Origin of the sequence: Undibacterium sp. RuRC25W (genome assembly GCF_049339825.1) — a bacterium.
GTDB lineage: Bacteria > Pseudomonadota > Gammaproteobacteria > Burkholderiales > Burkholderiaceae_D > Undibacterium.
Genome location: NZ_JBMPPD010000035.1, coordinates 1 through 51,348, shown reverse-complemented (window position 1 = coordinate 51,348; position 51,348 = coordinate 1). Strand labels below are relative to the sequence as shown.

Annotated in this window: 43 protein-coding genes, 1 tRNA gene and 2 pseudogenes; 37 read left to right on the top strand and 9 right to left on the bottom strand. The window is 48.3% G+C overall.

Translation table 11 applies throughout. The annotated features are described in order from the left end of the window. From tuf to ACO0KV_RS15085, 17 genes and pseudogenes are all read left to right on the top strand, one after another. A pseudogene (tuf, locus tag ACO0KV_RS15165) lies at positions 1-173 on the top strand (elongation factor Tu); the annotation flags it as partial. A 69-nt stretch (positions 174-242) separates the two neighbouring features. Then, a tRNA-Trp gene (locus tag ACO0KV_RS15160) sits at positions 243-318 on the top strand. Between the two features lie 36 nt (positions 319-354). Further along, complete coding sequence (gene secE, locus ACO0KV_RS15155; RefSeq protein ID WP_423043503.1) at positions 355-738, top strand: preprotein translocase subunit SecE; 384 nt, start codon at positions 355-357, stop codon at positions 736-738. Continuing rightward, on the top strand, positions 738-1,331 hold the full coding sequence (nusG, locus tag ACO0KV_RS15150; protein WP_423043501.1) for a transcription termination/antitermination protein NusG: 594 nt from the start codon (positions 738-740) through the stop codon (positions 1,329-1,331). Before secE ends, nusG begins: the two co-directional genes overlap by 1 nt. Before the next feature lie 152 nt (positions 1,332-1,483). Further along, positions 1,484-1,915, top strand: coding sequence for a 50S ribosomal protein L11 (gene rplK, locus ACO0KV_RS15145; RefSeq protein ID WP_186913846.1), 432 nt, complete (start codon positions 1,484-1,486; stop codon positions 1,913-1,915). Continuing rightward, on the top strand, positions 1,915-2,607 hold the full coding sequence (gene rplA, locus ACO0KV_RS15140; RefSeq protein WP_186913847.1) for a 50S ribosomal protein L1: 693 nt from the start codon (positions 1,915-1,917) through the stop codon (positions 2,605-2,607). The genes rplK and rplA overlap by 1 nt, the downstream gene beginning before the upstream one ends. A 287-nt stretch (positions 2,608-2,894) precedes the next feature. After that, on the top strand, positions 2,895-3,431 hold the full coding sequence (gene rplJ, locus ACO0KV_RS15135) for a 50S ribosomal protein L10 (protein ID WP_423043499.1): 537 nt from the start codon (positions 2,895-2,897) through the stop codon (positions 3,429-3,431). Between the two features lie 51 nt (positions 3,432-3,482). Then, positions 3,483-3,854, top strand: coding sequence for a 50S ribosomal protein L7/L12 (rplL, locus tag ACO0KV_RS15130; RefSeq protein ID WP_423043498.1), 372 nt, complete (start codon positions 3,483-3,485; stop codon positions 3,852-3,854). 214 nt (positions 3,855-4,068) lie between these two features. Continuing rightward, positions 4,069-8,175: a DNA-directed RNA polymerase subunit beta gene (gene rpoB, locus ACO0KV_RS15125; protein WP_423043496.1), complete on the top strand. Its 4,107-nt coding sequence runs from the start codon at positions 4,069-4,071 to the stop codon at positions 8,173-8,175. Positions 8,176-8,446: 271 nt separating this feature from the next. Further along, positions 8,447-12,676 carry a DNA-directed RNA polymerase subunit beta' gene (rpoC, locus tag ACO0KV_RS15120; RefSeq protein ID WP_423043494.1) on the top strand — a complete coding sequence of 1,410 codons (4,230 nt, stop codon included), beginning with the start codon at positions 8,447-8,449 and terminating at the stop codon, positions 12,674-12,676. Between the two features lie 340 nt (positions 12,677-13,016). Next, the gene (locus tag ACO0KV_RS15115; protein ID WP_423043492.1) at positions 13,017-13,856 is read left to right on the top strand and encodes a biotin--[acetyl-CoA-carboxylase] ligase; all 840 of its coding nucleotides are present in this window, start codon (positions 13,017-13,019) and stop codon (positions 13,854-13,856) included. Positions 13,857-13,875: 19 nt separating this feature from the next. Then, on the top strand, positions 13,876-14,646 hold the full coding sequence (locus tag ACO0KV_RS15110) for a type III pantothenate kinase (RefSeq protein WP_423043490.1): 771 nt from the start codon (positions 13,876-13,878) through the stop codon (positions 14,644-14,646). Between the two features lie 18 nt (positions 14,647-14,664). After that, positions 14,665-15,348, top strand: coding sequence for an SPOR domain-containing protein (locus ACO0KV_RS15105; RefSeq protein WP_423043489.1), 684 nt, complete (start codon positions 14,665-14,667; stop codon positions 15,346-15,348). 48 nt (positions 15,349-15,396) lie between these two features. Next, the gene (locus ACO0KV_RS15100; protein WP_423043487.1) at positions 15,397-16,041 is read left to right on the top strand and encodes an alanyl-tRNA editing protein; all 645 of its coding nucleotides are present in this window, start codon (positions 15,397-15,399) and stop codon (positions 16,039-16,041) included. Positions 16,042-16,157: 116 nt separating this feature from the next. After that, positions 16,158-16,922, top strand: a complete 765-nt coding sequence (locus tag ACO0KV_RS15095) for an IclR family transcriptional regulator (protein WP_423043485.1) — start codon at positions 16,158-16,160, stop codon at positions 16,920-16,922. 53 nt (positions 16,923-16,975) lie between these two features. Next, complete coding sequence (gene hutG, locus ACO0KV_RS15090) at positions 16,976-17,791, top strand: N-formylglutamate deformylase (RefSeq protein WP_423043483.1); 816 nt, start codon at positions 16,976-16,978, stop codon at positions 17,789-17,791. Beyond that, on the top strand, positions 17,788-19,155 hold the full coding sequence (locus ACO0KV_RS15085) for a formimidoylglutamate deiminase (RefSeq protein WP_423043481.1): 1,368 nt from the start codon (positions 17,788-17,790) through the stop codon (positions 19,153-19,155). Before hutG ends, ACO0KV_RS15085 begins: the two co-directional genes overlap by 4 nt. Before the next feature lie 104 nt (positions 19,156-19,259). Here ACO0KV_RS15085 and ACO0KV_RS15080 read toward each other — a convergent pair whose 3' ends face one another. After that, on the bottom strand, positions 19,260-20,315 hold the full coding sequence (locus tag ACO0KV_RS15080; protein WP_423043479.1) for a 3-deoxy-7-phosphoheptulonate synthase: 1,056 nt from the start codon (positions 20,313-20,315) through the stop codon (positions 19,260-19,262). 378 nt (positions 20,316-20,693) lie between these two features. Between ACO0KV_RS15080 and ACO0KV_RS15075 the strand changes: the two genes are divergently transcribed. From ACO0KV_RS15075 to ACO0KV_RS15065, 3 genes are all read left to right on the top strand, one after another. Further along, on the top strand, positions 20,694-21,446 hold the full coding sequence (locus ACO0KV_RS15075; RefSeq protein ID WP_423043477.1) for a phytanoyl-CoA dioxygenase family protein: 753 nt from the start codon (positions 20,694-20,696) through the stop codon (positions 21,444-21,446). A gap of 115 nt (positions 21,447-21,561) precedes the next feature. Further along, complete coding sequence (gene sodC / locus ACO0KV_RS15070; protein WP_423043475.1) at positions 21,562-22,080, top strand: superoxide dismutase [Cu-Zn] SodC; 519 nt, start codon at positions 21,562-21,564, stop codon at positions 22,078-22,080. Between the two features lie 336 nt (positions 22,081-22,416). Continuing rightward, the gene (locus tag ACO0KV_RS15065; RefSeq protein WP_423043473.1) at positions 22,417-23,268 is read left to right on the top strand and encodes a substrate-binding periplasmic protein; all 852 of its coding nucleotides are present in this window, start codon (positions 22,417-22,419) and stop codon (positions 23,266-23,268) included. Between the two features lie 83 nt (positions 23,269-23,351). Here ACO0KV_RS15065 and lysA read toward each other — a convergent pair whose 3' ends face one another. Beyond that, positions 23,352-24,599 (bottom strand): diaminopimelate decarboxylase, encoded by a 1,248-nt coding sequence (gene lysA / locus ACO0KV_RS15060; RefSeq protein ID WP_423043471.1) that lies wholly within the window; start codon positions 24,597-24,599, stop codon positions 23,352-23,354. Positions 24,600-24,732: 133 nt separating this feature from the next. Here lysA and ACO0KV_RS15055 point away from each other — a divergent pair, with 133 nt between their 5' ends. Together ACO0KV_RS15055 and ACO0KV_RS15050 are read left to right on the top strand one after the other, a co-directional pair. After that, a complete protein-coding gene (locus ACO0KV_RS15055; RefSeq protein ID WP_423043469.1) occupies positions 24,733-25,179 on the top strand; it encodes an Lrp/AsnC family transcriptional regulator in 447 nt (148 codons plus the stop codon). Between the two features lie 107 nt (positions 25,180-25,286). Continuing rightward, positions 25,287-25,808, top strand: a complete 522-nt coding sequence (locus ACO0KV_RS15050; RefSeq protein ID WP_423043467.1) for a TlpA disulfide reductase family protein — start codon at positions 25,287-25,289, stop codon at positions 25,806-25,808. 120 nt (positions 25,809-25,928) lie between these two features. Here ACO0KV_RS15050 and ACO0KV_RS15045 read toward each other — a convergent pair whose 3' ends face one another. The 3 genes from ACO0KV_RS15045 to ACO0KV_RS15035 all read right to left on the bottom strand — a co-directional run bounded on the left by ACO0KV_RS15045 (position 25,929) and on the right by ACO0KV_RS15035 (position 30,192). Beyond that, entirely contained in the window at positions 25,929-27,053 is a 1,125-nt protein-coding gene (locus ACO0KV_RS15045; protein WP_423043465.1) for a beta-ketoacyl-ACP synthase III, read from the bottom strand. A 365-nt stretch (positions 27,054-27,418) separates the two neighbouring features. Continuing rightward, positions 27,419-28,054: a YitT family protein gene (locus tag ACO0KV_RS15040; RefSeq protein WP_423043463.1), complete on the bottom strand. Its 636-nt coding sequence runs from the start codon at positions 28,052-28,054 to the stop codon at positions 27,419-27,421. 128 nt (positions 28,055-28,182) lie between these two features. Beyond that, positions 28,183-30,192, bottom strand: coding sequence for a site-specific recombinase (locus tag ACO0KV_RS15035; RefSeq protein ID WP_423043461.1), 2,010 nt, complete (start codon positions 30,190-30,192; stop codon positions 28,183-28,185). Between the two features lie 380 nt (positions 30,193-30,572). Between ACO0KV_RS15035 and ACO0KV_RS15030 the strand changes: the two genes are divergently transcribed. Together ACO0KV_RS15030 and ACO0KV_RS15025 are read left to right on the top strand one after the other, a co-directional pair. Beyond that, the gene (locus ACO0KV_RS15030) at positions 30,573-31,871 is read left to right on the top strand and encodes a hemolysin family protein (protein ID WP_423043459.1); all 1,299 of its coding nucleotides are present in this window, start codon (positions 30,573-30,575) and stop codon (positions 31,869-31,871) included. A gap of 147 nt (positions 31,872-32,018) precedes the next feature. Beyond that, complete coding sequence (locus ACO0KV_RS15025; protein WP_423043456.1) at positions 32,019-35,669, top strand: sensor domain-containing phosphodiesterase; 3,651 nt, start codon at positions 32,019-32,021, stop codon at positions 35,667-35,669. Positions 35,670-35,718: 49 nt separating this feature from the next. Here ACO0KV_RS15025 and ACO0KV_RS15020 read toward each other — a convergent pair whose 3' ends face one another. Beyond that, entirely contained in the window at positions 35,719-36,591 is an 873-nt protein-coding gene (locus tag ACO0KV_RS15020) for an MBL fold metallo-hydrolase (protein ID WP_423043454.1), read from the bottom strand. A gap of 228 nt (positions 36,592-36,819) precedes the next feature. On the opposite strand from ACO0KV_RS15020, the gene ACO0KV_RS15015 reads away from it, so the two are divergent. Beyond that, positions 36,820-37,629: a sulfite exporter TauE/SafE family protein gene (locus tag ACO0KV_RS15015; protein WP_423043452.1), complete on the top strand. Its 810-nt coding sequence runs from the start codon at positions 36,820-36,822 to the stop codon at positions 37,627-37,629. A gap of 14 nt (positions 37,630-37,643) precedes the next feature. Here the strand turns inward: ACO0KV_RS15015 and ACO0KV_RS15010 are convergent, their stop codons facing one another. Further along, positions 37,644-38,303: a GntR family transcriptional regulator gene (locus tag ACO0KV_RS15010; protein WP_423043451.1), complete on the bottom strand. Its 660-nt coding sequence runs from the start codon at positions 38,301-38,303 to the stop codon at positions 37,644-37,646. 385 nt (positions 38,304-38,688) lie between these two features. On the opposite strand from ACO0KV_RS15010, the gene dctP reads away from it, so the two are divergent. The 10 genes and pseudogenes from dctP to ACO0KV_RS14960 all read left to right on the top strand — a co-directional run bounded on the left by dctP (position 38,689) and on the right by ACO0KV_RS14960 (position 47,907). After that, positions 38,689-39,654, top strand: coding sequence for a TRAP transporter substrate-binding protein DctP (gene dctP / locus ACO0KV_RS15005; protein WP_423043507.1), 966 nt, complete (start codon positions 38,689-38,691; stop codon positions 39,652-39,654). After that, the gene (locus tag ACO0KV_RS15000) at positions 39,651-40,223 is read left to right on the top strand and encodes a TRAP transporter small permease (RefSeq protein WP_423043449.1); all 573 of its coding nucleotides are present in this window, start codon (positions 39,651-39,653) and stop codon (positions 40,221-40,223) included. Before dctP ends, ACO0KV_RS15000 begins: the two co-directional genes overlap by 4 nt. Then, entirely contained in the window at positions 40,220-41,569 is a 1,350-nt protein-coding gene (locus tag ACO0KV_RS14995; RefSeq protein ID WP_423043447.1) for a TRAP transporter large permease, read from the top strand. Before ACO0KV_RS15000 ends, ACO0KV_RS14995 begins: the two co-directional genes overlap by 4 nt. Further along, the gene (gene mdcA, locus ACO0KV_RS14990; protein ID WP_423043445.1) at positions 41,569-43,233 is read left to right on the top strand and encodes a malonate decarboxylase subunit alpha; all 1,665 of its coding nucleotides are present in this window, start codon (positions 41,569-41,571) and stop codon (positions 43,231-43,233) included. The genes ACO0KV_RS14995 and mdcA overlap by 1 nt, the downstream gene beginning before the upstream one ends. Positions 43,234-43,241: 8 nt before the next feature. After that, the gene (gene mdcC / locus ACO0KV_RS14985) at positions 43,242-43,556 is read left to right on the top strand and encodes a malonate decarboxylase acyl carrier protein (RefSeq protein WP_423043443.1); all 315 of its coding nucleotides are present in this window, start codon (positions 43,242-43,244) and stop codon (positions 43,554-43,556) included. After that, positions 43,553-44,428, top strand: a pseudogene (locus ACO0KV_RS14980) (biotin-independent malonate decarboxylase subunit beta); the annotation flags it as partial. The gene mdcC and the pseudogene ACO0KV_RS14980, both read left to right, overlap by 4 nt. A 51-nt stretch (positions 44,429-44,479) precedes the next feature. Next, positions 44,480-45,229: a biotin-independent malonate decarboxylase subunit gamma gene (gene mdcE, locus ACO0KV_RS14975; protein WP_423043505.1), complete on the top strand. Its 750-nt coding sequence runs from the start codon at positions 44,480-44,482 to the stop codon at positions 45,227-45,229. Positions 45,230-45,253: 24 nt separating this feature from the next. Next, on the top strand, positions 45,254-45,979 hold the full coding sequence (gene mdcG, locus ACO0KV_RS14970) for a malonate decarboxylase holo-[acyl-carrier-protein] synthase (RefSeq protein ID WP_423043441.1): 726 nt from the start codon (positions 45,254-45,256) through the stop codon (positions 45,977-45,979). A gap of 4 nt (positions 45,980-45,983) precedes the next feature. Then, positions 45,984-46,949 carry a triphosphoribosyl-dephospho-CoA synthase MdcB gene (gene mdcB / locus ACO0KV_RS14965; RefSeq protein ID WP_423043439.1) on the top strand — a complete coding sequence of 322 codons (966 nt, stop codon included), beginning with the start codon at positions 45,984-45,986 and terminating at the stop codon, positions 46,947-46,949. After that, a complete protein-coding gene (locus tag ACO0KV_RS14960; protein ID WP_423043437.1) occupies positions 46,942-47,907 on the top strand; it encodes an ACP S-malonyltransferase in 966 nt (321 codons plus the stop codon). Before mdcB ends, ACO0KV_RS14960 begins: the two co-directional genes overlap by 8 nt. Before the next feature lie 58 nt (positions 47,908-47,965). Here ACO0KV_RS14960 and infA read toward each other — a convergent pair whose 3' ends face one another. Beyond that, a complete protein-coding gene (gene infA, locus ACO0KV_RS14955) occupies positions 47,966-48,229 on the bottom strand; it encodes a translation initiation factor IF-1 (RefSeq protein ID WP_423043435.1) in 264 nt (87 codons plus the stop codon). Positions 48,230-48,956: 727 nt separating this feature from the next. Here infA and ACO0KV_RS14950 point away from each other — a divergent pair. After that, positions 48,957-49,880 carry a creatininase family protein gene (locus tag ACO0KV_RS14950; protein WP_423043433.1) on the top strand — a complete coding sequence of 308 codons (924 nt, stop codon included), beginning with the start codon at positions 48,957-48,959 and terminating at the stop codon, positions 49,878-49,880. 32 nt (positions 49,881-49,912) lie between these two features. Beyond that, complete coding sequence (locus tag ACO0KV_RS14945; protein ID WP_423043431.1) at positions 49,913-51,169, top strand: hypothetical protein; 1,257 nt, start codon at positions 49,913-49,915, stop codon at positions 51,167-51,169. 89 nt (positions 51,170-51,258) lie between these two features. On the opposite strand, the gene ACO0KV_RS14940 is transcribed toward ACO0KV_RS14945, so the two are convergent. Beyond that, positions 51,259-51,348 (bottom strand): IS3 family transposase (locus tag ACO0KV_RS14940; protein WP_423042293.1); only part of this gene is annotated, 90 nt, incomplete at its 5' end.

Here is a 51,348-nt window from a genome sequence, read left to right as displayed (position 1 = left end):
TCACTGGTTCGATCGAGTTGCCAAAAGACAAAGAAATGGTCATGCCAGGCGATAACGTATCTATCACAGTAAAACTGATCAACCCGATCGCGATGGAAGAAGGCTTGCGCTTCGCTATCCGTGAAGGAGGTCGTACTGTTGGTGCGGGCGTTGTTGCTAAGATCATCGAGTAATAAATTTAGTTGTAAAACAACATAGCGACTTGCCAAGGTCGCTATGTTGATCAAGTGGTAACAAGCAGTAGGGGTGTAGCTCAATTGGCAGAGCGTCGGTCTCCAAAACCGAAGGTTGTAGGTTCGATTCCTACCGCCCCTGCCACCATCAAGGCCGTAGGGCACCGAAAGTAAATTAAGTATGTCTAATCATTCCGTACAAACTGTAAGTACTTCCAATGACAAGTTCAAAGTCATCTTGGCAGTTGCTGCGCTGGTTTCTGGAATTGCTGCTTTTTATATTCTTGCCGGTCAGTCTACCTGGGTTCGGGTTGCTGCACTAGTTGTAGGTTTGGCTGTTGCTGTTGCATTGGTTGCTGTTTCCGAAATGGGCAGAAATTTTGTTGAGTTTGCAAAAGAAGCTGTTCGCGAAACTAAAAAAGTTGTTTGGCCTACACGCAAAGAAGCCGGTCAGATCACAGCAGTGGTATTTGGCTTTGTGTTGATTATGGCGATTTTTCTCTGGGGAACTGATAAGTTTCTCGAGTTCTTGTTGTATGACGTAATCCTCGGATGGAAAAAATAATGAGCGATAACATTCAGGAAAACGAACAAGGTACAGCACCAGAGGTGTCTGTACCTAAAAGTGCTAAAAAATGGTATGCAGTACATGCATACTCAGGCATGGAGAAAAGTGTTCATCGTGCTTTGGTAGAGCGTATTGAGCGCGCAGAGATGCAAGATCTGTTTGGTCGTATTTTGGTGCCAACAGAAGAAGTTATTGAGGTTCGTAACGGCCGTAAAGCAGTTACTGAGCGTCGCTTGTTCCCAAGCTATGTTTTCGTTGAAATGGAAATGACTGACGATACATGGCACTTGGTAAAAAACACAAGCAAGGTAACAGGTTTTATCGGTGGTAAGTCAAATAAACCTTCGCCGATTCCTCAGCATGAAGTAGATAAAATTTTGCAGCAGATGCAAGATGGTGTTGAGAAACCAAGACCAAAAGTATTGTACGAAGTTGGTGAAATTGTCCGTATTAAAGAAGGTCCATTCACAGATTTCAATGGCAACGTTGAAGAAGTGAATTACGAGAAATCTAAAGTACGTGTGACGGTAACGATCTTTGGTCGTGCAACACCAGTTGAGTTGGAATTTGCTCAGGTTGAAAAAGTCTGAGTCTCATTCAAAGAAATATCGTTGTACAGAATATCGTTGGTTAGTACGCTAAAAAGTAATTTTTTAAAACTAATCAGTAAGCAGGCAGAGGAGCCCGTCAGTATCGCGAGATGTTGTTGGGCGCTACTACTCAATTAATGAAGGAGCCTAACATGGCAAAGAAAATTATTGGTTTTATCAAGCTGCAAGTGCCAGCTGGTAAAGCAAATCCATCCCCACCAATCGGCCCAGCGTTGGGTCAACGTGGTTTGAATATCATGGAATTCTGCAAAGCATTTAATGCACAGACCCAAGGTATGGAACCAGGTATGCCGATTCCTGTTGTGATCACTGCATTTGCTGACAAGTCTTTCACTTTCGTGATGAAGACGCCTCCAGCAACTTACATGATTAAAAAAGCAGCTGGCATCACTAAAGGTTCTGCTAAGCCACATACTGACAAAGTTGGTAAGATCACTCGTGCGCAGGCTGAAGAAATCGCGACAGTAAAACGCGCTGATTTGACAGCAGCTGATATGGACGCAGCAGTGCGTACAATCGCTGGTTCCGCTCGCTCTATGGGCATCACGGTGGAGGGTCTGTAATGGCTAAGTTATCTAAAAAAGCAAAGTTGCTCGCAACTAAAGTTGATCGTCTGAAAGTGTACCCATTTGATAACGCTATTGCGTTGATCAAAGAATGCGCTACAGCAAAATTCAACGAATCTATCGACGTTTCCGTACAATTAGGTGTTGATCCTAAGAAATCGGATCAAGTTGTTCGTGGCGCGGTAGTATTGCCAGCTGGTACAGGTAAAACTGTACGCGTAGCGGTATTCGCACAAGGCGCAAAAGCTGAAGAAGCTAAAGCAGCTGGTGCAGATATCGTTGGTATGGAAGATTTGGCTGAACGCATCAAAGGTGGCGATATGCCATTCGACGTTGTGATCGCTTCTCCAGACACTATGCGTATCGTTGGTACATTGGGTCAAGTGTTGGGTCCACGTGGTCTGATGCCTAACCCGAAAGTTGGTACAGTAACTCCAGACGTTGCAACAGCAGTTAAAAATGCTAAAGCAGGTCAAGTTCAATATCGTACAGACAAAGCAGGTATTATTCACACAACAATCGGCCGTAAGTCGTTTGCTGATGGTGATTTGAAATCTAACTTGGTTGCTCTGATCGAAGCATTGAACAAAGCTAAGCCAGCTTCCAGTAAAGGTGTGTATCTGCGTAAAGTCTCTATCTCATCTACGATGGGTGCAGGCGTACGTGTTGATCACGCAAATCTGGGTTAAGTAAAAAATTAAGTCCCTGTGCTGAAAAGCACAGGGCGCATCTTTGGGCTGGATGTTTTGAAATGAACATCCAGAGTGTCAAAGACCGTGGGGCTTAAATCAAGGTTTAAGTTAAACATCTGAAGAGTAATCGACAGAGCCCAACGCAGATGGTGTACCCGAATAAGTTTTGTAGTGAATACTGGTTCGCCAGTGAAACTCCTAACTTCGGACGCCGTGTTCGAAACGATATGAGGGAAGTGCATCATTCCGATGTACCGACTGAGTATCATTAATGGAGGTTGACCGTGAGTCTCAATCTGAATGACAAAAAAGCCGTCGTCGCTGAAGTCTCTGCAAAAGTTGCAACTGCTCAGACTATCGTCGTGGCTGAATATCGTGGCATCCAGGTCGGTCATTTGACGCAATTACGTGCTTCTGCACGTGCTCAAGGCGTTTACATGCGCGTGTTGAAAAACACACTTGCACGTCGCGCTGTTGAGGGAACTGTATTTGCAAGTCTCGCTTCTGAAATGACCGGCCCGTTGATCTATGCGATCTCGGAAGATGCTGTTGCTGCTGCTAAAGTTATTCAAGACTTTGCAAAAAGCAATGACAAACTGGTTGTTAAAGCGGGTAACTATGCAGGCAAATCGCTGGATAAAGCTGGCGTTGTCGCATTGGCAAGCATTCCTGCTCGTGAAGTACTGTTGGCACAAGTGTTGGGTATGATGCAGGCTCCTGTATCTGCATTCGCACGTGCTCTGGCAGCACTTTCCGCAAAGAAAGAATCCGATTCTCCAGCAGCACCAGTAGCTGAAGCTACTGAAGCCGCCGCAGAATAAGAGCTTTCTGTCAAATACCGAATCAATGTAATTAATAAATTGGAGTTTCAAATGGCAATTAGCAAAGACGATATCCTGGAAGCCGTAGGCGCGATGTCCGTAATGGACCTGAACGACCTGGTTAAAGCTTTCGAAGAAAAATTTGGTGTTTCCGCTGCTGCAATGTCTGCAGGTCCTGCAGCTGGTGCAGCTGCTGCCGCAGTTGAAGAACAAACTGAATTCAATGTAATTCTGGCTGAAGTTGGCGCGAACAAAGTTGGCGTAATTAAAGCAGTTCGTGAATTGACTGGTTTGGGCTTGAAAGAAGCTAAAGACGTAGTTGATGGCGCACCAAAAACAGTTAAAGAAGCAGTTTCTAAAGCTGATGCTGAAGCAGCTAAAAAGAAATTGGAAGAAGCTGGCGCGAAAGCAGAAATCAAGTAATGCTGTACATGGCAAATCTTCGGATTTGCCAGAGTCAAAGTCAGGAATCTTCTCGAAAGAGAAGATTCCTCTTTGGCTTCTTTGTCATTCAGGGTTGTTTTGCTGTTTATTAAGACCGAGGGCTGAGACTTGAGGTTTTTTGTCGCAGGGTTGATTTAATTTTGTGACAGGAATCCTGAATTCTCCATCCTTCCTTGTCACTCACGGAGTGTCCATGCACTACTCATTTACTGAGAAGAAGCGTATTCGTAAATCTTTTGCGAAGCGCGCCAACGTCCACAACGTTCCGTTCTTGCTGGCGACTCAAATCGAGTCGTATCAAAGCTTTTTGCAAGAAGACAGAACACCGGTAAATCGGAAAAATGAGGGCCTGCAGTCTGCCTTCACTTCGATTTTCCCTATCGTTTCACACAATGGATTCGCTCGTCTCGAATTCTTATCTTACGTTTTAGGCGATCCGGCATTTGACGTCAAGGAATGTCAACTGCGTGGTCTGACCTATGCGTCACCATTGCGTGCGAAAGTACGCCTGGTGATTCTGGATAAAGAATCCCCGACCAAGCCTGTCGTTAAAGAAATGAAAGAACAAGAAGTCTACATGGGCGAATTGCCTTTGATGACAACGACTGGTTCTTTTGTTATTAACGGTACAGAGCGTGTCATCGTTTCCCAGTTACACCGTTCTCCGGGTGTGTTCTTTGAACACGACCGCGGTAAAACGCATTCTTCCGGTAAGTTGCTGTTCTCAGCACGTATCATCCCTTACCGTGGTTCATGGCTGGATTTTGAATTCGATCCGAAAGATATCTTATTCTTCCGTATTGACCGTCGTCGTAAGATGCCTGTCACGATCTTGTTGCGTGCTATCGGCATGAGCAATGAGCAGATCCTGGCTAACTTCTTTGTCTTTGATAATTTCACACTGCACAACGATGGCGCAGAAATGGAATTCGTGGCCGAGCGTCTGCGTGGCGAAGTTGCACGTTTTGACATTGCAGACAAGTCAGGCAAACTGATCGTTGCCAAAGACAAGCGTATCAACGCTAAGCACGTACGTGAAATCGAAGCTGGCGGTATCAAGCACATCTCCGTACCTGAAGACTATTTGTTAGGTCGTGTTCTGGCGAAGAATATCATCGACAACGACACTGGTGAAGTGATCGCTAACGCCAATGACGAATTGACAGAAGAATTGCTGGCTCGTCTGCGCGAAGCGCGTGTAACTGATATACAGACGCTGTATACAAACGATCTGGATCAGGGTGCTTACATTTCCCAAACGCTGCGTACAGATGATACAGCAGATCAGATGGCTGCACGCGTAGCGATCTACCGTATGATGCGTCCTGGCGAACCGCCAACAGAAGATTCCGTTGAAGCATTGTTCAATGGCTTGTTCTATAGCGAAGAGCGTTACGACTTGTCCGCAGTGGGCCGTATGAAATTCAACCGCCGTATTGGCCGTGATGAGTTGACTGGCGCGATGACATTGTCGAACGAAGACGTGTTAGCTGTGATCAAGATCTTGGTTGAGTTGCGCAATGGTCGCGGCGAAGTCGATGATATCGATCACTTAGGTAACCGTCGTGTTCGTTGCGTTGGTGAATTGGCTGAGAATCAGTTCCGCGCTGGTCTGGTACGTGTAGAACGTGCTGTGAAAGAGCGTCTGGGTCAGGCTGAAGCCGATAACCTCATGCCGCACGATCTGATCAATTCCAAACCAATTTCTGCTGCAATTCGTGAGTTCTTCGGTTCTTCACAATTGTCTCAGTTTATGGATCAGACAAACCCATTGTCCGAGATCACGCATAAGCGTCGTATCTCCGCACTGGGACCTGGTGGTTTGACACGTGAACGCGCTGGCTTTGAAGTCCGTGACGTTCATCCAACTCACTACGGTCGTGTTTGCCCGATTGAAACTCCAGAGGGACCAAACATTGGTTTGATCAACTCGCTGGCGTTGTACGCTCGTTTGAACGAATACGGTTTCCTGGAAACACCATACCGCAAAGTTGTCGACAGCAAGATCACTAACCAGATCGATTACCTGTCTGCAATCGAAGAAGGTCGTTATATCATCGCTCAGGCGAATGCGACCATCGACGGTACTGGCACATTAACGGATGAACTGGTTTCGTCTCGTCAAGCTGGTGAAACAATTCTGGTATCTCCAGAACGCGTACAGTACATGGACGTGGCGACTGGTCAGGTGGTTTCTGTTGCGGCATCGTTGATTCCGTTCCTGGAACACGATGATGCGAACCGTGCGTTGATGGGTGCCAACATGCAACGTCAAGCAGTTCCTTGCTTGCGTCCAGAAAAAGCATTCGTCGGTACTGGTATCGAACGTACTGTCGCAGTTGACTCCGGTACAACAGTACAGGCATTGCGCGGCGGTAAAGTTGATTACATCGATGCGGGTCGTATCGTTATTCGTGTGAACGACGCTGAAGCGCAAGCTGGCGAAGTCGGTGTAGATATCTACAACCTGATCAAGTACACACGTTCCAACCAAAATACCAACATCAATCAACGTCCTATCGTTAAAGTCGGTGACGTGGTTGCTAAAGGCGACGTATTGGCTGACGGCGCGTCAACCGATATGGGTGAATTGGCTCTGGGCCAAAACATGCTGGTCGCGTTTATGCCATGGAACGGTTATAACTTCGAAGATTCGATCCTGATCTCTGAAAAAGTTGTTGCTGATGACCGCTACACATCGATTCATATCGAAGAGTTGTCTGTTGTCGCTCGTGATACGAAGTTGGGCGCGGAAGAAATCACACGTGATATCTCCAACCTGGCTGAAAACCAATTAGCACGTCTGGATGAATCCGGTATCGTCTACATCGGTGCTGAAGTGACTGCTGGCGATACACTGGTTGGTAAAGTAACACCAAAAGGTGAAACTCAGCTGACGCCAGAAGAAAAACTGTTGCGCGCTATTTTCGGTGAAAAAGCGTCTGACGTTAAAGATACCTCTCTGCGCGTGCCGTCCGGCATGGTTGGTACTGTTATCGACGTTCAGGTGTTCACACGCGAAGGTATCCAACGCGACAAACGTGCACAACAGATTATCGATGATGAGTTGAAGCGTTATCGCCTTGATCTGAACGATCAGTTGCGTATTGTTGAAGGCGATGCGTTTGAGCGTCTGGAGCGTATGTTAGATAGCAAGATCGCTGATGGCGGTCCAGCTAAACTGGCAAAAGGCAGCAAGATCACTAAAGAGTATCTGGCGAGCATCGACAAATACCACTGGTTCGATATTCGTCTGGCATCAGACGAAGCAGCGAACGCATTGGTTGCGATGAAAGATTCTATCGCTGAGAAACGTCATCAGTTCGATCTGGCTTTCGAAGAAAAACGTACCAAGCTGACACAAGGCGATGAGTTGCCACCAGGCGTACAAAAAATGGTCAAGGTTTACCTGGCTGTTAAACGTCGCTTGCAACCAGGTGACAAAATGGCGGGTCGTCACGGTAATAAGGGTGTGGTTTCTCGCATCGTTCCTATCGAAGACATGCCATACATGGCCGACGGTACTCCAGCAGACATCGTGTTGAACCCATTGGGTGTTCCATCGCGGATGAACGTTGGTCAGGTTCTGGAAGTCCATCTGGGCTGGGCAGCAAAAGGTCTGGGCTTGCGTATCGGCGAAATGCTGAAAGCAAAAGCAAAAGTTGAAGAATTGCGTGAATTCCTGAAGAAGATTTATAACGAATCTGGCAAAACGGAAGATATCGACGGCTTTACTGATGCTGAGATCCTGGAATTGACGAATAACCTGAAAAATGGTGTTCCATTTGCAACTCCGGTGTTTGACGGCGCGCACGAAAGTGAAATCCGTCGTATGCTGGATCTGGCTTTCCCTGACCATATCGCGCAACAACTCGGTATGACACCATCGAAAAACCAGGTAACGCTGTACGATGGTCGTACTGGTGAAGCGTTTGAGCGTAAAGTAACCCTCGGTTACATGCATGTTCTCAAGCTGCATCATCTGGTTGATGATAAAATGCATGCCCGCTCAACTGGTCCTTATTCTTTGGTTACTCAACAACCATTGGGCGGTAAGGCACAGTTCGGTGGTCAGCGTTTCGGTGAGATGGAAGTTTGGGCGTTGGAAGCATATGGCGCGTCTTACGTCTTGCAAGAGATGTTGACAGTCAAGTCCGATGACGTAAATGGACGTACCAAAGTCTACGAAAACCTCGTTAAAGGTGATCACGTGATCGATGCTGGCATGCCAGAATCGTTCAACGTGTTGGTCAAAGAGATTCGTTCTTTGGGTATCGACATCGACCTCGAACGCAATTAATAAAAAACCCTGCTGCACGTTGTACAGCGATGCAGCGGGTTTTAAGTAGTAGATAGTATTTAGTAGTAAAACCATCGCCCGAATTCGCTTCGGGCGTTGGTCATTCAGCTAGCCAGCAGTTTGGAAGCGGATTTTCGTTCCCGGTATGAGCGGAACCAGCGTCGAAAGACCCGGCTCTCCCGTTTATGCGAACAGGGTAAGGCGAAAGACCTTCTGTTGCAGCACCATTCAGCCACCAAGCGTTTTCAAGCGCTTAACTGGAGTGATATACATGAAAGCCCTGCTCGATCTTTTCAAGCAAGTCCAACCAAACGAACAATTCGACGCGATCAAAATTGGTCTGGCGTCACCGGATAAAATCCGTTCCTGGTCCTACGGCGAAGTTAAAAAGCCGGAAACCATCAACTACCGTACGTTCAAACCAGAACGTGATGGTCTGTTTTGCGCCAAAATTTTTGGCCCAATCAAAGATTACGAATGCTTGTGCGGTAAATACAAGCGTCTGAAACACCGTGGTGTGATTTGCGAAAAGTGCGGCGTTGAAGTGACATTGGCAAAAGTGCGTCGTGAACGCATGGGCCACATTGAATTGGCGTCCCCAACTGCACACATCTGGTTCCTGAAATCCTTACCATCCCGCTTGGGTATGGTACTCGACATGACATTGCGCGATATCGAACGCGTTCTGTACTTTGAAGCCTATGTTGTGACCGATCCAGGCATGACTCCGCTGAAAAAATGCCAGATCATGTCTGAAGATGACTACGCTGCTAAATACGAAGAGCACGGCGATGAATTCACTGCGTTTATGGGTGCAGAAGGTATCCGTGAATTATTGCGTTCTATCGACATCGATCGCGATGCAGAGATTCTGCGTACAGAACTCAAAGAATCCAAATCTGAAGCCAAGATCAAGAAATACGCCAAGCGCTTAAAAGTGCTGGAAGCGTTCCAACGTTCTGGTATTAAGCCAGACTGGATGATCATGGAAGTGTTGCCAGTGTTGCCGCCAGAATTGCGTCCATTGGTACCGCTGGATGGTGGCCGTTTTGCTACTTCCGATCTGAATGATTTGTATCGTCGCGTGATCAACCGTAACAACCGTCTGAAGCGCCTGATGGAATTGCGCGCACCAGAAATTATCACACGCAACGAAAAGCGTATGTTGCAAGAAGCAGTTGACTCCTTGCTCGATAACGGTCGTCGCGGCAAAGCCATGACTGGCGCGAACAAGCGTCCATTGAAATCTCTGGCTGAGATGATTAAAGGTAAAGGCGGTCGTTTCCGTCAGAACTTGCTGGGTAAGCGTGTTGATTACTCCGGTCGTTCCGTTATTGTGGTTGGTCCACAGCTGAAATTGCATCAATGCGGTCTGCCAAAATTGATGGCATTAGAACTGTTCAAACCATTTATTTTCAATAAATTGGAATTGATGGGTCTGGCAACAACGATCAAAGCAGCGAAAAAACTGGTTGAAATCCAAGAACCTGTTGTTTGGGATATTCTGGAAGAAGTCATTCGCGAACATCCAATCATGTTGAACCGTGCACCTACATTGCACCGTTTGGGTATTCAAGCATTTGAGCCAGTATTGATTGAAGGTAAAGCGATCCAGTTGCACCCACTCGTTTGCGCGGCGTTCAATGCCGACTTCGACGGTGATCAGATGGCGGTTCACGTTCCATTGTCTATCGAAGCACAGATGGAAGCACGCACATTGATGCTGGCATCCAACAATATTCTGTTCCCATCCAACGGCGAACCGTCTATCGTGCCTTCTCAAGATATCGTTTTGGGTCTGTATCACGGTTCTCGCGAAGCCATCAATGGCAAGGGCGAGGGCATGATGTTCCCAGACGTATCTGAAGCGCTGCGTGCCTGGGACAACAAAGAAGTTGAACTGGCAACACGTGTGACAGTACGTATCACTGAATATCCAAAAGATCCGGTCACTGGTGAGTTCGTTAAAACGATCAAACGTTACGAAACCACAGTTGGTCGCGCGATCTTGTCAGAAATTCTGCCAAAAGGCTTGCCATTCACCGTACTGAACCGTGCGTTGAAGAAAAAAGAAATTTCTAAACTGATCGATACATCGTTCCGTAAGTGCGGTCTGCGCGCAACGGTCGTGTTTGCTGATCAATTGATGCAAATGGGTTTCCGCCTCGCGACGCGCGCTGGTATCTCCATCTGTATCGATGACATGTTAGTACCACCACAAAAAGTCACTCTGTTGGCAACAGCAGAACACGAAGTGAAACAGATCGAACAGCAATACGCTTCCGGTCTGGTGACTGCGGGTGAACGTTACAATAAAGTGGTCGATATCTGGGGCAAAACAGGTGATGAAGTCGGTAAGGCCATGATGGAACAGCTGAAAGTAGAAGCTGTAACACGTCGTGACGGTACTGTCGGCACACAAGAATCCTTCAACGCGATTTACATGATGGCTGACTCCGGTGCGCGTGGTTCTGCAGCACAGATTCGTCAGTTGGCAGGTATGCGTGGTCTGATGGCGAAACCAGACGGTTCGATTATCGAAACACCAATTACAGCGAACTTCCGCGAAGGTCTGAACGTTCTGCAGTACTTTATTTCCACCCACGGTGCGCGTAAAGGTCTGGCAGATACGGCGTTGAAAACAGCAAACTCGGGTTACTTGACACGTCGTTTGGTTGACGTTACACAAGATCTGGTTGTCGTTGAAGATGATTGCGGTACATCCAACGGTTCTTCCATGAAAGCGATCGTTGAGGGCGGTGAAGTTAACGTCCCTCTGCGTGAATTGATCCTGGGTCGCGTTGCTGCAAACGACATCGTTAATCCAGAAACACAAGAAACATTGTACGAAGCTGGTACTTTGCTCGATGAAACGTCCGTTGAAGAAATCGAACGTCTGGGTATCGACGAAGTGAAAGTCCGTACACCACTGACATGTGACACACGTTACGGTCTGTGCGCCATGTGCTACGGTCGTGATCTGGGTCGCGGTTCGATGGTCAATGCTGGTGAAGCAGTCGGTGTTATCGCTGCGCAGTCCATCGGTGAGCCAGGTACACAGTTGACAATGCGTACGTTCCACATCGGTGGTGCGGCGTCTCGTGCAGCGGTTGCTTCTTCTGTTGAAGCAAAATCCAACGGTACGATCCGTTTCACAGCAACGATGCGTTATGTGACGAACGGTAAAGGCGATCAGATCGTGATTTCCCGTTCCGGCGAAGTCTTGATCACTGACGACCACGGCCGTGAGCGTGAACGTCATAAAGTACCTTACGGTGCAACACTGATCGTTAAAGATGGCATGGTGATCAAAGCTGGTACCGCATTGGCAACATGGGATCCACTGACACGTCCGATCATTACCGAATACACAGGTACTGTGAAATTCGAGAACGTCGAAGAAGGCGTGACTGTTGCGAAACAGGTTGATGAAGTCACTGGCTTGTCCACATTGGTAGCGATCGATGCGAAACGTCGTGGTAGCGCAGCAGGTAAAACACTGCGTCCACAGGTTAAGCTGTTGAACGAACAAGGTGAAGAAGTCAAGATTTCTGGTACCGAACACGCAGTAACGATCGGCTTCCAAGTGGGCGCGCTGATTACCGTCAAAGACGGTCAGCAAGTTCACGTTGGTGAAGTATTGGCGCGTATCCCGACTGAATCACAAAAAACACGTGATATTACCGGTGGTCTCCCACGCGTTGCTGAATTGTTCGAAGCACGTTCACCAAAAGATGCAGGTATGTTGGCTGAGGTAACTGGTACGGTTGCGTTTGGTAAAGAAACCAAAGGTAAGCAACGTCTGGAAATCACCGACATGGACGGCGAGAAACACGAGTTCCTGATCACCAAAGACAAACAAGTTCTGGTGCATGACGGCCAAGTGGTGAACAAGGGTGAGATGATTGTTGACGGCCCAGCCGATCCACAAGACATCCTGCGTTTGTTGGGTATCGAAGCGTTGGCACGTTACATCGTTGATGAAGTTCAGGACGTGTACCGTTTGCAAGGTGTTAAGATTAATGACAAGCACATTGAAGTGATCGTACGTCAGATGTTGCGTCGCGTTGTTGTGGTTAATCCAGGCGACACGAACTACATCGTTGGTGAGCAAGTTGAACGTTCTGACCTGTTAGGTGAAAACGATCGCGTGACTGCTGCGAACGGTATCCCTGCAACATATGAAAATATCTTGTTGGGTATTACGAAAGCATCCTTGTCGACTGACTCGTTCATCTCTGCGGCTTCCTTCCAGGAAACCACACGTGTTCTGACAGAAGCTGCGATCATGGGCAAAAAAGATGGTCTGCGTGGCTTGAAAGAAAACGTCATCGTTGGTCGTCTGATCCCAGCTGGTACAGGTCTGGCATTCCACCGTGCTCGCAAGTTGAAAGAAACGTGGGAAGCAGATGAGCGTCAAGCGATGTTGGATGCAGAAAAAGCAATTTTTTCTCCAGCACCAGAAGTTGTCGCATCGGATGTGACTGAAGGCGAAGCGTAAGCTTTTCTGACGTAATTTAAAAAAAGCACTGCAGTGAATCTGCAGTGCTTTTTTTTATGTCCCACTGGTTTTTATCTCAACTGGGGCGCTGCGCGAATCTGCTGGCCCGTCTACCTCGTTGACCTCGCACAAGGGCGGGTACAACCCACCATTCTCTTATTAATTTGTAGGATTGCCCCTCGTGAAGCACAAATTGCTTTGTATTAAGCGGAGAAGGTCAAAAGCAACATCAAAATTCACAACTTAAATCACCAAACTCATCCATCAAAAGCCCAATCCAGACGACATAACCCTTCCGTGAAGGTATCATGGCACCGTTGCAGTATTTAATTGTTATCCCATGTCAGATTCTCCTAGTCAAAGCCATCCACCCTCCGATGCAGCACCCTCATCCGAACTAAACGCCAGTCAGATCGCGGCGTTACGGGATGCGTTTGGGATGTTGTTGGATGTGGAAGTCGTGCAAGAAACCGGATCAACGAATACTGATCTGATGACGCGTTTAGATACGCTCGACAAGCCAGTGTTGCGACTTGCAGTGCACCAGATGGCTGGTCGTGGTCGTGCAGGGCGTAGCTGGAGTTCGGAAGCGGGTAGTATGCTGATGTTTTCGATTGCATGGCCGATGCCGCATGCGGCGCATGAGCTCATGGGTTTGCCTTTAGCGGTGGGGGTTGCCTTAGCGGAGGTGTTGCATGCTCTCGATTTGCCAGTGCAACTGAAATGGCCAAACGATATTCTTCGTGATGGTAAAAAGCTGGCAGGTATTCTGATTGAAAGCGCATCTAAAAAAAATGGTGGCACCTGGATCGTTGCTGGTATTGGTTTAAATTTGTTATTGTCAGCGTCGTTTGAGGCCAGCCTTGGACGCGCTGTTGCAGAAGCACCCTGGCTGGCGCGCATGAATCGTAATGCGCTTGTTGCTCAATTGCTCAATGCATTGGCGCGGGCGTTTGATCAGTTTGAACGCGAAGGGTTTTCTGCTTTCCAAGTGCGATGGAATCAGTTACACGCGTATGCCAATCAGGAAGTACGAATCATTGATCATGGTGAAATTTTACAGGCGGGAACTGCGCTTGGCGTCGATATATCAGGACGTCTGGTACTGCAAACCGCACAGGGGCAAGTCAATATTGTCGCCGGTGATGTGTCATTGCGCCCAGTAGATTCATCAGAATAGAAGAAAAGCAGGAAATCACATGTTATTACTGATCGACGCCGGAAACACCCGTATTAAATGGGGCATTCCTCACCATCAACAGCTACCCGCTCCAGCAAAGCCAGCGTGGTTGACCATCACCTCTGTCGCTCACGATGACACTGATCAATTGGTCGCCGCGTGGCAACAATATCCCGTGTCAAAGGTGTTGATCTCTAACGTTGCCGGAGTGGAAGTTAAAGCCCGTTTGACGGCCTTAGTGACGCGCGCGTTTCCGTCAGTGGTGGTAGAGTGGTTTGCCTCCCAGGCCCAGTGTGCTGGTCTTCAGAATCATTACCTCAATCCGCAACAATTGGGATGTGACCGCTTTGCGTCCGCCATTGCCGCAGCTTATCTGTATCCGCAGCAGCATGTGATTGTCGCTACTTGCGGGACAGCAACGACAGTCGACGCTGTCACAGCGCAGGCAGAGTTTGTGGGGGGCATGATTTTGCCCGGATTGAAGCTGATGGCGGAGTCGCTTGCTCGCAATACTGCACAGTTGCCGCAGGTAGCAGAAAGTATCCAGGTTGATCAGCCATTTGCCAATAATACGGACCAGGCGATTGTCAGCGGGTGCATTCATGCACAAGCGGGTGCGATCACGTTGGCGTATCAGTCACTACAAAAAAAACAAGCAGAATCCGTGATTTGTCTCATTTCTGGTGGTGCTGCCCCATATCTGTTGCCACATCTACCATTTCAGTGTGACCATATCGCTAATCTAGTCTTGACGGGGCTGTTTGTCGTGGCACAATCAGTTTCAAGCTGAATTCATCTAATTACTATCATGTTGCGATTTTTTTTCTGGTTTCTATTGGTTGTCAATGCCGCTGTGCTGGCGTTTAACCTTGGTTGGTTAGGCAACTGGCCGCTGGAAGCGCACGAACCTGAACGGCTCAAACAACAACATCACGTAACTCAGTTAAAGCAGGTGCCGGCGAGCGTCGCCCTTGCACCAGTGGCACCACCACCGGCAGAAAAAAAGGATGAGATCATCGCCTGTCTCGAAATCGGTAATTTTTTACAGTCCGATGCGCCAAAGATCGAAGAAAAGCTGAAAACGCTCGCCTTGGGTGACCGCCAGTCACGCTTAAATGTCAGCGATTCTGCGAGTTACATGGTTTTTATTCCTTCGCAAGGAAGTAAAGACGGCGCGGATAAAAAAGTTGCTGAATTACGCAGAATTAACGTCACGGATTTCTTCGTGATTCAGGATGCCGGACCTTTGCGTTGGGGTATCTCTTTAGGTGTATTCAAAACCGAAGAAGCGGCAAAGCAGCACCTCGCCGCATTGAACGCCAAAGGTGTGCATACCGCGCGCATCATGCCGCGGACCGTTACCACCAATAAATTTTCATATCAATTACGTGCGCTCAATAGCGACGAAAAAGCCAAAGTCGACGCTCTGAAAGCTGATTTCCCTACACAGGAAGTGCGGAATTGTCAGAACACGGCATACGGGAAAAATTAAGCTAGATTGGCTTACCTGACGTAGGGTGGGTGCGACGCCCGAATCTGAATGACGACAAAGAAAACCTTCTGGTCTGCTCCGTATTGCACACAACTGATGGCACGTGTCACCGAAGTGAATGGTGCAGACATTCAATTGGATGACACCATTTTCTTTGCGTTCTCAGGTGGGCAGGAAAGTGACAACGGTACGATACAAGGCTTGCCTGTGGTTTCTGCCCGCAAACAAGAACATAACATCATTTACACACTTCCCGATGACCATGGTTTTTGCGTCGGTCAAGAAGTGCAAATGGCGATTGACTGGGCGCGTCGATATCGCTTAATGCGCCTGCATTTTGCTGCGGAACTGGTGTTGGAATTGTTTTATAAGACCTTGAATGGGGTCAATAAAGTGGGCGCTCATATCGCTCAAAACAAAGCCAGAATCGATTTTGTATGGCCACAGAGCATTGCGCCTTTGCTGCCCGATATTGCGCAACAAGCCAATCAAATTATTGCTGATAATTTACCGATTCATACTGGCTATGATGATGAAGAAAACGAGCGGCGTTATTGGGAAATAGTGGGCTTTTCTCGTGTTCCGTGTGGTGGTACGCATGTGCGTAGCACGGGTGAAGTTGGTGTTATTGGCTTGAAACGTGAAAATAAGGCCAAAGGTAAAGAACGCGTCGAAATTTATCTCCATGAATGAGACCTTCATGATCATTAAAATCCAACTTATTCTCTCTCAATGAGAATTTAAGCTTGAGCTTTCCTGATGAACTGCTAGCATGAACAAATTACTTTGTATTGTTGGCATTGATTCCCATGAGTTTGAATTCTGCTGCGCCTGTCGCGACCAGTGAACGAGTGTTGTCTGTGTTGGCGTGTATTGCACGTCACGGAGAGGCAATGTCTGCCCGAGAGGTCGTTGAGCAAACGGGACTGCCTCTGAGCACCATTTATCGGCATCTCGCGGTACTCAAAAAGTGGGGATGGGTGCAGGAGCATGCGCATAGTGGTTTGTATGAACCAGGGCCGTTGGCGGTGCAATTGGCGCATGGATTTGATCAGCATTCCTGGTTAATGCAGGCGGCGCGTGGTGAGATTGAGCAGCTTGTGACGCGTTCAGGGGAGAGTGTCGGTTTGTTGTGCTATGTCGATGGACAAGTGATCTGTCTCGACATGCAAGAAAGTCAGCAAGCGCTGCGTTGCTCGTTTGCGAAAGGGCGCGCGAATTCCACAGTGCGCGGGGCGTCTGCTAAAGCGCTGCTCGCCTTTTTGCCAGAAACAACCCGCCAGCAACTATTAGATCAAAATTTTTTATATACCGATTCTGATCTCCCACAAGACGATAGAGTTGCGCTGGAACAGTATTTGCACCTGATCCATCAACAAGGCTATGCCACCAGCGAAAATGAAATTGATGACGGTGTTTGGGGTGTCAGTGCACCAATTTTTTCTGGAAAAAATCAACTCATTGCGACCTTGTCATTGATGGCACCTGCACAGCGGGCGGCAGCCCGATACCGTGAATTCATTCAGATGACGTTGACGGCGGCGCATCGTATCAGTCGTCAATTGCAAGAATGAACCTATACAAAAATAACTATAAAACACGTATAAAATAAAAAGGAGAACTTCACATGACAACCCCTTTCCATTTTAAAGCTGGCACCGCGCCACTCCTCATCTCGATGCCCCACGTTGGCACGGCTATCGCGCCCGAAGTCGTGTCGCAGATGTTGCCGATTGCTGATCTCAGAGCCGATACCGACTGGCATCTGGGTCAGCTCTATCACATGGCCGATGCGCTCGGTGCGTCAACGCTGATGGCTGAATATTCACGTTATGTGATTGACCTTAACCGCGCGCCAGACAATGCTAATCTATATCCAGGACAAGATACGACAGGTCTTTGCCCGGTTGATACCTTCGACAAGCATCCACTCTATGCTGCTGATAACTTACCGGATCAATCTGAAGTGCAGCGTCGCATCGCGACATACTGGCAACCATATCATCTGAAATTAAACGAAGAACTCGAACGTCTTCTCAGCATTCATGGACACGTCGTTTTATGGGATGCACATTCCATCGCGTCCGTTGTTCCGAGGTTTTTTGAAGGCAAATTACCGGATCTGAATTTCGGTACCGCAGATCAGCAATCATGCGCGTCCGGCTTGCAAGACGCGCTAGAACAGTCTTTGCTTTCATCTATGCACAGCAAGGCTTACACCCATGTCTTTAATGGCCGCTTTAAAGGTGGCTACATCACACGTCAGTATGGTCAGCCGCAACGCTGTGTTCATGCCGTGCAGTTAGAGATGTGCCAGTCTGTTTATATGAACGAAGTGCCGCCATTTGCATATCGTCCTGATCTTGCTCAGCAAGTGCAGCCCTTGCTTGAACAATTGCTACAGACCTGTTTGCGCTGGGCGAAACAAGGAAAACCGGTATGAGTCAGCGCAGTTTATTTGCAGCCAACGCGTATCTCCCACAAGGCTGGACTTGCAATGTCCGCTTACATTGGAATGCCGATGGCGCATTAACAGAAATCGAACTGTCAGCGCAGCGACAAGCGAACGAGGCACAGGCAGAATTTGTTTTGCCAGGCATGACCAATCTGCACTCGCATGCATTTCAGCGTGCCATGGCAGGGATGACAGAAATGGCAGGCGAGTCCAAAGACAGCTTCTGGACTTGGCGCGATCTCATGTATCGCTATGCGTTGCACATCACGCCAGAGCAGATACAAGCGATTGCAGCGCAGTTGTATATGGAATGCCTTCGCCAGGGCTATACGTCTGTGTGCGAATTCCATTACCTGCATCGTGCCATCGATGGTAACTGGTATGCACGACCTGAAGAGATGGCGCTGCGCGTGATCTCCGCAGCAAAGCAAACGGGTATCGGTGTGACCATGCTGCCCGTGTTGTATAGCTATGCCGATTTTAATGCGCAGCCGTTGCGTCACGATCAACGTCGGTTTACTACTTCAGTCGATGATGTTCTGACACTCGTCGACAACCTTGCACCGGAACGTAACGCACAAGTGGAAGTCGGCGTCGCACCGCACTCTTTACGTGCCGCCAGCATCGACCAGATCCGCGCAGTACATGCAGCATTACCTACCAACCGGCCGCTGCATATCCATATCGCAGAACAAACCAAAGAAGTCGATGCGTGTATCGCTGCGACAGGTAAGCGTCCTGTTGAATTATTGCTCGATACCGGTTTAGTCGATCAACGCTGGTGCTTGGTGCACGCCACCCATTTAACAAAAACAGAAGTCCAAGGCATCGCCGCAAGCGGTGCTGTCGCAGGCATTTGCACCACCACCGAAGGTAATCTTGGCGACGGTTTTTTTGATCTGCCAGATTACATTGCTGCGGGTGGACGTTTTGGAATCGGTAGTGATAGCCACGTTTCGCAAAGCCCTGTTGAAGAATTGCGCTGGCTCGAATATGGTCAGCGTCTGCGTTTGCAAGGACGTAACATCGCCAATACGGCAGACCAGCGTCAGGTTGGCGATTTTCTGTGGCAGCAAGCCTTGCTGGGGGGCGCACAAGCCAGCGGACGACAGGTCGGCCAGCTCGCACGAGGGTATCGCGCTGACATGCTCATCCTCAACGATCACCATCCTAACCTTGCTGGTCTCACCAGCAACGCCGTGTTGAACACGTGGCTTTTTGCAGGCAACGACAATTTGGTGCGTGATGTGTATGTGGCTGGTAAGCGCATCGTGCAAGACGGACGTCATGTTGCGCAGACTGAGATTCAACAAGCGTATGTTGATTGCATGCGTAATTTACGAGCATTGTAAATTTGAATCTATAAAAACGATCCCCTCCTATTCATGCGGTTCTCAGGCTGAAAACCAGCCAAGACCCGCATCAATACTAGGGGATGCTTATTGATGCTGAGAATTTATTTGGCGCGTAGTCGGTCTGCGGCTTCACGCAGCATGGTTTCTGTGGTTGACCAGTCAACGCAGGCATCGGTGACCGAGCAGCCGTATTTGAGTTGTGAGAGGTCAGCGGGGATAGATTGATTACCTGCGACGATATTCGATTCAATCATTACCCCGACGATGGCATCATTGCCGTTGGCGATCTGATTGACCACGTCGGCCATCACCAGTGGTTGCAATTCTGGTTTTTTGTAGCTGTTGGCGTGGGAGCAGTCGACCACGATATTCGGTGGTAACTTGGCTTTGATCAGGGCTTGCTGGGCCATCGCGACGGAGACGGTGTCGTAGTTAGGGCGGTCACCACCACCGCGTAACACGACGTGGCCATATTGGTTGCCGCTGGTACGGACAATCGATACACGTCCCTGTCCATTCAAGCCTAAGAACGAATGCGGATGCGAGGCCGATAAAATCGCATTGATCGCTATGCTGATATCGCCATCGGTACCGTTTTTAAAGCCGACAGGTGTCGATAAACCAGACGACATTTCACGGTGCGTTTGTGATTCTGTGGTACGGGCACCAATCGCTGTCCAGGCGATCAGATCGCCTAGGTATTGTGGGCTGATTGGATCAAGCGCTTCAGTGCCCGTTGGCAAACCTAGTTCGCAGACATCGAGTAAAAACTTGCGGGCTTTTTCCATCCCCTGATCAACGCGGAAAGAATCGTCCATATCCGGATCGTTGATGTAGCCTTTCCAGCCAGTGGTGGTGCGTGGTTTTTCAAAATACACACGCATCACTAAGAACATCACGTCGTTGACTTCTTCTTGCAATACTTTCAAGCGACGGGCGTAATCTAAGCCTGCTACGGGGTCATGGATGGAACAAGGACCGACGACGACAAATAAGCGTTTATCCTTGCGTTCAAGGATATTACGCAGTGTTTCGCGGCTTTGTTCGACGACATTACCGGCGAGCTCGCTCAAAGGCAACCGAGCGTGCAGTTCTTCCGGGGTGGGCATGTTGTCAAACGAGGTGACATTGATGTTTTCTAAAATGGACTGTGTCATAGTGGTGTGAGCAAAAATCGAATTCTGGATATTCCGGATAATATCGAACGATCAGCGACCGATGGGCGACTGAAATTCGGTATAACACGCTGGCTGCCTCAGTTTGAGGATCAGGCAAGAACAATAGCAAACTCGTGGTAACAAGGTGCTATTGCAGGTGATTAACACCACGGAATAGGTTTTGGCACCATTATGCCGCATTTTGCGGCATTTTTGATGCGCTGCAAAAACAGCTGTCGCGCGCTCGCACACATTGAAGCGTGAACGCGTCTGTGTATCTGTTACGTTCAACAGAATTCTGCAGAGTCTGATCTGTTATCCATCAACATGGCCTCAGCGTGGCACAATAACGTTTTGTGCTTTTACGAAATGCAGGCCATGCTTAGTTCCGCCCAGATTCAAGAATTTCAGACGCAGGGTTTTTTAGTCCTGCCACAGGCCGCCTCCGGTGCTTTTTGCGAGCAGGTGATTGCTTTTGCACGGCAGCAACTTGTGGACCATATCCTGCCAATCGAGTATGAAGCTGATACCCGCTATCCAGGCGCCCCCGTATCTCGTGAGGCCGAAGGCGGACAGACCGCGCGACGCATATTACAAGCCTATGCCCGCGATACGCTGCTAGCGCAGTGGGCAACGGGCACAACGCTGGCAACGCCGCTACGACAATTGTTGGGTGAGGGTGCATTGATGTCTCAGGTGCACCATAACTGCATCATGACGAAACAGCCACAATACTCGACAGCAACAGGCTGGCATCGTGATAGTCGCTATTGGCAGTTTGAGCGTGCAGAGCTGGTGTCATCATGGTTGGCATTGCGTGACGAGACGGTCGAGAATGGCTGTTTGCTGGTGATCCCTGGCTCACATCGAACGATGATTGATGTTGCCCAGCTCGATGCGGCACAGTTTTTACGGACCGATTTATCGCAAAACCAGCCATTACTGGCGCAAGCCGTGCCGGTTTCTTTAAAGCAAGGTGATGTGTTGTTGTTCCATAGCAATCTGTTTCACGCTGCTGGTAAAAATCAGACGAATGCGACCAAATTCTCGATGGTGTTTACCTATCACGCCGCGGATAATTTACCCCTACCAGGGTCGCGTTCTGCCAGCTTGCCGGAAAAAACGCTTTAATGAAAAACAGGTATAGTGATTGTCTGCAAACGCACTCTGTGGTGATACTGTGCGCAATTGCATTACATTCATGTCGAACGGTAACTCGTACCTCACGTACCTATCAGGAGAAAACATGTCATTTTCGTTAAAACTATGCATCGCGACGAGTGCACTCGTCGCTGGTCTGGCGCACGCACAAACGGTCGAATTACAATTTGTGGATGCCAATGGCGTCCTTGGTTCGGCTGGTAAATTGACACTGGAAGATACGCCGTATGGCCTATTAATTACGCCAGATCTGAGTGGCTTGCCAGCAGGGGTTCATGGATTTCATGTGCATGTTAATCCTTCATGTGCACCAGGCCTTAACAACGGCGTGCCAACAGCTGCATTAGCAGCAGGTGGTCACTGGGACCCTGAGAAAACCAATGAACATCTGGGACCATACGGCAAAGGCCATAAAGGCGATCTGCCCGCATTGGTTGTCGCTGCCGACGGTAAAGCAACGTATCCGCTTATGGCACCACGTCTGAAGGTCGCCGACTTAAGCGGTCATGCGATCATGGTGCATGCTGGTGGTGATAACAACAGCGATCATCCCGCCCCGTTGGGTGGTGGTGGCATGCGGATGGTATGCGGCGTTGTTTCTTGATGATTTGACGCGACTAACGACGTTATTATTTCCTGACCCAGTTGATTTCATTGCTGACGATCATGGGTGCTGAAAAAAGAGGCGGTCATCGATTGCCTCTTTGTCTTTTCTGAGAGTATTCAAGACTTGTCACCCTACAAGTTTGCCGCTACCATCAACAGACAATGCTGCATAGTGCATTAGTTGGCGCGTCTGTTAACCTCTTTCGCTCACCTGATCAGCGCACTTTAGTACAAATTCGCTTGCAGATTCGCTTTTTTAAAGACGAATCAGATAGACAACGACAACACATATCGACAACATCGCATTGCGTGATTGATAGAATTCTGGACTCTGATGAAGTTACCTGTATTTGTTTGGCACTTAAAAAATTTATTCTGTGTTGGCGTAGTTCGTACTCTCATCGTGCTTATTTCGCTTCCACTAGCGCCGCATTCATTTGCAGCCCGTAAAGAAGTTAAAGACGCTACTGAATTCAAAAATAGTAGAGCAATTGTGGTGATCAGCAGTGATCCCGTTGACTCGCACGGTCAGTCTCTACCAATTGATCGCTTATCAAATTTGCTTGATTATCTGGGTATGGAAGAGAATCTCAGGATTCAATGGCAGCGCATGCCTTGGCAGCGCGCGGTCAAGCATGCAGAGGATGGTGACGGTGTAATCTATGGGATGAGTCGGACCCGTGATCGGGAAAAGATTTTTCATTTTTCGTTACCAGTGCAATTGCGTTACGTGTTTTTGGTCACACGCTCGGACAAGCAATTTACGTTTAATACCTATGCAGATTTACATGGAAAGACCATCGGTATTCCGCGCGGTATTATGTTCAATAACGAATTTGATGCGCTCAAAGACAAGCTGTTTACAGTCGAAAATGATGGACAAAATACCATCGCCAGAATCAATAAACTGATGTTTTATCGAATGGATGCTGCGTTGTTTAGTTCTCCGAATAAAAACCCCCGTTTTCTGGAACGCCGTTTACAAGACATCAGAGAAGAGCGGGGAGGTACTTATCCGCAATTTGATCATATCGATATCAGCGTATTACCCAAACCAGTGTTGCTTGATGCGGTTCATTTTGCAGTTCGCGCAGATAAAGATGACGGGATTATCGAGAAAATTAATGACGCCATCCTCAAAGCCAGAAAATCCGGGATTTTAGAGGATTTTCCGGCTCCGAACTGATCAGCGTTACGTTATCCCCTTGATTACCTGAGGCGTTTTGGTAAAGACTGTTTTGTCGAAGGACAGAACAGTCTTGTGTATTATTAGATCTCCAGCGCGATCAACTCTTGGATGGTTTGACGGCGACGAATTTGTTTGATCTGCTCACCGTCCACCAACACCTCAGGGATCAACGGCCGTGAATTGTAGTTCGATGACATACTCGCACCGTATGCACCGGTATCATGGAAAACATACAAATCACCGACTTCGCCCGCTGGCAGATCCTGACTGGTGAGAATACCGCCTTCTTCTTGTGTAAATACGTCACCTGACTCGCACAATGGTCCCGCAACGACGGTCGGTTGCAATGCTGCTGTCCGCGGCGTACCGTCGGCGGCGTGCACACTGATGCGGTGGAAGCTGCCATACATCGCCGGACGCGCGAGGTCATTAAAGCCAGCATCGACCAAGGTGAAGAAATTACTGCCAACTTGTTTTTGTGCGCGCAATTCAGAAATCATGATGCCCGATTGTGCAACCAGGAAACGTCCTGGCTCAATTTCCATACTGATTTTATGCCCTAAGTGGGATTCGATTTCCTGACGTGCTTTATCCCAGATTTGGAAGTAATGCGCTGTATCGACCAGATCGTCTTCACCACGATAAGGAATCGACAGACCGCCGCCAATCGAGATCGCTTGCAGATCGCGCTGCGCCAGTTTGACTTGGGAGATCATCGCATCACAGACACTTTGTAGATGGTCGTAATCGACACCAGAACCAATGTGCATATGTAGTCCGACCAACTGCAAACCATACTGGTCGATCAACTTGTAGGCTTCCGGTAATTCTTCATGCCAGATACCGTGTTTACTTTGTTCGCCACCCGTATTGGTTTTGCGGCTGTGACCATGGCCAAAGCCCGGATTGATACGCAGCCAGACCGGATGGCCAGGATGCGCTTGACCAAGCTGGCGCAGCATATCAGGCGAGCCACAATTGACTGGGATATTGAGTTCAACCACTTTTTTCAGGGCATGACGATCCAGCAAATCTGCGGTGAACACGATCTGCGCGTGCGTCTGGTCAGCATCTGGCGTTGGCGTAAAGCCGGCGATCAATGCGCGTTCCACTTCACCCAAGGACACGGAATCCACCATCACACCTTCTTCACGCATGAGTCGCAGTAAATGAATATTGCTCGACGCTTTTTGGGCAAAACGAATCACATCAAACTGTTTCAGTAATGCAATTTGCTGACGGATGATACGCGCGTCGTACACCCAGCAAGGCGTTTGAAACTCTTGTGCGATAGTGGCGATTTGGGTGTTGGTGATATGGGTAGCCATGATGATTCTCTGATAGTCTGAAGAGTTTAGTGTAAGCTCTACTTTAGCAAGCTGTTTCCTGCGAATGAATAGTGATTGATAAGCAATTCAGAGGCAGATGATGGAATTCAATTGAAAATGACGATAAATCCTTATGAATCCCAAGATCGATCAATTTGATCAAAAAATCCTGCAATTATTGCAACAAGATGCGCGAATGTCACATGCAGAAATTGGCCGTCAGGTCCATTTAAGCCAGCCCGCTGTATCGGAACGTATTAAGCGTCTGGAAGCGGCAGAAGTGATCCGCGCGTATCGCGCTGATATCAATCCCAAAGCGCTCGGGTATCAGATTACTGCCATGATACGCCTGTCAACGCAGCAAGGGCGTCCGTATGCCCAGTATGTCGCATCCTGTCCTGAGATCATCGATTGTTATACCGTGACGGGCGAAGACGGTGCTGTCATGCGTGTGCTAGCAACAGATGTGGAACATTTACAGCGCATCATCAATGAATTAAACGCCTTTGGCTCGACCTCGACGGCGATCGTATTGACCACCCATGTCGCTGGAAAAAGGATTACCGCACCACAAACATGAGCGCGAGTGACGATATTGTTTGTTGATGCGCAAGCACAATCCGATATGCGCTTTTATAATGATCGCTTGTTATTTGGCATCAGTGCTAATCTGCCAGAGAGAGAACCATGCTAGAACCATCTTCCCCCCGTAAGTTTAGACTTTTCGCCATCATTGCTGCGATCGCATTAATCACGCTTGCGGTCTTGTTTTATCAGTCCCTGTCCGGAAAAACCACCATTCCAGACGTCACCTTCACCAACCTGAAAGGTGAAAAAATCTCTGCACAAAGTTTGCGCGGCAAAGTAGTGATGGTCAATTTCTGGGCAACGTCCTGCGCTACCTGCGTCGCTGAAATGCCAAAGATGGTCAGTACCTACAATAAGTACCATGCAGATGGTTTGGAGTATGTTGCTGTTGCCATGAGTTATGACCCAGCAAATTATGTCCTCAACTATGTCGAAACCCGCCAGTTGCCTTTTCAGGTGGCGATCGACGCCGACGGGCAATTAGCCAAGGCGTTTGGTGATGTCAGAATGACGCCAACGACCTTTGTGATCGACAAACAAGGGAATGTGCTGAAGCGTTATCTGGGCGAGCCATCTTTTGACGAGTTGCACGGATTACTAGAAAAAGCACTGAAGGCGTAAATGGACAGCTGATACCTGGAATCGGCGGCGTCAGGATTTTCGCCGCAAAAACGCGATCTCAAAAAAACCGCCTTAGATTTGATCATCTAAGGCGGTTTTTTTGCGTCGCTATAAAAGTACTTAGCCTAGTTTTTTTACAACGACACAACCAATCGAATAACCCGCACCAAAGGAGCAGATCACACCGATCGATCCTGCTGCCAGATCATCCTGGTGTTTATGGAACGCGATAATAGAGCCTGCAGACGACGTGTTGGCGTATGTATCAAGAATCGTTGGTGATTCTTCTGGTGTTGCATCGCGACCCAGAATCAGACGGGCGATCAACAGGTTCATGTTCAGGTTTGCCTGATGCAGCCAGAACCGGCGCACATCAGTCACGGCTAACGATGCACTGGTTACTGTACTGGTAATGGTCTCGGCTGCCATTGGGCAGACTTCTTTGAATACTTTACGACCTTGTTGGCGGAACAATTTATCTGGCTTGCCGATCCCTGATTCATCCGCGCGGTTTAAAAAGCCAAAATTGTTGCGGATGTTATTGGAGAACTGGGTTTTTAGTTTTAAGCCGACAATTTCAAACTGATGTGCAGACGTTGCCAAATCGGCGCGCTCAACCAGAATGGCGGTACACGCATCACCAAAAATAAAATGACTGTCGCGATCACGCCAGTTCAAATGACCACTGGTGATTTCCGGATTAACTACCAATACCGCACGTGCCTGGCCGCTTTGAATCGCTGTCACCGCAGCCTGAATGCCGAATGTCGCAGAAGAACAGGCCACATTGATATCGTAGCCAAAGCCATCAATTCCCAGCGCGCTCTGAATCTCAACTGCCATCGCCGGATAGCCGCGTTGCATATTACTTGCAGCACAGATTACGGCGTCGACATCTGCGGCTGTACGACCCGCGCGTTCTAAGGCTTGTTTGGCAGCCGCCACCGCCATCTCACACATGACTGAAGGCTCATCATCGCTGCGCTCTGGAATGGATGGCACCATACGGTTAATGTCCAGCACACCCGATTTGTTCATCACATAGCGTGATTTGATGCCAGAGGCTTTTTCAATAAAAGCAACACTCGACTCTTCCAATGCAACGACTTCACCAGCCGCAATCGCACTGGCATTCTCAGTATTAAATTGCTGGACATAGCTATTAAAACAAGCAATCAGTTCTTCATTAGAAATGGATTCAGACGGAGTGAACAGGCCGGTGCCGCTGATGACTACTTTGTTCATCGTTATACTTTCTGTGTTTGGCCACGGGGTTTCCATTCATCGCGGACACAGCTTGTGGCATCCGAAAAAAATGGTGGCGTCGTGCCCAGATGTTGGGTGAGAGTTGCGCAAAATGCGCGACCATGTCGCTCGATTTTACACAATAAAAGCGATATTTTTTCGTTTATTGCTCAGAAATAGAGTGCTTATTCCATAGGGACGCCAAAATCTTGTCTCTGCTGCGATGCACACAAAATAAGCATTTGTGCTTGATTTGATTGCACTTCGTTGCGATCAGACGGGGCCCGGCGGGGGGCCACTCACTTTTCTTTTCGTACAAATTACTTTGTCTCGAGCGAAGAAGGTCAAAAGCAATTGCAATGGCATTACGCCGACATATATCGGCCCGGCCGATGATTCAGGCTGATCGCCAAGTTCAGCGCGAATGCCCCAAGGATGGAGGCGGCGAGGGCCATTGGGGTGACGACGGTGAGGGAGGCCAAGACGATGGTGATGTCGAGGCCCATTTGTAATTTGCCAGCGCGGATGCCGCGTGTTTGTTGTAAATAGAGTGCCAGAATATTAATTCCCCCCAGACTTGCCTGATGTCGGAATAGCACCACAAAGCCAACACCCATCAGCAGACCACCGATCAGTGCGATATAAAAAGGCGCCCACAACGTTACGTTGATCAGTTGCAGGAAGTGCGAATGGTATCCGGATAAAACCGATACTAACGCGACGGAGCAGAAGGTTTTTAAGGTGAATTTCCAACCCATACGCTTCCATGCAAGCCAGTAAAAAGGCAGATTAATCAAAAAGAAAATCGTTCCGAACGCGATACCGGTCCGGTAATGTAAAAGAAAAGCCAGTCCTGCTGTACCACCGGTGAGCAGACCCGCCTGATTAAAAAAAGCGATGCCTAATGAAACAAACAAGGTGCCAGTCACGATTGCCAGCGCATCTTCCAACAAGCTGTGCGGAACAAAACGTTTGGACAGAGAAGGCAGTGGCTTGTTCATGAGGAGGGTGTAAAGGGCAGTTGATCATTGACGTAGTCACTCATTGTACGCCCGTCTGTTTGTTCAGTAGCAAAGCCAAGGTGCTCATTGATGTGCATCAACCACAGATGATGCACATCCACCACGCATTACGATTTTGCTTCCGGCGCTTTGTCACTCATTTTAGCGGGCAAGAAAAAATCTCGTGTCCCAGAAAAAAAGCGACGCATCAGTAAGCGCAGCAAGTTGCCGCCGTTGCCAAAGCTGACGCGGCGTGAACGTAATGCGACCAGCAAGGCGAGGCTAAAACTGACAGCTAGGTTGACCAAGCCAATTAACAGGATCCCGAATAAGGAATACGCCGCTAAATGCCAGCTCATGTGATTGTCCATTCCTGCCAGCGCGAAAGCGAAATTGGCGCTGGAGAAGGTGATGTGACGGATATCGATGGGTAAGCCGAAAAATTTCCCGAGTTGCCCGATGGAGCCCAGCATGATGCCGAAGAAAAAATTACCTGCGAGGGCACCTAGATTATTGCCGATGTAGTCAGTGATATTGAATAAACGCTGCTCACCAAGTAGTTTGCGTAACCAGCTCAGTTGACGTAAGCGTGCAGGAATGTGTGAGTAGCTGGCCTTGTTATCGTAGTAGCCCGAGATCAGTCCGGATAAAAATAAACAGACGCCGGCAATGGCCGCATGAGGCAATGCCAGACTACCAAATGGATCCAGATCATGTAATAGGTATTGTGCTTTCTCTGGGCTGACCAGATGTTGGCCGTAGATACCATGCCATGCCCATGCAATGGCAAATGCGGTCGGCATTGCCAGACCAATATTGCCGATAATTGCAATCAATTGTGAGCGGAACACCCGCACGATTAATTCGACCAGTTCATCTAGTTTTTGCTGTCCTTCATCAATCGCTTTAGCGATAAGCGCAGCAGTCATGGCAGGCTGCTTGGTGGCAATCGTAAAGTGCAGCACATGCACCAACATGAAACCGAATGAATAATTCGCACTGTACAACAATGCATAACCAAACGGCGCTAGTGCTATCGTACCAAACAGGATTTTAATCATCGCCATAAAGCCAACGATGAATCCAGCTCCCAGCGCAGAGTTCAACATATCGAACCACTCGGCACGTGTGTTGGTGACGTAATGTTCGCCACTTTTACCAGCGCGCTCGGTCACTTGTAATGACAGTAATTCGGTATTGGTCTGCATTAGCTGACGCAGACTATGGCGCTTATTGTTTGCGTTGACTAATTCTTTGAATAGGCCGATTGCGATGTTGATGCTAGTGGTGGTGTCTCGGCTATCAAGCAGTGCTAATAAGACGCCCAAACGCGACATACTTTGATCTAGACGCAGTAGCAATCGTGTCAGACTGACCGACACACCAGCAATCGCTGCTGTGCGGCGGATGCGGCTGGCAATGTCTTTACATTGTTCCAGTAAGACCTCGATGTGTTTGCTGTCATCACGTACGATGCGTTGATCTGTCAGCCATTCGCGATAACGGATCACATATTCGTTGATGCCATCGTTTTGGCGCAGGAACGGCGATTCGAAATTTTCTATGTCAGGGTAGTTGCGAACTAATTCTGCTTCGAGGCCAATGTTGGTAATCCGGTACGATAAAACCTGAATGGCATTTAACACCTCATTGGCCAGCATTGCATGTGTATGACGTGCTTTATGTGTGCGAAAACCAATCGAGCGAATCAGATCGTGCCAGATATCATCAGCGACGGCATTTACCCAACGATGATCGGTCTTTTGGTCGAAGATCTGACCGAAAATATCTTTTATATAATCATCATTGACTAAGGGTGGTAAAAATTTACTGAAAAGGCGTTCTGCGCCGGCACTCCAGAATCCATTGTTTAAAGTGATCCCAGTGTCAGTGAGTAAATGCACTAGTTTGCGGGTGGTGACAATCTGAATCAGATACTGACGAAAGCTTTTTCGCCACGCTGGTTGTTGCCGCAACACGTAACACAACGCACGTAAATTATCGGTTGCGCGCTGCGTATCGTCGGGTTGTTGTGGACGTATCAGGGCAATGATTGCGCGTAAATAACGAATGTCACTGAATGTCGGTGTGTTTGTTAGACTGAGATGGATCTCAGCCATGATGGAGTCTAAAGACAAATTGCTCTCCTTTTAGGACTAAATAGGAATCAAAGGAATCGATGCTACGTCTTCCTTGCAGTATGTTTATCTTCGCCGTCGTCTCATTGTTATATGTTTACTTACGTATTTGCCACGTTATTGCTCATCTCACTGGCTGATTGTACGTAGTATGCCAAGATCTCGACTTTGTCCTTTGTCTTGTTGGTTTCTTTATATGGGGACTATTTTGTAAAAAACATGACTTATTCATTTTTGTTATTGCAATGAAGCAAAATGCCCATAAAATACCCACAAAGCGCTCTAAAACATGCTCTGGTTTGAGGTAAATCGTCTCTGTAACGAGCATGATGATGTAATTTGGTCTAAAGTGTTGTGATGTTTATTACTAGGGTTTTGCGTTGAATAACTTTTTTCTGGTCGTAGCCGCACTGTTATTGGTATTGTTAAATGGTTTCTTTGTCGCGGCTGAATTTGGTCTGGTCAAGCTGCGGCAAACGCGGGTGCGTAGTATCGCCAAAAGTACTGGCTTGCCAGGACGTTTATTGCTTAAAGTTCATCAACGTCTCGATACTTACTTATCTGCCTGTCAATTAGGCATCACGCTCGCTTCTCTTGGCCTAGGTTGGATCGGCGAGCCCGCTTTTGCCAGAATGTTAGTGCCTGTTTTTGATCTGTTAAACGTAACTTCTGCAGACATCATTCATGGTGTTTCTTTCTTTTTTGCATTCTTTGTCATCTCATTTTTGCACATTGTTGTCGGTGAACTTGCACCAAAATCGATGGCCATCCGCATGCCGGAGCGTGTTTCATTATGGACAGCACCCGCGCTCTATGCGTTCTATTGGATGATGTATCCGGCAATTTGGTTCCTTAACACAAGTTCAAATAAGGTGTTGAAGTGGATTGGTTTAGATGTGGCTCATGGCAGTGATAGTCACTATTCGCCAGAAGAATTAAAGCTGATTTTGCGTGGAAGTCACGGTGGTGCCAAAGAAACTCGTGATGAGTGGAGTATCATGGCGCAAGTATTGGATTTTGGTGGTTTAGAAATCTCAGACCTGATGCGGCCAATTAACGAAGTGGCAGCCATGTACAAGGGGCTGACGCTTGAAGAAAATATGAGTACGGCTACCCGCAACCGATTTAGTCGTTACCCCTATTTTGATGAAGATGAAAAAACAGTATTAGGGATGTTGCATTTAAAAGATCTTTTCTTTGCTCAACAAGCAGGTAAAGATCTCGATGATCTCAGCAAACATCTGCGGCAGGTTGAATACGTGCCCCCGAATATGCCAGCGTTGGAACTGTTCCGTCGCTTCAGAAAAGGGGCGCCACATTTTGCGATTGTAGGGCACAAAGGCAGCAAACCCGTTGGTTTCTTGACCTTGGACAATCTCTTGAGTGCGCTGGTCGGACAAATTAGAGATGAGTTCCGTCAAAATGAAAACGATTGGACCTTGCTCGATGATGGGACCTTAATTGGTAAAGGAAGTTTACCTTTATACACTTTGGGCATGGCCTTAGGATTCGACCTCGATAGTGATGAGGTGGAGTCCATCGGTGGACTGATCATGCAAAAACTGGGTGATTTACCCGTTGAGGGACAGAAAGTTGAGTTTGAGCATTTTGATGCCGTCGTGAAGAAGATGAATGGACCACGGATTATTCTTGTGAGAATCTATCCGAAAAAGGTGTAGAGCGAGGACTTACGCAAAACCGCCCCAGCGGTGCTATGACTCAAGACTATAAAGTCGATACGATTTCTATCGTCTTTATTGCTATATTTTGTTGAGAAAAATTTGCCAAAGTTATAAAAATTTGTTGCGATACATGAGGGTTTTTAAGTGGAACTTAAACCGGCACATCGTAGTTTATTTGCTTATACCCGTAGCTTTTGGTGGCTACTCGTGGCCATGTTGTCGTTTGCTATTGTTCTGATTTTGTATTTGCGATCAGAATCGCAGGTTGATCGTGCCGCTGACCAGCGCGACGCCTCTTATCTCTTGTCTGAGGAATTAAGGCAGTCCTCTGATGATCTGACCAACATGGCGCGTAGCTATGTTGATACGGGAGATCGTCGCTATCAACAATTCTTTGAGCAAATTCTTGATATCCGCGACGGTAAGCAATCCCGCCCGATGACCCGTCACGTGAATTACTGGACCTTGTCTCCGGAGCAACTTACGTCGACGTATGAGCCCGTCGTGATACCCCTCGCAGCTGGTAAAAAAATATCGTTACTAGATCTCATGCGTCAATCTGGTTTTACGAATGAAGAGTTTTCAACGCTGGCAGAAGCAAAAAACGATTCTGATTTGCTGACTGACACCGAGCGAAAAGCGATGCGGTTGTTCGATGAGTCCCGTGAGCATTCCCGTGGAAATGCGATGGCCCGCAGTATGCTCTATGACGCAGACTATCTGCGTGCTAAAGCATCCATTATGCGCGCGGTTGATGAGGTGCATCGTCTGATGGATAAACGGACTGCGAAAGCGCTGGCTGAAATACAACTCTTCAATCAACGATTAAGACTCTGTTTTATCTTCTTTGGCGTGGCTTTTCTCGCATTGCTATGGCGGGCAAAACATGCGTTGAATCAGACGCTAGGCGCGCCTTTAGAGGACATCTATGCGATGCTGGCAGATTTAGGGAGTGGCGATTTCTCCCGAGTCATTCCGACGTCAAATGAGCAGGAGGGCAGCCTCAAGGACTCGATTGTACTGACCCAGAATAAGCTCGCCAAAGCCGAGATGAAACATCATGAAATCAACGAAAAAAATCGTCGATTGACAGGTTTATACAATGCGCTGAGTCAATGCAATCAAGCGATTGTCCGTAGTCATTCCGAAGCGGACCTGTTTGCTAAGATATGCCATAGTGCGGTTGTTTTCGGTGGTATGAAGATGGCTTGGATTGGTGTTATCGACGAAACGAATCAACAATTTGTCCCTGTGACCTATTACGGCAATAACGGACAAGAATACATGGATGGGCTGACCATCTCTCGGCAACCGAATGGCAATGGTCAGTTAGGCCCCATTTCTTGTGTGCTGATTAATGGTGAGCCAATGTGGTGTCAGGATTTTTTGCATGACGTCATGGATTACCATTGGTATGAACGCGCTGCTAGGTATGGCTGGCGATCAATGGCGATTTTGCCTTTGCATAAAAATGGCAAAATTATCGGTGCCTTTAATTTGTTTCTCGACAGCGTCAATGCGTTTGATGAAGCATCCTGTCAGTTGTTGCTAGAAATGACGGTGGATGTTAGTCACGCTCTGACCCGTTTTGAATTAGAGGAGGCGCGTTTTCATTCGCGTCAAACCGAGGCACTACGCAGTTATATGCTGGAAAAGATCACCAGCGGTCTGTCGTTATCAGACATATTGCGGGATGTGGTTTTGCGTTTAGAAATGATTATTCCAGATAGCATTTGTTCTGTCATGTTAGCAAGTGACGATGGTCAGCGTTTGCAATTCGGTGCGGCGCCGCATTTGCCAGCGTCTTATTGCGAAGCAATCGACGGTCTGGCAATCGCTCCAGGAGTTGGCTCTTGTGGAAACGCGATTGCGACAGGTCGACGGACAATTGCGGAAAATCTCGCAACCCATCCTTTCTGGGCAGCATACCTACCTCTTGTAGAAGCAGCAGGATTGGGCGCTTGTTGGTCGGAGCCCATCTACTCGTCAAACAACACTGTGTTAGGTGCTTTTGCAATTTATCATAAAAAACCTGCGACACCGCACACCTTCCATCTTCAATTACTGCAAATGGCAGCCCACTTTATCGCCATTGCGATTGAGCGCAAAAATTCAGAAGGCACGTTACGTAAGTTATCGCAGGCTGTCGAGCAGAGTTCAAACGCGATTATCATTACTGATCATCGGATTCATATCGAGTACGTCAATGCTGCATTTTTAAACAGTACCGGCAAGACACTTGAAGAAGTCATGGGAAAACGGCCTGATCTCTATCACAAAAATCAGCCGTCGAAGTTAAGCTATAAATCCATGTTACGCAATCTGCGTCAAGGACGAAGCTGGCATGCTGAACTCAATCATATGGACAGGTCCGGACGGGAGCATACCGACTTCATTCAGGTATCACCGATTCGCGATGAACGCGGAGATGTCCGTCATTTTTTATTTGTTCAGGAAGACATTACCGAGAAAAAACGTAGCGAAGAACGTATTCAGTATCTCGCGCATTTTGATGCACTGACTGGTGTCGCTAACCGTACTCTACTCGAGGAGCGGGCGCGCTTCGCACTCGGGCGCGCGGCACGTTCCAAAGAGTCGCTGGCAGTTGTTTTTTTTGATATTGACCATTTTAAAGATATCAATGACTCATTGGGCCATAGTTTCGGGGATGCTTTATTGGTTGAATTATCCAGACGTCTGGTGGGCAATTTACGTGCAGAGGATACGATTTCTCGCCTCGGCGGAGATGAATTTGTGTTGTTGTTACCCGGTATCGACGCCAATGGCGCGGAAGTGGTCGTGCAAAAATTAATGAGTTTGATTCAACAGATTTATTATGTCGGTGAGCTTGAACTCAATATCACCACTTCCATGGGCATTGCGGTGTATCCGAATGATGGCGATAATCTAGAAGCGCTGTCGAAAAACGCCGATGCAGCGATGTATCGCGCTAAGCGTGAAGGTCGTAATACATATCGTTTCTTTACCCCAGAAATGCAAGCGCGTTCAGCACGCCATCTTGAACTGGTCAATGCTTTACGTAACGCTTTAGAACGAGATCAGTTATCGCTGCAATACCAACCACAGATATCAATTGCCAGCGGCGAATTGATCGGTATCGAAGCATTGTTGCGCTGGGATCATCCTGAGCTTGGCAGTATTTCGCCCAATGAATTTATCCCTGTAGCAGAAGAAACCGGACAGATTCTTGCTATCGGTGAATGGGTTATACGTACCTCGATGACGCAATTGAAAGTATGGCATCAGCGAGGTTTTAATGACTTACGCATGGCAGTCAACCTATCGGCAGTGCAGTTCCGTCATGGTGATTTACCCAACACGATCAGTAGGATTTTGCAAGAAGCTGATATCAGTACCAAATATCTCGAGCTTGAGCTGACTGAGAGTGTCGCTATGCATGATCCAGAAGGGGCCGTTGAGATCATGAATAACTTGCATGAGCGTGGGGTACACATGTCGATTGATGATTTCGGTACAGGTTATTCTTCGCTCAGTTATTTAAAAAAATTCAAAGTATATAAACTCAAAATTGATCGTAGTTTTGTGCGCGATATTCATACCGATCCTGAGGACAAAGCCATTGTTAGTGCTGTAATTGGCCTCGCTAAGAGCTTGGGACTGAGGACGATTGCCGAAGGGGTGGAAACGGCAGAGCAGCTAGAGTTTTTACGCCAGCAAGGTTGTATCGAAGTACAAGGGTATTATTTTTCGCGCCCGTTAAGCGTAAGTCAGTTTGAGGACTTTGCACGGGAACGCACTGAGCTGCTGGCATAAAAACACTACTTGCGCGTGATCCGGAATATTGCTGAAACTAGCTTCTCCTTCAAAGCTGATTCAGCGGTATCTTCAAATAGGCGACGCCGTTGTCTTCCTTCTCAGGAAATTGCCCGGCTCGGATATTAATCTGAATCGCCGGTAACAAAAGCACTGGCATCTCCAACCCGCTATCGCGTTTTTTTCGCATGTTGACGAACTCTTCTTCACTCACACCATCGCGCACGTGGATGTTGTACGCTTTCTGTTCTGCAACCGTGGTCTGTAACACCGGTGCCCGGTCGTTCGGGGGATAATCGTGGCACAGGAAAAGGCGGGTCGCCGGTGGGAGTGCCAGCAGTTTTTGTATGGATGCATACAAGTGATGTGCGTCGCCACCTGGAAAATCGCAACGAGCCGTTCCCACATCAGGCATAAACATCGTATCGCCGATAAATACGGCATCGGCAGTCTCGTCGAAGAATAGATACGCCATATCCGCAGGCGTATGCCCAGGCAGAGAGATCGCTTTGGCTTGTAAATGTCCGATCTGAAACAGCGCATTGTCTTCGAATAAATGATCAAATTGCGAACCATCGGTTGCAAATTGTGGTTCCAGATGAAACAGGTGTTTGAAGACTGACTGTACCTGGCTGATGTGCTTACCAATGGCAATTTTGCCACCAGCATGCTGCCGCAGATAATAGGCTGCTGTTAAGTGATCGGCATGGGCGTGTGTTTCGAGAATCCAACTCAGCGTCAATTCATGCGCTTGCAGAAATTGCAGAATCAGATCTGCATGCTGCGTCTGGGTTCTGCCTGATTTGGGATCGTAATCGAGCACCGGATCGATCACCGCCGCGTGGCCTCCCTTTTCATCGTACACAACATGGGTGGCGGTAAAGGTGACAGGATCGAAAAAGCTTTCTATCTGTGGGTTCATAAAAATTGATTAAAAATGCATAAGAATGAATAAAACATACACTCATGGCAGGCGGATGACCGGCCATTTCTTACGATGTCTCGTGTTAAACAAATCACATTGATCAATGCACCGCAGACGATTTTTTGCACAGCACGCTGCAAAAATGATCTCGGGGCAGTCATTTCCAAGTATCATTATGCATTAAATGAATAAGCTTATGTGTTTTATGTATAAGGGGCCGCAAAGATGTTCTCGTTTGCACTCGTGTTGATGATGTTGGCTGGTATTGTGGTTGGTCTCGTGATGGGATTGACCGGTGCTGGTGGCGGTATCTTGGCTGTTCCTGTCTTAGTGTATAGCCAAGGATGGACCATGCAACAGGCAATGCCAGTGGCACTGCTGGCGGTGACTGTTGGCGCGATCATCGGTGCAATTGAAGGGTTCAGTAAGAATCTTGTGCGGTATCGTGCTGCCTTGTTGATGGCGCTGGCGGGGTGTTTCCCAACTTGGCTGGGTATTCAACTCGCGCAACACTTATCACAAGCATGGTTGATGCGTTGCTTTGCGGTATTGCTGATCTTGGTGGCGATGCGGCTTTACTCGCAGTTACGCAGGCACGTGCACGCCGAAGATAAAAAATCTTGCCTGGCACAAGTCAATGCGAATACTGGCCGTTTTGACTGGAATGCGAGATCAGCCGCTGTGATCGCTAGTATCGGTGGTGTTGCTGGTTTAAGTTCTGGATTATTAGGCGTTGGTGGCGGTTTTATTATCGTGCCTATGCTTCGACATTTTACGAATGTCAGTATGCATGGCGCAGTTGCGACGTCGTTATTCGTCATTTCGCTCGTGGGAACAATGGGCGTAGGGATGGCAGTTGCTAATGGTGCTAGCCTTCCGCTTTTGTTGTCAGCCTTGTTTGTCACGACGACAGTGATTGGAACCCTCACCGCACGTAAAATCGCTGCACATTTGCCCACCAACGTGGTGCAGCGGATTTTTATTGCACTTCTACTCGCCGTCGCGGTAAGCATGTTGTATCGTGTTACTGGCTGAGAAGTCGGCGGCGGTTACGCTTCTGTATTTAGATTTTTCAGAGAAGCAATTAAATCAGCGAACCGCTCACCCTGAATAATGATATGTCCGCGCAATAATTGCGCTGCCTGTTCGCCATCACCAGCCATGATCGCCTCTACCACCTGATCATGTTCATGAAATGACATTTTCACGCGATCACGTACCCGTAACTGCAAACGGCGGTAAGGCCGTAAGCGCCGATGCAGATTCAGTGCCTGCGTCGATAAAAATTCATTGTGACTACCCTGATAAATCAACTGATGAAACTGTTCATTTTGATAAAAGTAATCATCCGTATCATCGGTGTTGCTGGCGGATTGACAGGCAAGATGGGCCGCTTGTAATTCCTGCATTTCAGCTTTGCTCATTCGTCTTGCGGCCATGCGACCGCACATCGCCTCAAACTCAGCCATCACCTCAAACATTTCAACTAGTTGTTGTGGACTGATCGTTGCGACCTGCGCGCCACGTCGCGGGCGCATATCAATGATTCCCATGGAGGCCAATTGGATGAGCGCCTCACGGATTGGTGTGCGTGACACACCAAATTGTGTCGCCAACTCTGTCTCATCTAAATGATGGCCGGGTTGTAGATGACCCATGGCGATCATCTCTTCAATTTCTTCACGAAGGCTGGTTGAGCGATTTTTCATTCTGTGATCCCTGTGCAACTTGATAATAAGCGTCCCTAGTATATATTAGTGTTGACTTTGAATGCAAAATAAACGATCTTGTATACAAGAATTCAGGGAAGCACAAAAATACACCTTAACTACCTTGGTTTAACAGTTTGTTGTTCTCTTTCAGACAGCAAATTTGTAGAGATAAGAGAGTCAGGTGGCATTGCAGCGTTATTTCTGATCAATAGAGGAGCATCATCGAATAGCTCCCGAGATAAGTTTTACGACATTAAACTTAGGAGACAACATGTTTATCCCATCCAAAAAGCATGCCGTATCAGTCGGCAGTGACATCAATCAAACTAAAAACAGCAGAAGAACCGCTTTACAAGCCTTAAGTCTGGCACCGTTGGCAGCTATGTTGCCTAGTGCTGTCTGGGCGCAAAATCAGGTCTTAAAAATCTCTCACCAATTTCCTGGTGGCACGATTGACACTGGCGACTTCCGCGATCGCATTTGCCGCCAGTTTGCTGTTGAAGTTGAAAAACGCAGCAACGGTAGTCTCAAATTTGAGATTTATCCTGGATCTTCGCTGATGAAGACCAACGCCCAGTTCTCATCGATGCGCAAAGGCGCACTGGACTTGTCGCTGGTGCCTCTCTCCTATGCAGGTGGTGAGGTGCCAGAGGTCAATATTGGACTGATGCCAGGGCTGGTGCCATCGTATGAAGTCGGCGCTGCTTGGAAGAATGCCGAAGTGGGCAAAGAGCTGGCACGCATTCTGCAAGAAAAAGGCGTGATCATCGTTAGCTGGATCTGGCAGGCGGGTGGTGTGGCTTCGCGGACGAAAGCGGTTGTGGATCCGGACGATGTCAAAGGTATGAAAATCCGTGGTGGATCGCGTGAGGTTGATCTGGTGTTGAAAGCTGCTGGTGCTGCGGTGGTCTCGTTGCCCTCCAATGAAATCTACGCGGCAATGCAAACTGGCGCGATGGAAGCAGCAATGACGTCATCGACCTCGCTGATTTCCTTCAGACTCGAAGAAGTGTCCAAGTTCCTAACCACTGGTCGCGGTCAGAGTTACTGGTACATGCTGGAACCATTAATGATCTCCAAAGCGACCTTCGACAAACTGACCAAAGAACAGCAAAACCTCATTATGACGGTCGGTGCAGAAATGGAAGCGATAGCAACCAAGGCGGCCAAACAAGATGACATCACTGTGGCGACAGTGTATGAAAAGAAAGGCGCGAAAATAGTTGACCTCAATGCGGCGACCGTCAAAAAATGGCAAGCCATCGCGCGGACAACAGCGTGGAAAGACTATTCTGACCGTAATGAAAGTTGCGCAAAATTGATGAAACTGGCGGAGAAATTGCTATGAGTCATGGCTTTGAACCTGTCACCGCGCAATTGCCCGCACTACCGGATCAACAATGGTTACGGGCGCTGGTCGTGGCGATTAATTTTTTAAACCGCCAGATCGTCAACGCCTCGATGGTGGGCATGTTTATCACCACGCTGGTGTTGACGTATTCGGTCGTCAGTCGTTATCTGTTTCAGGTGCCGACGGACTGGCAAGATGAAGCGTGTGTATTCATGTTGATTGGGATTAGTTTTTTTTCAGCAGCCTACGTGCAGTCTTACCGCGGTCATATCGGTATCGAAGTGCTCTCATCAATGTTACCGCCGAAGATCAATGCGTTGCGCTTGATTCTGGTGGATATTGCCAGCGCCGCTTTTTGCGGATTCTTTTCCTGGAAATCATGGACCCTCTTTCATGAAGCTTGGGTAGAAGGCCAAACCACCTCATCGACTTTCGCACCACCACTGTGGATACCGTATGCCATGATGGCATTTGGCATGACGCTGTTGTCGTTGCAGATTGTGTTGCAAGTCATGACTGCCTTGTTGAAAAAAAACGATCACTATAAAAAAGTGGAGACCGCATGAGCCCATTAACTTTAGGCACCTTGTATGGCGCGGTGACGCTGATTGTCATGTTTTCAGGCATGCCGATTGCGTTTGCTTTAGGCATTGTTGCCAGCGCATTCATGTATTTTTTTATGCCTGCATCGTCGCTCGATACGATTACGCAAAACGTGTACGAAGAGATGGCATCGATTACTTTGTTGTCGATTCCTTTATTCATTTTAAAAGGTGCGGCGATTGGTAAATCATCGGCAGGTAAGGACTTGTATTCTGCGATTCATGCGTGGATGCACAAGGTGCCAGGTGGATTAGGTATCGCGAACGTGTTTGCGTGTGCGATGTTTGCAGCCATGGCGGGGTCTTCTCCTGCAACTTGTTCTGCGATTGGTTCTGCAGGTATTCCGGAAATGCGCCGTCGTGGTTATTCGCCAGGATTTGCCGCAGGTATCATTGCTGCTGGTGGTACTTTAGGTATTTTGTTGCCACCTTCGATTACCATGATTTTGTATGCCGTCGCTGCTGAGCAATCGCTGGGTCGTTTATTTTTAGCTGGTGTCGGACCGGGTGTATTGCTGGTCTTGTTATTTGCAGGATACGCGGTATTCAGAGCGCGCAAGGAATATGCAGTTGCGTATGAGGCATATCAAAAAGACGGAATTCAATCGGCGTATCTTGAGGAGGAACATTTCAGTCTCAAGCAAAAATTAGAAATGCTGCCGCGCGTTCTGCCATTTGTCGTTTTGTTGATCGGTGTGATGGTCGCCTTGTATGGTGGCTATGCAACACCCTCTGAAACCGCAGGCTTGGGTGCGTTGTTAGCGATGGGTTTGATTGCGATTGTGTATCGCGTGTGGCGACCACGTCAGATGGCACCATTTATCTCAGCGACGATCAAAGAATCAACGATGCTGCTGTTTATCATCGGTATGTCTTTGTTGTACTCGTATGTGATGAGTTATCTCAATATCAGTCAGTCCGCTGCACAATGGGTTGTTGGTCTACATTTGAGTAAGTGGTTATTGCTGATGGTGATTCTGGCGATGGTGATTGTGTTTGGTTTCTTTTTGCCACCGGTATCAATCATTTTGATGATGTGTCCTATCATCTTGCCGCCACTGAAAGAAGCGGGCTTTGATCTGATCTGGTTTGGCGTTGTCATGACGATTGTGATGGAGATGGGCTTGATTCATCCACCGGTGGGGTTGAATATTTTTGTGATTAAGAATATCGCGCCGGATATTACGTTAAAAGAAATTATCTGGGGTGTTTTTCCATTCCTGGGTCTGATGTTATTAGCGGTGATTTTGTTATGTGTCTTCCCGCAAATTGCGACGGCGTTTCCGGATAGTTTAATGGGAGTGAAATAATGGCCGCGACAGGTCGCTGGAATACGCTGCAAATAAATCGCGTGCAACGCCTTGAGCGCGTGGCGCAAGTGTTAGGTACTGATTTGCAAGGTAAGATTTTGCCGCAAACACGGGTCGGCGACCTATTGCACGCCGCGCTGGAAGTGGGAGACCGTGTTTGTATTGAAGGCAATAATCAAAAGCAAGCGGACTTCTTGGCAAAAGCGATGACGCAGTTGGATCCGCAGCGGATTAATCAACTGCATATGCTGCAATCCGTATTGGCGTTGCCAGAGCATCTGGATGTATTTGAAAATGGCATTGCCTCTAAGCTGGATTTTTCGTTTTCTGGACCACAAGCGGGGCGGCTGGCAAAGTTGGTTTCTGCGGGCAAGCTAAACATTGGCGCAATCCATACGTATCTCGAATTGTACGCCCGCTATTTTGTTGACCTAACCCCAAGGGTGGCTTTAGTTGCAGCGCAGGCAGCGGATCGTCAAGGCAATTTATACACGGGACCTAACACCGAAGATACGCCGCCGATTGTGGAAGCAACGGCGTTCAAATCCGGTATCGTTATTGTTCAGGTCAATGAGATTGTTGATGTACTGCCGCGGGTGGATATTCCTGCTGACTGGGTGGATTATGTTGTCAAGGCGCCGACACCACATTACATCGAACCGCTGTTCACACGCGATCCTGCCTTGATTTCAGAAATCCAGATTCTGATGGCGATGATGGCAATCAAAGGGATTTATGCTCAATATGAAGTGAAGCGCTTAAATCATGGTATTGGTTTTGATACCGCCGCGATCGAATTGCTGTTGCCGACCTATGCTGCATCATTAGGACTGAAAGGCAAAATCGCCAGCCATTGGGCGCTCAACCCTCATCCTGCGTTAATCCCAGCAATTGAGGCGGGCTTTGTCTCTTCGGTACATTCGTTTGGTTCTGAGTTGGGGATGGAAGACTATATCCGCGCTCGTTCTGATGTGTTTTTTGTGGGTCCTGATGGCTCCATGCGCAGTAACCGTGCGATGAGTCAGGCAGCGGGTCATTATGCGTGCGATATGTTTATTGGCTCGACTTTACAGATTGATCTGCAAGGGAATTCGTCAACGGCCACCTTGGGCCGCATCGCAGGATTTGGCGGCGCCCCCAACATGGGGGCAGATGCGCGTGGACGGCGTCATGCCAGCCCCGCATGGTTAAAAGCGGGACGCGAAGCAAGGGATGGAAAATATGCAATGCCGCGTGGTCAGAAACTCGTGGTGCAGATGGTGGAAACGTTCCGCGAACATATGCAACCCGCGTTTGTTGAAAAGCTCGATGCGTGGCAATTGGCTCAACAGGCAAATATGGAATTGCCACCAGTGATGATTTATGGTGAAGACGTCAGCCATATTTTGACAGAAGAAGGCATCGCCAACTTGTTACTGTGCCGGACAGACGAAGAGCGTGAACAAGCCATTCGTGGTGTGGCAGGTTATACCGCAGTTGGTCTGGGCAGAGATCAGCGGATGGTCGAGAATCTGCGCGACCGAGGCATTATCAAGCGACCAGAAGATCTTGGCATCGACAAGCGTGATGCCACCCGCGATCTGTTGGCCGCAAAAAATATGAAAGACTTGGTACGGGCCTCCGAAGGGTTGTATCAGCCACCAAAACGTTTCAGAAACTGGTAAGGACGCGTATGGAAACTTTAGTATTTCGTTTTGAAAACGGCACCCGTCAATTACCCCTTAATCCGCAACTGGTTGGCGTGGTCAGTTCTGGTAATTTAGAAGTGCTGGTCAATCATGCTGATTTACAATCGGCGTGTGAAATTGAAATCAATACCGCCGCGATTGGCTTTGCTACCATCTGGGAAGCGGTGATGAAAGATTTTAATGCGCGCTGGCAGTTGGCGAATGTACGGATTGCCATTAACGATATGGGGGCGACGCCAGCCGTGGTGAGTTTACGCCTCGATCAGGCGATCGAAGCAAGTCTGGAAGCGACAACATGAATAGTTATATCGAGGCCACAGCGCGGCAGCGGATCCATGCCCTGATCGATGGTTTTACAGAAATTTTACCACCGGCAAAATCCTGGACGAGTCCACATCTGCCGCAATTAAATGCACCAGTGTCGTTTGATGACGGTGTCATTATTGGTATTGGACAATTGGGTGGGCACCGCGTATTTGCAGCAGCCCAGGAGGGCGGTTTTATGGGCGGCGCCGTGGGTGAAGTGCATGGCGCTAAACTGGTCGGACTGATGCGTCGCGCTGTCATCGATAAACCAGCCGCTGTCATTTTGCTAGCAGAGTCTGGTGGTGTCCGTTTGCATGAAGCCAATGCAGGCTTAATCGCTGTTTCTGAGGTGATGCGTGCCGTGTTTGCGGTACGTGCAGCGGGGATTCCGGTGATTGTCATTAATGGTGGCAGTAATGGCTGCTTTGGCGGCATGGGGATCGTTGCCCGTTGTACGAATGCAGTCATCATGTCAGAAGAAGCGCGTTTGGCGATGTCTGGTCCTGAAGTGATTGAAACCGCGAACGGTGTTGAAGAATTTGATTCAAAAGACCGTGCCTTAGTCTGGCGTACAACGGGTGGCAAGCATCGTTATCTGATGGGCGACTGCCAGATGCTCGTTGCGGATGACGTGGCTGAATTTAAGGCAGCAGCGATTGCGGCGATTGACGCTTTAACAGGCAAAGAGGCTGGGTCTGTGTCACTCGGTCTGGCAGGGTTGGAGTATGACCAGTCCATGATGGCACAACGGATTGCGGCGTTTGGTGATTGTCATGAGCCAATGGAAATCTGGAAAAAATTGGGTATCGCTGAGCCAGAAAAAATTGCGATGCTTGATGCGAGCGCGTTTCGCGAACTCGTTGCCGAACAATTAACTCATGCGGACAAGAACCAGAATCGTGCGCCAGCGCAAGAAATGAGCGCTGCTGTTGATGCACAAATCAATCAGGATCAACAGGTATATTGGCGTCAGGTCGCGGCACAACTGTTCCCACAAGGGCATACCATCACCGAGGCAGCAGATTTTTTATCTGGCACCGCTAAAGTCAATGGCATCACTATCAGCGTCATTGGCACGACGACACATACACCAATCGGTGTTGAAATTGCGCTCAGACAAGCACAAGCAGTCTTGCGGACAGTACGTGATTTTCCGCAACGGCCGATTTTACTCATGGTCGATACACAGGGACAACGTTTACGCCATCGTGATGAAATGTTAGGCATTAACAGCTATATGGCGCATCTTGGCAAATGTCTGGAACTGGCGCGGCAATCCGGTCATAAAATTATTGCGCTGGTCTATGATCAGGCCTTATCTGGTGGTTTTATTACCAGTGGGATGATGGCTGACGCGTGTTATGCGCTACCTGCAGCAACCATCCGCGTGATGGGCTTACCGGCAATGGCCAGAATCACGAAAGTGTCTGAGGAACGCCTCATAGAATTAGCTAAGGATAATCCTGTGTTTGCCCCTGGACCATCGAATTACGAACGCATGGGTGGTATTGAGGCCGTCTGGGAAGATGATTTAGCCACCCAATTGCTGTCAGCATTCGATAATGCAGATCCAGTTGATCAGCGTATTGCCACTGGCGCAACACGAGGTGGCCGTTCGATGGCACAAAAAGTAGTGAATGCCGTATTATCTGAACCTGTTTCGTGATCAGGACTTTAAGATGAAGGCGGTGTGGAATTGGATCAGGTAGCGCACTTTCAACGACATGACCTGGTGTGGTTGTCACCTCAGGCATGGGCGAGCGTTTTTACGCAACAAATGGCGCTGGTGCCTGACGAATTCACAGGGCTGACCTTACAAGCTTTGCACCGTTGGCAGCAGGAAGAGTGGCCCGCTGTGGTGCGTCGGCGTGATGTCGATGCCAAGCAAGATGAGGTCTGCATTGGTTTTGCTTTGGTACCGGAGAAAGAACCTAAACCACGCAAGCCACGCATCTCCGCCAGAGTCAAAGTACAAGACATTCTGGAGCATCAGCCCTCATTGGCACTCGTGACAGTGATACCGTTTGTTGCCGCACGTTGGCAACAGGACTTACGTTTTTTTAATAATGAAGCGAGTGCGGTAGGCATACGCTGGCGCGTCTATGGTTCTCTGGTGTTTGAGTTTCTGACAGGGCAAAGTTACGTCAATGAGCAATCCGACATTGATGTGTTATTCCGTCCGCAAAACCAAGAGCATCTGGTTCAGGGGCTTGCCTTATTACGCAAATATCAGACGTTGCTGCCATTGGACGGCGAGATCATTTTTCCTGCTGGTCAAGCGGTCGCATGGAAAGAATGGTCTTTATCGGATCTGGTGCCTGAGCCCAGTCATGCACAACGTCTGTTAGTCAAGGACAATCAACAGGTCAGATTGATGTCGAAACTCGACCTGCTACAAAGTTTAAATCTGGTCTGATCACATGTCCATTTTCCTTTCTTCTGCGACGGCTGCTCCCTACGAAAGCCAAGTAACATCAGGGATGGGTCATCAGCCAGCACTGACAATCGCACAGCGTCGCGGTGTTGCGGCAGTGGTTGCACGCATTGCTGTTCGTAGTCTTTACACAGAGCTCGTCCTGTATCCCAAACCTGGACTGGTCTCGCTGCGCGATAACGGTAGTCATACGGATATGAATGCAGAGACGTTTTTACGTAGCTTGTTTTCGTTGCGCCATTATTTCCGTGACATGACTTTAGCCGGTATCGCAGGTGCGGATTTTCAGACATTAAAAGAGCTTGGCATTCACGCGGAACAACGGATGCTCATCGCGACAAAGGGTATCAACACGCATCGTGGAGCAATTTTTTGCTTAGGGCTGTTATGTGCAGCGCTTGGACACTGTCTGGAACACAGATTCTCAGCCAATCAGATACGTTCTGCATTGATTGCACAGTGGGGGACTGATCTGACTACACATAGCGTCGTCGCGTTGCATGAGGCGGCGACGGTATTATCTGAGCATTCGCTCAGCCATGGTTTGCAAGTGGCTCAACATTACGCGATTAGCGGTGCAAGAGAAGAAGCGGCATTGGGCTTTCCTTCCGTCTTTGAGCTTGCCTTGCCGCACCTGTTACAGAGTCTGAAGGCGGGGCGGAGTACGACAGAAGCGCAAATTGATGCTTTGTTTTTACTCATGGCAAATATGCACGATACCAATGTGTACTACCGTGGTGGTGCAGAGGCAGCGGCGTTTTCACGTCAGTCCGCGCGTCACTTTTTGAATGCCGGTGGTACTGCGCAGACCGATTGGCTCAACCAAGCACAAGCATGCCATCAGGCGTTTGTGATACGTCGCCTTTCTCCTGGTGGCGCTGCTGATTTATTAGCCGCAACCTGGTTTATTTATCAGGTAGAGAACACCGTATTTAGTGGTTGCAATGCGTAAGTTTGCATTGCTGTGTCCAGGGCAGGGCGGGCAGCATCCCGATATGTTTGCTCTCGCTGAGACCAACGAGCATGCCGCAATATTATTAGCGCAGCTTGACACCAATGGGTGTTTTGGGTTGGCATTGAAGCATCTGTTAAATACTCCAGATCAGCTGTTTGACAATCAATTTGCGCAACCTCTCATCGTTGCCGCATCGCTGCTCAACTGGGTTGCTTTGTGTGCTCAATCGGGGATGGACGGCATAACACCAGTGCTGGTTGCGGGGTATAGCGTTGGTGAGCTTGCGGCGCATGCCATCAGTGGTGAGATGAATGTGGAACAGGCAGTGAGCCTTGCTCGCATGAGAGGGCTGGCGATGCAATCGTGTGTTGCGTCAGGCTTATCGCAGGCGATGCTGGCCGTCAGTGGCATCCATATTGACCGCTTGCAGCAATTTTGCCTTATACACCGGTTGTATATTGCGATCGTGACGGCAGAGAATAACGCGATTGTTGCTGGTCTTCGCACGGATGTTGTTGCGGCAGAATCGATACTACGTCAGCAGACGACAGGGCAACTTCACTTATCCATGTTGCCAGTCCATATTGCATCCCACACACCGTTGATGGTTGATGCAACGCCAGTATTTGCCCGAGCATTAGAGGGTATATTCAATCAGCAGACAAAGCCGATCATCACCCCAGTGGTCGCGGGGGTGAATGCCTTGAAGGTAAGGGATAGTTACGGTAGCAAGCAGAGCCTGCTGGCGCAGATGACACAGACGATCCGTTGGCACGAATGCATGGATGCATATCACGAGGCGGGTATCGAGGTTGTGCTCGAGCTAGGTCCCGGTTCTGCCCTATCGCGCATGCTACAAGCGCGTCATCCGCATATCGCATGCCGCTCTGTCGCGGATTTCCGTAGTTGGTCCGCGGTGGCAGAGTGGGTGACGCGACAAGTATTTTCAGACTGAGATTAGCTGCGTAAACACTTTACGCACCAATCCTGACCTGATTTAACGGTAATTGCTATCAGTAACGACGACGTGGCTGACCGCCGCCACCACCATTTTGTTTTTCGATATGGCGGAAAGTAATCCGGCCTTTACTCAAATCATAAGGTGACATTTCTAAAGTCACTTTGTCACCCGCCAGAATGCGGATGTGATGCTGGCGCATCTTGCCTGACGTATAGGCAATCAACTGATGTCCATTTTCGAGGTTAACGCGGAAACGGGAATCCGGTAACACTTCTTCAACCATACCACTCATTTCTAAGAGTTCTTCTTTTGCCATTGTATTTTCACATTCATAAAAAGTGTAACTAGGGATAAATACCGCCCTGCATATCGTAGGCGGATCATGCCAGCTGGCGAACAACATCACCGGCCAGGATTGGGTATTTGATTCTTGGCGCACGTGGCTTACACGGATCGTGTGCAATGGCGCAAAAATGATACGTTATGTAGGCTGAATCTGCGGTACTGATATGCAGCAAGCAAAGACAGTGCGTGAGATTGAAACGAGGTCAAGGTCACCACAACATACAACTAGAGGGTGTCCAGATAGAGTCACAGATACAAGAAAATCTGTTCGATCAAAAGAAAACCGATCTACAAGATGGGGATTATACCTTGATGTGGTGGTTTAACCGAAAATCTTCGGCTAATTTAAAGAAATAATGCGACTTTAGGTAGGTTAGCGGACATTCGGCGGTAAATTTTGCCTTTTTATCTAGTTCCTACGGATAGCATATCTATCATATTGTCTTGGCAAATTTTTTGCCTCTGCTTGTCATGTATTTGCAAAATACAAATAACTCATCTCGTCTTCTTATAGGAACCATTTCGCGCAAGTTCTATCTTAAAAAAAGAAACGCTTATTATGGGCTTCGTACAATAGTTTCGTCCTTCAAAGGGAGTTAGCCGAATTTTTTCTTGGTTTCAGATCAATAAAAGCCATCACAGTGCTATTTTTTTATTGCGCTGCTCTTTTTTCCAAATTTCGGCCTCATAATTCGTCTATGAATTCTTTGACAGAAAATCGGCACACTCGCATCAGTGCCTCTAGCGCAACGGCTGTTCAACGTAGTGAGCGGCTCATTGCCCGAAACATCAACGATGCTTCACTGGCAATGAGGCGACTTAGTCGAGCCTTGGTCGTGCTGGCATGTTGCATTGCGCCACAGACACCTTGTTTTGCTACAACGCCAGAAGTCGAGCTTGATCATATGACCTGGACCGAAGTGCAGCATCGGCTTGCCAGTGGTAGCACGACGATTCTGATTCCGATTGGTGGCACCGAGCAAAGCGGGCCTTACGTTGCTTTAGGCAAGCACAATGTCCGTGCGTATTTATTGGCACAAAAGATTGCGCAAACTCTGGGAAATGCTTTAGTCGCACCAGTGATTTCTTATGTACCAGAGGGGAGTATTCATCCCCCCGCAGGGCATATGCGATTTACAGGGACGATCTCGATCCCAGACAGTGCGTTTGAATCGATGCTGGAGGGCACTGCACGCAGTTTTAAACAACATGGTTTTAAGGACGTGATTTTTTTAGGTGACCATGGCGGTTATCAAAAAAATATGCAAAAAGTAGCGAACCGACTGGATCGCGAGTGGGCTAACGATCCATCCTGCCATGTAGTGGCATTGAATGAATATTATCAGGCCGTTTCAGTGACTTACGTCAACACCTTGCGTCGTCGCGGGTTTAGTATGGCGGAAATCGGATTGCATGCTGGGTTAGCGGATACCGCGTTGACTATGGCGTTGGATCGGTCTCTTGTGCGTAGCGATGCGATGAGTCATGCCGCTAAGCCGACCGAGGCAGACGGTGTATATGGCGATCCACGCCATGCGACAGAAGAATTAGGACAGTTAGCCGTCAAACAAATTATAGATACGTCAGTTGCAGCGATAAAACACGTGACTGCCACCCGATAAACACCATTGAACTGAAGTAACGAGTATTACGTATGTCTTTAAAATTTAAAAATATCATTCGTGTTGGCATCACTGCAGCTCTGTCCGTTGCTGGCTTTCACTTTTTAGTGGCAGGCGCTACCCCAGCCGTTCAACCAGCAGTAAAAATTACCACCGTGCCTGGAATGCCAGCAGTGATTGACGCTCGTAATTTGTACAGCGAGACAGGGTCGGGCCATTTGAGTCCACAGGTCAAAGATGATCTGGAGCGTGTTTATGTACCTAATTTGCGCTCTAACGATGTATCTGTGATTGATCCGCTTACGCTCAAAGTTGTGGATCGGTTTAAGGTTGGTAAGGCACCGCAACATATCGTACCTTCTTGGGACCTGCGCACCTTGTGGGTGGCGAACAATGCGGAGCGCCTCGATTCTGGCAGCCTGACGCCGATTGATCCGCGTTCCGGAAAACCAGGAAAAGCGTTGCCGGTGGATGATCCGTACAATTTATATTTCACGCCAGATGGACGTTCCGCGATTGTCGTAGCAGAAGCGAAGCATCGACTGGATTTCCGTGATCCACACACGATGGCATTGCAGTATGCGATTTCGACGCCACAATGCGGCGGTATCAATCACGCTGATTTTTCGATGGATGGTAGCTATGCCATTTTTACCTGCGAATTTGACGGCAGTATTGCTAAGATCGATTTGAAGAGTCGCTCTGTCGTTGGCTATCTCAAATTAGCCATGCCAGCTATCCGGTTTAAGGATGTTCCTAGTCTCGCAGGTCCGGGTGCGACAGAGATTTGCTCATCCAAAAAAGGGATGCCGCAAGATATCCGTATCTCGCCGGATGGCAAGCGGTTTTATGTTGCTGATATGGAAGCCGATGGCGTCCACATCATTGATGGCGATGCATTTAAAGAGATTGGCTTAATTCCGACGGGTGTGGCTGCCCACGGCTTGTACCCAAGTCGAGATAACACCAAATTGTATGTCGCTAACCGTGGCTCGCATCTGATTCATGGCCCGCGTAATGGCAAAGGTAGCGTTACCGTCATCGATTTTGCCAGCGGTAAAGTGGTGCAACAATGGCCAATCCCAGGTGGGGGTAGCCCAGACATGGGTAACGTGAGCGCCGATGGTAAATTTCTATGGTTATCTGGCCGCTACGATGACGTGGTCTATCGCATTGATACTGTTACTGGTGCCGTCAACAAAGTCGCTGTTGGTCAGGAGCCACACGGACTGACGGTATGGCCGCAACCAGGACGCTATTCATTAGGACATACGGGTAATTTACGTTAAATCGTCAGTGTTAGTATCAATTGTAGTAGGACAAATATAAAAAAACGCCGGCAAATGAACTGACCCCATTTAGTTGGACAGTTTAATTGCTATGCTACTAAGGGCTGATTTCTGTATTGCACAGGACTCAGCCCTTTTAATTTCATTTTGATGCGGTCATGATTATAGTATCGAATATA

Coding starts and splice junctions, on each gene's coding strand:
- secE (WP_423043503.1), top strand. CDS start 355: ATGTCTAATCATTCCGTACAAACTGTAAGTACTTCCAATGACAAGTTC.
- nusG (WP_423043501.1), top strand. CDS start 738: ATGAGCGATAACATTCAGGAAAACGAACAAGGTACAGCACCAGAGGTG.
- rplK (WP_186913846.1), top strand. CDS start 1,484: ATGGCAAAGAAAATTATTGGTTTTATCAAGCTGCAAGTGCCAGCTGGT.
- rplA (WP_186913847.1), top strand. CDS start 1,915: ATGGCTAAGTTATCTAAAAAAGCAAAGTTGCTCGCAACTAAAGTTGAT.
- rplL (WP_423043498.1), top strand. CDS start 3,483: ATGGCAATTAGCAAAGACGATATCCTGGAAGCCGTAGGCGCGATGTCC.
- rpoB (WP_423043496.1), top strand. CDS start 4,069: ATGCACTACTCATTTACTGAGAAGAAGCGTATTCGTAAATCTTTTGCG.
- rpoC (WP_423043494.1), top strand. CDS start 8,447: ATGAAAGCCCTGCTCGATCTTTTCAAGCAAGTCCAACCAAACGAACAA.
- ACO0KV_RS15115 (WP_423043492.1), top strand. CDS start 13,017: ATGTCAGATTCTCCTAGTCAAAGCCATCCACCCTCCGATGCAGCACCC.
- ACO0KV_RS15110 (WP_423043490.1), top strand. CDS start 13,876: ATGTTATTACTGATCGACGCCGGAAACACCCGTATTAAATGGGGCATT.
- ACO0KV_RS15105 (WP_423043489.1), top strand. CDS start 14,665: ATGTTGCGATTTTTTTTCTGGTTTCTATTGGTTGTCAATGCCGCTGTG.
- ACO0KV_RS15100 (WP_423043487.1), top strand. CDS start 15,397: ATGACGACAAAGAAAACCTTCTGGTCTGCTCCGTATTGCACACAACTG.
- ACO0KV_RS15095 (WP_423043485.1), top strand. CDS start 16,158: ATGAGTTTGAATTCTGCTGCGCCTGTCGCGACCAGTGAACGAGTGTTG.
- hutG (WP_423043483.1), top strand. CDS start 16,976: ATGACAACCCCTTTCCATTTTAAAGCTGGCACCGCGCCACTCCTCATC.
- ACO0KV_RS15085 (WP_423043481.1), top strand. CDS start 17,788: ATGAGTCAGCGCAGTTTATTTGCAGCCAACGCGTATCTCCCACAAGGC.
- ACO0KV_RS15080 (WP_423043479.1), bottom strand. CDS start 20,315: ATGACACAGTCCATTTTAGAAAACATCAATGTCACCTCGTTTGACAAC.
- ACO0KV_RS15075 (WP_423043477.1), top strand. CDS start 20,694: ATGCTTAGTTCCGCCCAGATTCAAGAATTTCAGACGCAGGGTTTTTTA.
- sodC (WP_423043475.1), top strand. CDS start 21,562: ATGTCATTTTCGTTAAAACTATGCATCGCGACGAGTGCACTCGTCGCT.
- ACO0KV_RS15065 (WP_423043473.1), top strand. CDS start 22,417: ATGAAGTTACCTGTATTTGTTTGGCACTTAAAAAATTTATTCTGTGTT.
- lysA (WP_423043471.1), bottom strand. CDS start 24,599: ATGGCTACCCATATCACCAACACCCAAATCGCCACTATCGCACAAGAG.
- ACO0KV_RS15055 (WP_423043469.1), top strand. CDS start 24,733: ATGAATCCCAAGATCGATCAATTTGATCAAAAAATCCTGCAATTATTG.
- ACO0KV_RS15050 (WP_423043467.1), top strand. CDS start 25,287: ATGCTAGAACCATCTTCCCCCCGTAAGTTTAGACTTTTCGCCATCATT.
- ACO0KV_RS15045 (WP_423043465.1), bottom strand. CDS start 27,053: ATGAACAAAGTAGTCATCAGCGGCACCGGCCTGTTCACTCCGTCTGAA.
- ACO0KV_RS15040 (WP_423043463.1), bottom strand. CDS start 28,054: ATGAACAAGCCACTGCCTTCTCTGTCCAAACGTTTTGTTCCGCACAGC.
- ACO0KV_RS15020 (WP_423043454.1), bottom strand. CDS start 36,591: ATGAACCCACAGATAGAAAGCTTTTTCGATCCTGTCACCTTTACCGCC.
- ACO0KV_RS15015 (WP_423043452.1), top strand. CDS start 36,820: ATGTTCTCGTTTGCACTCGTGTTGATGATGTTGGCTGGTATTGTGGTT.
- ACO0KV_RS15010 (WP_423043451.1), bottom strand. CDS start 38,303: ATGAAAAATCGCTCAACCAGCCTTCGTGAAGAAATTGAAGAGATGATC.
- dctP (WP_423043507.1), top strand. CDS start 38,689: ATGTTGCCTAGTGCTGTCTGGGCGCAAAATCAGGTCTTAAAAATCTCT.
- ACO0KV_RS15000 (WP_423043449.1), top strand. CDS start 39,651: ATGAGTCATGGCTTTGAACCTGTCACCGCGCAATTGCCCGCACTACCG.
- ACO0KV_RS14995 (WP_423043447.1), top strand. CDS start 40,220: ATGAGCCCATTAACTTTAGGCACCTTGTATGGCGCGGTGACGCTGATT.
- mdcA (WP_423043445.1), top strand. CDS start 41,569: ATGGCCGCGACAGGTCGCTGGAATACGCTGCAAATAAATCGCGTGCAA.
- mdcC (WP_423043443.1), top strand. CDS start 43,242: ATGGAAACTTTAGTATTTCGTTTTGAAAACGGCACCCGTCAATTACCC.
- mdcE (WP_423043505.1), top strand. CDS start 44,480: ATGAGCGCTGCTGTTGATGCACAAATCAATCAGGATCAACAGGTATAT.
- mdcB (WP_423043439.1), top strand. CDS start 45,984: ATGTCCATTTTCCTTTCTTCTGCGACGGCTGCTCCCTACGAAAGCCAA.
- ACO0KV_RS14960 (WP_423043437.1), top strand. CDS start 46,942: ATGCGTAAGTTTGCATTGCTGTGTCCAGGGCAGGGCGGGCAGCATCCC.
- infA (WP_423043435.1), bottom strand. CDS start 48,229: ATGGCAAAAGAAGAACTCTTAGAAATGAGTGGTATGGTTGAAGAAGTG.
- ACO0KV_RS14950 (WP_423043433.1), top strand. CDS start 48,957: ATGAATTCTTTGACAGAAAATCGGCACACTCGCATCAGTGCCTCTAGC.
- ACO0KV_RS14945 (WP_423043431.1), top strand. CDS start 49,913: ATGTCTTTAAAATTTAAAAATATCATTCGTGTTGGCATCACTGCAGCT.